General features: G+C 65.0%; 38 protein-coding genes, 1 tRNA gene and 1 pseudogene (1 of these 40 cut by a window edge). 13 read left to right on the top strand and 27 right to left on the bottom strand.

Annotated elements, in window-relative coordinates:
• Window positions 1-977: the 3' portion of a polyprenyl synthetase family protein gene (locus QMG52_RS12870; protein WP_283560830.1), read on the top strand. It extends 115 nt beyond the left edge of the window; the window shows 977 of its 1,092 coding nt (coding positions 116-1,092); its start codon lies off the left edge, out of view; its stop codon occupies window positions 975-977.
• Window positions 978-1,046: 69 nt separating this feature from the next.
• Here QMG52_RS12870 and QMG52_RS12875 read toward each other — a convergent pair whose 3' ends face one another.
• Complete coding sequence (locus QMG52_RS12875; RefSeq protein WP_283560797.1) at window positions 1,047-1,418, bottom strand: Rv2175c family DNA-binding protein; 372 nt, start codon at window positions 1,416-1,418, stop codon at window positions 1,047-1,049.
• A gap of 267 nt (window positions 1,419-1,685) precedes the next feature.
• Between QMG52_RS12875 and QMG52_RS12880 the strand changes: the two genes are divergently transcribed.
• Both QMG52_RS12880 and QMG52_RS12885 read left to right on the top strand, forming a co-directional pair.
• Entirely contained in the window at window positions 1,686-2,939 is a 1,254-nt protein-coding gene (locus QMG52_RS12880) for a LysM peptidoglycan-binding domain-containing protein (protein WP_349361715.1), read from the top strand.
• Window positions 2,940-3,031: 92 nt separating this feature from the next.
• A complete protein-coding gene (locus QMG52_RS12885) occupies window positions 3,032-5,179 on the top strand; it encodes a protein kinase domain-containing protein (protein WP_283560798.1) in 2,148 nt (715 codons plus the stop codon).
• A 16-nt stretch (window positions 5,180-5,195) separates the two neighbouring features.
• On the opposite strand, the gene QMG52_RS12890 is transcribed toward QMG52_RS12885, so the two are convergent.
• Window positions 5,196-6,617 (bottom strand): class II 3-deoxy-7-phosphoheptulonate synthase, encoded by a 1,422-nt coding sequence (locus QMG52_RS12890; protein WP_502920521.1) that lies wholly within the window; start codon window positions 6,615-6,617, stop codon window positions 5,196-5,198.
• 515 nt (window positions 6,618-7,132) lie between these two features.
• Window positions 7,133-7,813, bottom strand: a pseudogene (locus QMG52_RS12895) (lysophospholipid acyltransferase family protein); the annotation flags it as partial.
• Window positions 7,814-8,018: 205 nt separating this feature from the next.
• On the opposite strand from QMG52_RS12895, the gene QMG52_RS12900 reads away from it, so the two are divergent.
• Window positions 8,019-8,726, top strand: coding sequence for an alpha/beta hydrolase (locus QMG52_RS12900; RefSeq protein WP_283560833.1), 708 nt, complete (start codon window positions 8,019-8,021; stop codon window positions 8,724-8,726).
• Complete coding sequence (locus tag QMG52_RS12905; RefSeq protein ID WP_283560799.1) at window positions 8,716-9,339, top strand: hypothetical protein; 624 nt, start codon at window positions 8,716-8,718, stop codon at window positions 9,337-9,339. The genes QMG52_RS12900 and QMG52_RS12905 overlap by 11 nt, the downstream gene beginning before the upstream one ends.
• A 61-nt stretch (window positions 9,340-9,400) precedes the next feature.
• Here QMG52_RS12905 and QMG52_RS12910 read toward each other — a convergent pair whose 3' ends face one another.
• Window positions 9,401-10,495, bottom strand: a complete 1,095-nt coding sequence (locus QMG52_RS12910; RefSeq protein WP_283560800.1) for an ROK family glucokinase — start codon at window positions 10,493-10,495, stop codon at window positions 9,401-9,403.
• Window positions 10,496-11,166: 671 nt separating this feature from the next.
• Here QMG52_RS12910 and QMG52_RS12915 point away from each other — a divergent pair.
• Entirely contained in the window at window positions 11,167-12,984 is a 1,818-nt protein-coding gene (locus tag QMG52_RS12915; protein WP_283560801.1) for an AMP-dependent synthetase/ligase, read from the top strand.
• Window positions 12,985-13,030: 46 nt separating this feature from the next.
• On the opposite strand, the gene QMG52_RS12920 is transcribed toward QMG52_RS12915, so the two are convergent.
• The 3 genes from QMG52_RS12920 to QMG52_RS12930 form a co-directional block, all read right to left on the bottom strand.
• Complete coding sequence (locus QMG52_RS12920) at window positions 13,031-14,461, bottom strand: mycothione reductase (protein ID WP_283560834.1); 1,431 nt, start codon at window positions 14,459-14,461, stop codon at window positions 13,031-13,033.
• A gap of 3 nt (window positions 14,462-14,464) precedes the next feature.
• A complete protein-coding gene (locus QMG52_RS12925) occupies window positions 14,465-16,066 on the bottom strand; it encodes a nucleotide-binding protein (RefSeq protein ID WP_283560802.1) in 1,602 nt (533 codons plus the stop codon).
• Window positions 16,067-16,168: 102 nt separating this feature from the next.
• Window positions 16,169-19,567, bottom strand: a complete 3,399-nt coding sequence (locus QMG52_RS12930) for a pyruvate carboxylase (RefSeq protein WP_283560803.1) — start codon at window positions 19,565-19,567, stop codon at window positions 16,169-16,171.
• A 625-nt stretch (window positions 19,568-20,192) separates the two neighbouring features.
• On the opposite strand from QMG52_RS12930, the gene QMG52_RS12935 reads away from it, so the two are divergent.
• Entirely contained in the window at window positions 20,193-21,035 is an 843-nt protein-coding gene (locus QMG52_RS12935; protein WP_283560804.1) for a ParA family protein, read from the top strand.
• 84 nt (window positions 21,036-21,119) lie between these two features.
• On the opposite strand, the gene QMG52_RS12940 is transcribed toward QMG52_RS12935, so the two are convergent.
• The 17 genes from QMG52_RS12940 to QMG52_RS13020 all read right to left on the bottom strand — a co-directional run bounded on the left by QMG52_RS12940 (window position 21,120) and on the right by QMG52_RS13020 (window position 36,325).
• On the bottom strand, window positions 21,120-21,713 hold the full coding sequence (locus QMG52_RS12940; protein ID WP_283560805.1) for a MerR family transcriptional regulator: 594 nt from the start codon (window positions 21,711-21,713) through the stop codon (window positions 21,120-21,122).
• A gap of 327 nt (window positions 21,714-22,040) precedes the next feature.
• On the bottom strand, window positions 22,041-22,544 hold the full coding sequence (locus tag QMG52_RS12945; protein ID WP_283560806.1) for a bifunctional nuclease family protein: 504 nt from the start codon (window positions 22,542-22,544) through the stop codon (window positions 22,041-22,043).
• 45 nt (window positions 22,545-22,589) lie between these two features.
• Window positions 22,590-23,345 carry a transcriptional regulator FtsR gene (gene ftsR, locus QMG52_RS12950; RefSeq protein WP_283560835.1) on the bottom strand — a complete coding sequence of 252 codons (756 nt, stop codon included), beginning with the start codon at window positions 23,343-23,345 and terminating at the stop codon, window positions 22,590-22,592.
• 17 nt (window positions 23,346-23,362) lie between these two features.
• Complete coding sequence (locus QMG52_RS12955) at window positions 23,363-23,848, bottom strand: FHA domain-containing protein (RefSeq protein ID WP_283560807.1); 486 nt, start codon at window positions 23,846-23,848, stop codon at window positions 23,363-23,365.
• A 123-nt stretch (window positions 23,849-23,971) separates the two neighbouring features.
• Window positions 23,972-24,358, bottom strand: coding sequence for a glycine cleavage system protein GcvH (gene gcvH / locus QMG52_RS12960; protein ID WP_283560808.1), 387 nt, complete (start codon window positions 24,356-24,358; stop codon window positions 23,972-23,974).
• A gap of 418 nt (window positions 24,359-24,776) precedes the next feature.
• Window positions 24,777-25,589: an ABC transporter permease gene (locus tag QMG52_RS12965; RefSeq protein ID WP_283560809.1), complete on the bottom strand. Its 813-nt coding sequence runs from the start codon at window positions 25,587-25,589 to the stop codon at window positions 24,777-24,779.
• Complete coding sequence (locus QMG52_RS12970; RefSeq protein WP_349361716.1) at window positions 25,586-26,557, bottom strand: ATP-binding cassette domain-containing protein; 972 nt, start codon at window positions 26,555-26,557, stop codon at window positions 25,586-25,588. Before QMG52_RS12970 ends, QMG52_RS12965 begins: the two co-directional genes overlap by 4 nt.
• Window positions 26,558-26,662: 105 nt before the next feature.
• The gene (locus QMG52_RS12975; RefSeq protein ID WP_283560810.1) at window positions 26,663-27,517 is read right to left on the bottom strand and encodes a DUF4097 family beta strand repeat-containing protein; all 855 of its coding nucleotides are present in this window, start codon (window positions 27,515-27,517) and stop codon (window positions 26,663-26,665) included.
• 73 nt (window positions 27,518-27,590) lie between these two features.
• The gene (locus tag QMG52_RS12980) at window positions 27,591-28,088 is read right to left on the bottom strand and encodes a histidine kinase (RefSeq protein WP_283560811.1); all 498 of its coding nucleotides are present in this window, start codon (window positions 28,086-28,088) and stop codon (window positions 27,591-27,593) included.
• Between the two features lie 261 nt (window positions 28,089-28,349).
• Window positions 28,350-28,423, bottom strand: a tRNA-Pro gene (locus tag QMG52_RS12985).
• 204 nt (window positions 28,424-28,627) lie between these two features.
• Entirely contained in the window at window positions 28,628-30,196 is a 1,569-nt protein-coding gene (der, locus tag QMG52_RS12990; protein WP_283560812.1) for a ribosome biogenesis GTPase Der, read from the bottom strand.
• Window positions 30,197-30,501: 305 nt separating this feature from the next.
• The gene (gene cmk / locus QMG52_RS12995) at window positions 30,502-31,293 is read right to left on the bottom strand and encodes a (d)CMP kinase (RefSeq protein WP_502920524.1); all 792 of its coding nucleotides are present in this window, start codon (window positions 31,291-31,293) and stop codon (window positions 30,502-30,504) included.
• Window positions 31,287-32,390: a prephenate dehydrogenase gene (locus QMG52_RS13000; RefSeq protein ID WP_283560814.1), complete on the bottom strand. Its 1,104-nt coding sequence runs from the start codon at window positions 32,388-32,390 to the stop codon at window positions 31,287-31,289. The genes cmk and QMG52_RS13000 overlap by 7 nt, the downstream gene beginning before the upstream one ends.
• Window positions 32,391-32,394: 4 nt before the next feature.
• A complete protein-coding gene (locus QMG52_RS13005; protein WP_283560815.1) occupies window positions 32,395-33,759 on the bottom strand; it encodes a pseudouridine synthase in 1,365 nt (454 codons plus the stop codon).
• A gap of 30 nt (window positions 33,760-33,789) precedes the next feature.
• Window positions 33,790-34,467 (bottom strand): SMC-Scp complex subunit ScpB, encoded by a 678-nt coding sequence (gene scpB, locus QMG52_RS13010; RefSeq protein WP_283560837.1) that lies wholly within the window; start codon window positions 34,465-34,467, stop codon window positions 33,790-33,792.
• Window positions 34,468-34,508: 41 nt separating this feature from the next.
• A complete protein-coding gene (locus QMG52_RS13015) occupies window positions 34,509-35,384 on the bottom strand; it encodes a segregation and condensation protein A (protein ID WP_283560838.1) in 876 nt (291 codons plus the stop codon).
• Complete coding sequence (locus QMG52_RS13020) at window positions 35,381-36,325, bottom strand: ParA family protein (RefSeq protein ID WP_283560816.1); 945 nt, start codon at window positions 36,323-36,325, stop codon at window positions 35,381-35,383. The genes QMG52_RS13015 and QMG52_RS13020 overlap by 4 nt, the downstream gene beginning before the upstream one ends.
• A gap of 212 nt (window positions 36,326-36,537) precedes the next feature.
• Between QMG52_RS13020 and QMG52_RS13025 the strand changes: the two genes are divergently transcribed.
• From QMG52_RS13025 to QMG52_RS13040, 4 genes are all read left to right on the top strand, one after another.
• Window positions 36,538-37,287: an ABC transporter ATP-binding protein gene (locus tag QMG52_RS13025; protein WP_283560817.1), complete on the top strand. Its 750-nt coding sequence runs from the start codon at window positions 36,538-36,540 to the stop codon at window positions 37,285-37,287.
• A gap of 60 nt (window positions 37,288-37,347) precedes the next feature.
• Complete coding sequence (locus QMG52_RS13030; protein ID WP_283560818.1) at window positions 37,348-39,003, top strand: DUF6297 family protein; 1,656 nt, start codon at window positions 37,348-37,350, stop codon at window positions 39,001-39,003.
• Window positions 39,004-39,115: 112 nt separating this feature from the next.
• A complete protein-coding gene (locus QMG52_RS13035) occupies window positions 39,116-41,428 on the top strand; it encodes an FdhF/YdeP family oxidoreductase (protein WP_283560819.1) in 2,313 nt (770 codons plus the stop codon).
• Window positions 41,429-41,624: 196 nt separating this feature from the next.
• Window positions 41,625-42,260 carry an AmiS/UreI family transporter gene (locus QMG52_RS13040; protein WP_283560820.1) on the top strand — a complete coding sequence of 212 codons (636 nt, stop codon included), beginning with the start codon at window positions 41,625-41,627 and terminating at the stop codon, window positions 42,258-42,260.
• 210 nt (window positions 42,261-42,470) lie between these two features.
• Here QMG52_RS13040 and QMG52_RS13045 read toward each other — a convergent pair whose 3' ends face one another.
• Genes QMG52_RS13045 through QMG52_RS13055 form a run of 3 tightly spaced genes read right to left on the bottom strand, consistent with a single transcriptional unit; the run spans window position 42,471 to window position 45,408 of the window.
• A complete protein-coding gene (locus QMG52_RS13045) occupies window positions 42,471-43,097 on the bottom strand; it encodes a LutC/YkgG family protein (protein ID WP_283560821.1) in 627 nt (208 codons plus the stop codon).
• Complete coding sequence (locus tag QMG52_RS13050) at window positions 43,094-44,608, bottom strand: LutB/LldF family L-lactate oxidation iron-sulfur protein (RefSeq protein ID WP_283560822.1); 1,515 nt, start codon at window positions 44,606-44,608, stop codon at window positions 43,094-43,096. The genes QMG52_RS13045 and QMG52_RS13050 overlap by 4 nt, the downstream gene beginning before the upstream one ends.
• Window positions 44,605-45,408 (bottom strand): (Fe-S)-binding protein, encoded by an 804-nt coding sequence (locus tag QMG52_RS13055; RefSeq protein WP_283560823.1) that lies wholly within the window; start codon window positions 45,406-45,408, stop codon window positions 44,605-44,607. The genes QMG52_RS13050 and QMG52_RS13055 overlap by 4 nt, the downstream gene beginning before the upstream one ends.
• 218 nt (window positions 45,409-45,626) lie before the next feature.
• On the opposite strand from QMG52_RS13055, the gene QMG52_RS13060 reads away from it, so the two are divergent.
• Window positions 45,627-46,361 (top strand): FadR/GntR family transcriptional regulator, encoded by a 735-nt coding sequence (locus tag QMG52_RS13060; RefSeq protein ID WP_283560824.1) that lies wholly within the window; start codon window positions 45,627-45,629, stop codon window positions 46,359-46,361.
• Between the two features lie 662 nt (window positions 46,362-47,023).
• On the top strand, window positions 47,024-47,559 hold a 536-nt coding region (locus QMG52_RS13065; protein WP_283560825.1), incomplete at its 3' end, for a hypothetical protein.

The raw sequence follows: 47,559 nt of genomic DNA on the forward strand, positions 1-47,559 counted from the left end.
CAGTAATTTTGCTGGATTCCATCCGTGATCTGGTCACCGGCGGAAAACGCCTCCGTGCCCTGATGTGCTATTGGGGCTGGCGGGGTGCCGGCGGCGGTGAGGTTAGCGCCGAAATTGTCACGGCGGGAGCTGCCCTTGAGCTGTTTCAGGCCGCCGCGCTGATCCACGATGACATCATCGACCGTTCCGACATGCGGCGCGGCGGCCCGAGCGTACACCGGCAGTTCAGCCAACTGCATCAGCGCCACGGCTGGTCCTTGGACGGGGAACGGTTCGGTCACGCGGCGGCAATCCTGACCGGGGACCTGTGCCTGTCCTTCAGCGAGGAAGTCTTCGCGTCGATAGGAGCGCCGACGGCGGCCGGCACCCGGGCGCGCGAGGTGTTCAATCTGATGCGGGCCGAGGTGATGGCCGGACAGTATCTGGATATTCTGGAGGAGGTTTCCGGCCCGCATAAACCGGCGGGAACCGCCGTGCAGCGCGCGCAGTCCATCATCCGGTACAAAAGTGCCAAGTATTCCACCGAGCATCCGCTGGTGCTGGGCGGAGCCTTGGCGGGCGCGCCTTCGCAACTGCTGTCCGGCTATTCAGCCTTCGCGTTACCGCTGGGCGAGGCATTCCAGCTCCGTGATGATGTGCTGGGCGTCTTCGGCGACCCCGGAACAACGGGCAAGCCGGCCGGGGACGATCTACGCGAAGGCAAACGGACGGTCCTGGTCGGTCTCACGCTGGCAGCTGCCGGGGAGGAAGAAGCGCAGTTCGTGGACGAGCGGTTGGGCAGGCAGGAACTCAGCGACGACGAGATAGAACAGATCCGGGCGGTGATGATTGCTTCCGGCGCGCTGGCCGCGGCCGAGTCGCTGATCGAGAACTACAGCGACATCGCCTACACGGCCCTGGCTGCCCTGGATATTCCCGCGGGACCGGTCGTGTCACTGCGGGCCTTGGCTACGGCAGCGGTCCGGCGCAAGTCGTAAGCCGGCGCTGCCGCGAGCCAAAGGCGCCAGGGCGCCGTGCGCACGGAGCGCAACCGCCGGAGACCGCGTTTACCAGCCGAGGGCCTGGGCGCGGCGGCGGATCTCCGTCTTGCGTCCCTCGCGCAGCGCATCGACCGGGCGGCCCGGAAGGGAATCATCTTCGGTGAACAACCAGGCAATGGCCTCTTCGTCGCTGAACGCTGCATCGCCGAGTACCACCAAGGTGCCCCTCAGACTGTCAAGAATCTTCCCGTCCACAAAGAATGCAGCGGGGACGGATCGGATTTTGCGTTCGCCGATCCGGACTGCCAACAGCGCCCGGCTCTCCAGCAGGCTGTGGACCTTGGTGATCGAAACGCCCAGCAGCTCACTGACATCGGGCAGGGGCAACCATTCGCTGACTAGTTTCTCCACATTGTTCACCCCATAAGCGTGCCACATCCCTGGACCGCCATCCTATTCCTGGCGGTCACCGGTCCGGCGGGCATATATCACTGCCGCAACACTCCATGCAAGCCCGCTCCCCGGTTTTGGAAATGATTGTGCTATAAGAATTCTCGTGTAAATTCACATTAGTCACTTTTGTAACTAAGTTAACAGGAGGCCACCTCATTAACACTGGCACCTCCCCCATCAACGTTGAGGAACAATTTCATGACTCCCGCACATGCGCCACGACCGGGCCAGAAATCAGTAAGGAAGCTGGCCGTGGTTACCACTGCAGCCCTTCCTGTGGTCATGCTTTCATCCCTCGCTCTGGCAATGCCGGCAGCCGCTGCGCCGGGTACGGCTCCGGCCATGAGCACGGGCTCCGTGGCCTCCATGTCGGCGATCACAGCCGCGCGGTACGCCCACTTGCCAGCGGGAAATGTCGCCACGGCCATCCCCGCCAGCTTCGCGCCGGCCAAGGCCGCCGCCCCGGCCGATTACGTGGTGCTACCCGGTGATACCGTCAGTGCCATCGCGGGCCGGTTCGACTTGGACGTCAGCCAAGTGCTTGATGTGAACCAATTGGGAGCGGCCTCGCTGATCCATCCCGGCCAAAAGCTCACGCTGACCGGCACGGCCCCCGCCGCACCGGCTACCGTGACTCATGCAGCCACGCCGACCGCCGCCGTCGACAGCTACACCGTTCAGGCCGGCGATACCATCAGCGCCATCGCAGCTGCCCACTCCCTCGGGGTCAGCGACGTACTGTCCCTCAATGGCCTCAACGCGGCTTCGATCATCCGCCCCGGCCAGAGCATTAAGCTTGGCGCCGCCGCCGCGGCCGCCCCCGCCGCTTCCCCGTCCAGTTCGGCGAACTACCTGATCAAGGCGGGAGACACGCTGTCCGCCATCGCGGCGGGTAACGGTGTCACGGTCCAGGCGCTGGCCTCCGCCAACAACCTCACGATGAACAGCATCATCCACCCCGGTCAGAGCATCGCACTGCCCGGCACGGTCGCCGCGGCCTCCAGTGCTGCGCCCACGGAACTCGTGCCGAGCACTTTCCTGCACTACACCTACCCCGAGGCCGTGGTGGCCCAGGCCAACGTCAATAAGGCCGCACTGATGGCGGCTCCGGTCCCGTCCCGGGCCCAGATCCAGGAAATCGTTGCCGGCACCGCCAGCCAGATGGGCGTAGATCCCTCACTCGCGCTGGCCTTTGCCCTGCAGGAATCCGGCTTCAACCATCAGTCGGTCTCCCCCGCCAATGCCATTGGCGCCATGCAGGTCATTCCGCAGGCCGGGGAATGGGCCTCCGAGCTCGTTGGACGCCACCTGAACCTGCTGGATCCGCAGGACAATGTCACTGCCGGTGTGGCGATCATTCGGGCGCTGGTCTCCACCAGTGACTCCCTGGACAATGCCATCGCCGGGTACTACCAGGGTCAGTACTCGGTCACCCTGTACGGGATGTACCCGGACACACGGAACTACGTTGAGTCGGTGAAGGCAAACCAGGCCACGTTCGGCTAAAGCGAATTCCCCCGCGCCGCGCGGGGATAACGACGAGGGCCGGAACGGGTGTTGTTTCCGGTCCTCTTCGTTTGACCGCCTAAGATCGAAGGGTGCAAGAACTTCCGGCTGACCCCTTGGTGGGCAGCACCGTCGATCGCCGCTACCTCGTCCTGTCGAAGGTCGCGCGCGGCGGCATGTCCACCGTCTATCTGGCCACGGATCTCCGGTTGGACCGCAACGTCGCCCTGAAGGTGCTGCATCCGCATCTGGCCACGGACAGCAACTTCCTCGACCGGCTCGGAAGGGAAGCCAAGGCGGCGGCGCGCTTGTCGCACCCGCACGTCGTCGGCATGTTTGACCAGGGCAACGACGGTCCGCTGGCATATCTGGTGATGGAATACATCCCCGGCCATACGTTGCGCGATGTGCTGCACGAACACGGAGCTCTGCCGCCTCGGCTGGCACTGGCATACGTGGACGCCGTCGTCGAGGGACTGGGGGCCGCACACGCGGCCGGGCTGGTGCATCGCGATGTCAAGCCCGAGAACGTCCTGATTGCCGACGACGGACGGATCAAGGTCGGAGATTTCGGGCTGGCCCGCGCGGTGACGACGACGACAAACACCGGAACGCTGATCGGCACCGTCGGATACCTCTCCCCCGAGCTCGTCGACGGGGCACCGGCCGACGCCCGCAGCGACATCTATTCCGTAGGCATCATGCTTTACGAGCTGCTCACCGGCCATCAGCCCTTCACCGGCGAACTCCCGATCCGGGTGGCCATGCAGCACCTGACCACGCCGGTTCCACCGCCCTCCGCCGAGCTGCCCGGCCTCTCCCCGGATCTGGATGAGCTGGTGCGCTGCTGCACCGAGAAAGATCCGGAGGCACGCCCCGCGGACGGCCACGCGCTGCTGGAGGATCTGCGCCATATCCGCACGACGCTCAGCGATGCGGAACTGGACTTCACCGCACCGCGGCTCCCGGCGGCGGCCATGGGACAAGCCCGGACCGAGGCGATCGACCGGCCCACCGGTTCCAGCTCAAACGCCGATCACACGACGCTGATGCCGGTCGGGGCCGGTGATGGGAGCCGGTCCCATACCGGATCCCAGCCCACCGAATTCATTGGTACTGGGGTCAACCACACGACGGTGATGCCGGCCGGCGGCCTCGCCCCGGCAGGACCGGCCGCGGCTCAACCCCATGCCGCGGCGCACCCCTACGCCGGGCAGCTCTACCCGCCGGAAGAAAGAAGCGCGCCGGTCCCCGTGCCGCGCCGGCGTGACGTCAAGCGGGCGGCACGGACGGCCGAGAAGGCCCGCATCCGCGCCGCCGAGCGCCCGCTGCAGACGCTGCGCCGAGGCCGGCCACGCCGCCGCGGCATGATCTGGCTGATCATGGTGCTGGTGCTGGCCCTGTTGGCGGCCGGCGCCGGCTGGTTCTTCGGCATGGGACCGGGTGCCCTGGCCGCCATCCCCGATGTGCAGAACAGGACCGTGGCGCAGGCCCAGGCGTTGCTGCGGGAACAAGGTTTCGGCTCCGTCAGCAGGGACGTCAACGATGAGACCGTACAACAGGGCCTGGTGGTGACGAGCGATCCGGGGCCCGCGACGCAGCAACGGAGATTTCTCCCGGTGACTCTGTTGGTGTCCAAAGGGCCGGTGCTGTATCCGGTTCCCGCACTGGCCGACGACACCTTGGAGGCGGCCACGGTGGCCCTCCGTAACGCCAAACTGGCCGTTGGAACGGTTACGGAACAATATGACGAACAACGGGCCGCCGGCATCGTCCTGAGCCAGGATCCCGCTGCAAAGACGCAGCAGCGCGGCGCGACATCGGTGAACCTGGTGGTTTCCAAGGGGCCGACGCCGGTCCCGGTACCCAACGTCGTCGGCCAGTCCAAGGAGGCGGCCCAGAAGGCGCTCACGGACCTGGGACTGACCACGCAGGTTGCCCCGGACACCGTTTTCGACAAGCAGATCCCGGCGGGCTCGGTGGTGTCACAGGACCCGGCCAGCGGAACGGCGGCCAAGGGAAGCGCGGTGACGCTGACCGTGTCCAAGGGTCCCAGGATGGTCAGCGTGCCCAGTTACATCGGCAAGCAGGTCGACAAAGCCGTCCATGGGCTCCAGCAGCTGGGCTTCGAGGTCAAGGTCAATAACATCCTGGGCGGGTTCTTCGGCACGGTGCGCGATCAGAGCCCGGTGAACAAGGACGTTCCCGAAGGCTCCGTCATCACGCTCACCGTGGTCTGAGCAGTGCGGCGGATTTCTATGAGCGGTGGGACAGCGCTCCGGCCACCAGGAACGCCATCTCCAGCGACTGCTTGTGGTTCAGCCGTGGGTCGCAGACCGATTCATAACCCTCCAGGAAAGCCTCCTGATCGATCGGGTCCGCGCCGCCCAGACACTCGGCAACGTCGTCGCCAGTCATTTCAACGTGCAGGCCACCGGGGAATGTTCCCAAGGACTTGTGCACCTCGAAGAAGCCCCGGACCTCATCGATGACATCATCGAAGTTACGCGTCTTGTAACCGTTCGGCGAGGTAACTGTATTGCCGTGCATGGGGTCCGTCACCCAGAGGACCTGGGCCCCGGAATCGGTCACCTTCTGGACCAGTTGGGGCAGTTTTTCCCGGATGTTGCGCGCACCCATGCGGGTGATGAAGGTCAGCCGCCCGGGCTCTCGGTGAGGGTCGAGCTTGTCGATCAGGCGCAACGCATCGTCACCGGACGTGCCGGGGCCAAGTTTGACGCCGATCGGGTTGCGGACGCGGGAGAGGAAATCCACGTGCGCGGCATCGAGCCCCCGGGTGCGTTCACCAATCCAGAGGAAATGCGCGGAGGTGTCATATGGCAGGCCTGTGCGTGAGTCGATCCGGGTCAGGGCGCGCTCATAGTCCAGCAGCAGGGCCTCGTGGCTGGCAAAGAACTCCACGCGTTTGAGCGCCTCGAAGTCGGCTCCGCAGGACGCCATGAACTTGATGGCCCGGTCAATGTCCTTGGCCAGCGACTCATAACGTGCATGGGCGGGGTTCTCGGTGAATCCCTTGTTCCACTGGTGGACCAGACGCAGGTCCGCGAAACCGCCCTGGGTGAAAGCCCGGATGAGGTTCAAGGTGGAAGCAGAGGTGTGGTAGGCCTTGAGCATCCGCGATGCATCATGGGCGCGGGATTCCGGTGTGAACTCGAAGCCGTTCACAATGTCTCCGCGGAAGGCCGGCAGCGTGACGCCGTCACGGGTTTCGTCGTTGGAGGATCGCGGTTTGGCGAACTGGCCCGCCATGCGTCCCATCTTGATCACCGGGAGCGATGCCCCGTAGGTGAGCACAACCGCCATCTGCAGGATCGTTTTCACCCGGGCGCTGATCTTGTCCGCCGTTGCCGCGGCGAAGGTCTCGGCACAGTCGCCGCCCTGCAGCAGAAATGCCTTTCCCTGGGCCGCCTGCGCCAAGCGGTCGCGCAGATCGTCCACCTCGCCGGCGAAGACCAGCGGCGGCAGCATCGACAGCTCCTTTACGGACGCTTCGTATACCGAGGCATCCGACCATGAGGGCTGCTGCGCAATCGGCAGCTGACGCCAGCTGTCAAGTCCGGGATAGACGGCGGATCCGCCCGTCGCTGCGGGCACCGCAGCGGCGGCCGCAGCCCCATGGTTCGGAACAGTCGGCGCGGGCGTTGATAAATCGGTCACGTCTTAAGCCTAGTTGCTTTTGTGGGCGAACGACGACGGCCGGCGGTCACGAAAGGGGAATCAGCCGTCACAAAACCGGCGTAGCACCCTGACGGTGCATCGCGAGGCCGGGCATGCCGACGCGGGATACCGCGCCCGAAGGGCGGCGTCCGCTTAGCGGACCGGACACCCGCTTAGCCCACCGGAGGCCCGCTTAAAGGAGGGGTTCCTCCCCCGCCGGTGGCACGGTCCTTCGGTGGAACGGACGAAGCCGCATCGTGGCCGGCGGTCGCTCGGGCTCCGGTGTCTCCATCCTCGGCTCGAAGAATTGCTTCAGCGACGGAGGGCGGAACCGCCACGGATTTCTCCGGCCTCTCCGCCGACGGGAGCCTGTCAGACGGGTCCTTGCCCAGGCCCGGCGTTGGAGGACTTCCACCGATCACCGTCACGGCCCCGGGTTTGACCGCGTTGCCTCCCGCTGCCCGCAGCCGGACGGCAGCGGCAGCTTTGGAATCCACCGCGTCTTTCCCCGCCTTCCTAGCGGCAAGCTTCTCCTTCACCGTGCTGGCATAGGCGTCCACGTATTCCTGACCGGACAGGCGCATGAGCTCGTACATGATTTCATCCGTGACGGATCGTTGGACAAACCTGTCGTTTTCGAGGCCTTGGTAGCGGGTGAAATCCATCGGTTCACCGAAGATGACGCCGATGCGCCGGATGTTGGGAATTTTGCGTCCTATCGGCTGCACCTTGTCCGTTCCGATCATGGCCACCGGGATGACCGGAACACCGGCGCTGAGCACCAGTTTCGCGACGCCGACCTTGCCCCGGTACAGCTTGCCGTCGGGACTGCGTGTACCCTCCGGATAAATGCCAAGCAGGCCGCCGTTGTGCAGGATCTGCCGCCCGGATTCCAGCGAGTTAGCGGACGCGGCGCCACCTGAGCGGTCCATCGGCAGCTGGTTGGTCAGACGAAAAAACGCGGCCGTCAGCTTACCCTTGATGCCCTTCCCGGTGAAATACTCTGATTTCGCCAAGAAAACCACCGGCCGAGGGACCATCAAAGGCATGAAGATGGAGTCTGAAAACGACAAATGATTGCTGGCCAGCACGGCTGCCCCATCCGCCGGAATATTATCCAAACCCTTGATCCACGGCCGGAACACCAGTTTCAGGACCGGACCGATGAATATCCGCTTCATCACCCAATAGAACACGCGGGGTTTCCCTTCTGGTGCCTTCGCGCACGGGCGCAGCCGTTGCTGCTGTCCTGACCGGCACTTTTGCTAAAACATTACTCTAGTGAGAAAAGGCTGGAAAAGTGACACCATGGCCCTATGACGATCACACTTGGTGCCGGGGATTTTGATCTCCTTGTTCCCGTCTGCGGCAATGGTTTTCACTAGCCCGGGACACGGAGCCATGGCGCGGGTGGGCGTAGCTCTCAGTCATGGCTTCACCGGTTCCCCGGTGAGCCTGCAGGGCTGGGCCGACTACCTTGCCGGACAGGGATTCGCTGTCAGCCTGCCGTTGCTTTCCGGGCACGGCACCAGTTGGGAGGACTTGGCTAAGACCCCCTGGACCCGGTGGTACAGCGATTTTGAAAGGGCATATCTGGACCTGACGGACCGTTGCGACGTGGTCTTTACCGCCGGGCTGTCCATGGGTGGTGCGCTGGCGCTGCGCGTGGCGGAGCACCACCATGTTGCCGGGGTCGCCGTCGTTAATCCGGGACTGACATTTTCGGACAAACGCGCCAGATACTCCGGCCTGCTGAAATACATTGTCAAAAGTGTCCCCGCCATCGGCAATGACATCAAAATGACCGACGTGGACGAGGGGGCCTATGCCCGGACCCCGGTGGCGGCGGTCCACCAGCTGTCCGCCCTCTTCAAGGACACCGTGGCCGGGTTGGGGCAGGTCCAGGCGCCCACGATCGTTTTCCGCTCCTCCGTGGACCGGGTCGTCCCGGAAAGCAGCATGGATATCCTCGGTGACCGGATCGGCAGCACCAATTACGAAGTCGTTCGACTAGAGAACAGCTATCACGTGGCGACCATGGACAACGACGCCGCGCAGATCTTCGAAGGGTCCGCAGCCTTTTTCCGGGAGCATTCCGTTGGTCAATAAACCAGAGCAAAACCCGTCCGGGCCCAGCGCGAACGACGACGACGATGCTGTCTGGCGCGATCTCGTGGCGCGGCTGGAAAGCCCGTCCGCGCAGGGATACTCGCCGGAAGGACTGACCGACGACTCATCCGGCGGATCGGCCGCCGCAGGAGACGGTGGCACGGGAATCCCGGAACCACGTGATTACTCGTCCTTCTCTGACTTTGACCCGTTGGGCGTGTCCCGTCGGGAGCGCGGGCCCGGCGTTCGTGACTCCGGCCCGGGCACCGATGCCGGTTCCCGAACCCCTGCCGACGGTCCCTCCACGGATCCAAACGAAGGAGCTCCGAGAGGCCCGCGCGACTATGCGGGAGAAGACCCCTGGCCCGACGATGAGGGTTTTGTCCCGGCAGAGCCTCCGCCGCTTTCCAGCGTCGAACCCGCACTGATGCTTGCCTGGACGGGTGCGCTGGGCGGCCCGCTTGCCGTGCTGCTGGCGGCTTTGTTCTGGCGCGACGCACCGGTCACGGCGATCATCGCGATGATCGCGGTTTTCGTCGTCTCCGCCGGCTACCTGATGTTCCGGCTGCCGTCCCACCGGGAGGACGACGACGACGACGGCGCCGTCGTGTAGGCACCGCCATGCAGGCGCCGTGGCCGCCCCTCGGACCGGTAGCGGAGCACCGGGAGCGCTTCTAGGACCGGGATCCGCTGCTGATCCGGGAAAGGTCCGCCGCGCCGATCATGCCCGCCCGCGGACCCAAGGCCGCCAGTGAAATCTGCGCTGCGGGCCGGAAGCCGCGGCCGGTGAGGTTTCGACCGAAAGCCCGGCGGGCCGGTTCCAGGAGCAGTTCCCCCGCCTCGCAGAGTCCGCCCCCTATGACGAACATTCCCGGGTCCAAGGCGGCCGCCAGATTAGAAAGCCCGAGGCCCAGCCAGTCGCCGACCTCCTCCACCAGCTCACGGCACGCGGCATCCCCGGCCAGCGCCAGCTCTGTCACGACGGCCCCGGTAATCGTGTCCACGGCACCGCCGACCCGGCGAAGCAATTCCTGCGCCACAGGCGAATTGGCCCTGGCCAGTTCGCGGGCCTCCCGCCCCAGGGCGTTCCCTGAGGCGTATTGTTCCCAGCACCCGCGGTTACCGCACTCGCAGCGGTGTCCCTGGGGCATGATCACCTGATGGCCGAATTCACCGGCCAGTCCGAAGCGCCCGCGTTCCAACCGCGAGTCCATCACCATGGCTCCGCCGATGCCCGTGCCCAACGTGATGCAGACCAGCCGGCTTTGCCCATGGCCGGCACCGAAGCGCCATTCCGCCCAACCGGCCGCATCGGCGTCGTTGCTGAGGACTACCCGGCGGCGCAGCAGACGCTCCAGGTTTTCCCGCAGAGGCTCGTTCCGCCACGCCAGGTGTGGGCTGAAAAGCACCATGCTGGAACTTAGATCCATCCAACCGGCGGCTCCAATGCCGACGGAGACAACACGGTGGTCGGCAGAGAGTTCGCGGACCAGTTCCACAATCGCCGCCTCGACGGCGCGCGGGTCGCTTCCCGGCGTCAGCTGCCTCCGCTCGTCCAGAACCACCCCACGCGGGTCCACTACGCCGGCCGCAACCTTGGTGCCACCGATGTCGATGCCTATCGCGAGCCCGCTGCGCCCCAGGCGCCGCGGAACGCGCTCCGGCCTGTGCTCGTACGTCCGGCGGCTCCCCAAGCCCGAACGGTGCCAGGCGGCCGTTAGCACGGAAGCGGCCCGGCGGCCGGATCCGCGGGAATCATTGTCGACCATTCTTGTCATTCTACCGAGGCCGAACGGGCCTCATGTCGCCGTGCGGATCCGCCGGCCGGCCCGCAGGCCTGCCCGGCCAGCTCTCACGTCCCCGCCGCCGCGCCCAACCGGCAGGACCACCCCCCGATAGCGCCCCTCGCGCGATCGGTTTCGCGCGATCGGTTCGCGCGATCGGTTCATCGGCGCGCATGGTATCGAGGGTGCTGTGGCGAACACCGGATGGACGCGGTGGGTTTCGAGCAAGGTCTCTTGGTCCGCGGTGATCGCCGCCAGATTCTCCGGGAACCGGGAAGCGACCGCGTCAAGCTGACACGCATGACCGAACGTAAACCCGCGCAGGAACGATCCGAGCGTCAAGGGGGGCAGACCCCTTATTGAAAAGGTTGCCCGGGGGAATCGCCGTCACAGGGCAGGAATTACCTGCGGAAGGCCGGGCAGTGGCTTCACCATTCCAGCTTTCCGAGGGAGCGTCTGCGTAATGACTCATGAGGAACCAGGACGGTTCGACTTGCGGCGGAGGGTGCGGCCCCGGCGGGGGGGGGCCGGCTTGGGAAAGTAGGGCCTGCAGCCAAAATGTTACTGACTAGTAACAGCATCTGAGCCGCCCCGCCGATGGTGCCGGATAGAGTAATGGCAAACCCCTGTGGTCCTCAGGTATCGAAGGAGCTAAAGTGCGACAATTTTCCGTTGCGGCAGTGGTGAATGTTCCCCGGAACACGAACACCACGGATCTGGTCCTGCGGCAGGCGAACAAACCCTCCAATCCCGCCCTGTTCGCCCGTCTGGACGGGGAGAAGAACTGGGTGGACATCCCCGCCACGGAGTTCCGTGATGATGTCGGCGCCCTGGCCAAAGGTCTGATGGCCTCCGGTATCCGCCTTGGGGACCGGGTGGGCATCATGGCCCGCACGCGCTATGAATGGTCACTGGTGGACTTCGCCATCTGGTTCGCCGGGGCTGTTTCGGTGCCGATCTACGAGACTTCCTCACCCAGCCAGGTGGCCTGGAATCTCGGCGATTCCGGCGCCGTCGCGGTTTTTGCTGAAACCGCCAACCATGAAAATGTGGTCCGCCAGGCCGCCACCGCGGAGGGCCTGACCGCGCTGGCGCACGTCTGGCAGCTGGGGGCGGCCAGCCTGCAGGAACTGCGTACTGCCGGGCAGTCCGTTTCGGATACCGAGCTGGAGGAACGGCGGACCGCCCGCGGCCTGGACGACCTCGCCACCATTATCTACACCTCCGGAACCACCGGCCGGCCCAAAGGCTGCGAGCTGACGCACGGCAACTTCGTTGAACTCTCAGACAATGCCCTGGGTGTGCTTTCCGACGTGGTTCCCGAGGGTGCGCAGACCATTATGTTCCTGCCGCTGGCCCATGTCTTTGCCCGCTTTATCTCCGTCCTCGCGGTGGCAGCCGGCGCCAAGGTGGCGCACACACCGGACATCAAGCACCTGCTCTCGGATCTGCAGAGCTTCCAGCCGAGTTTCATTTTGGCCGTTCCACGGGTATTTGAAAAAATCTACAACTCGGCCGCGCTCAAGGCCGAGTCCGAGGGTAAGGGCAAAATTTTCACCAAGGCCGCGGAGGTTGCCATCGCATACTCGCGCGCCCGGCAGGGTGGTTCGGTCCCGGTCCTGCTCAAGGCCAAGCATGCGATCTTCGATAGGCTGGTCTACGGAAAACTTCGGGCAGCCATGGGTGGACAGGTCAAACATGCTGTGTCCGGCGGTGGGCCGCTGGGCGAGCGGCTCGGCCACTTCTTCCAGGGCATCGGGTTGCAGATCCTCGAAGGATACGGACTGACGGAAACCACCGCGCCGGTGACGGTGAACCGGCCCGCGATGATCAGAATCGGCACCGTTGGGGCCCCGCTGCCCGGCAATGCGGTCAAAATTGCCGACGACGGCGAAATTCTCGCCAAGGGCGTCAGCGTGATGCGCGGTTACTGGCACCGCGATGACCTCACCACCGACGCGTTTGCCGATGGTTGGCTGCACACCGGGGACATCGGCGAGCTCGACGCCGAGGGTTTCCTGCGCATCACCGGGCGCAAGAAGGAAATCATTGTCACCGCCGGCGGCAAAAACGTTGTTCCGGCGCTGTTGGAGGATCAGATCCGTGCCGACGCGCTGATCTCCCAGTGCGTGGTGCTCGGAGACCAGCGGCCCTTCATTTCCGCTCTCGTTACCCTGGATGAAGAGGCGCTGCCTAAATGGGCCGAAAACCACGGCCTGCCCGCGGGCATCAGCCTGAGCGAGGCGATCGGACAGGACACCATCCGCAATGCCGTTCAGAAGGCAATCGACAAGGCCAACGCGTCCGTCTCGGCGGCCGAATCCATCAAGGCCTTCCGCATCGTGCCCACCGATTTCACCGAGGCTTCCGGACACCTTACGCCGTCGCTGAAGATCAAGCGCACCCAGGTGCTGAAGGATTTCGATGATGTCGTCGGCGATATTTACTCGGCGAAGAAACCGGCTGACCGATAGGACGGGTGCTGCGGCCGGAACCTCGCAGCACCCGGATGCCAGCAGGTCAGTGCTTCGAGCCGACTTTCAAGGACAGCAGGGCATTTTCCACGACCTCCGTCAGGGCCGGATGGATCCAGTACTGGCCACGCGCCATGGTGCGGACATCCAGACCGAAGCTCATGGCCTGAATGAGGGGCTGGATCAGCATTGACGCCTCGTGGCCCATGATGTGTGCGCCGAGCAGCAGTCCACTGTCCTTCTCCGCGACGAGCTTCACGATGCCGGTGGTGTCCTCCATGGCCCAGCCGTAGGCCGTCGAACCGTAATCCTGCACGGCCGTGACGATCTCCAGGCCGTGGCGGGCGGCATGGGCCAGAGCCTGCTCCTCGGTCATCCCCACCTTGGCGATCTGGGGCCGCGTAAAGACGGCCTCCGGGACAAATCTGTGGTCGCTGGCGCGCAGCTGCCCGGGGTGCAGCAGATTGTGTGCCACCGTACGGGCCTCATGGTTTGCCACATGCTTGAGCTGGAAGTCGCTGCTGACATCCCCCAGCGACCACACGCCACTAATGGGCTTCCCTCCCGAGAGCACACGCTGATACTTATCTACCCGGAGCCGGCCGGCGGCGGTCAGATCGAATCCCGCCGCGGTCGCATTGAGGCCATCGGTGTTGGGCCTGCGGCCGGTGGCGAGCAGCACCAGATCCACTTCCACGCAGGCCGGCGCGTCAGCCACTCCTGCCACCGGTGCCAACACCGCGAGGACGCGTCCTGGCCGGTGCGGCACTGCCCGGACGGACGCCACCTGATAGCCGTGCCGGATATCCCAGCGGCCGCTGACCTGCTCCTCGAAACGCCGCGAAATTTCGGCGTCCTGACTCTTGAGCAACCCGGGGGATCGGGTCAGCATGACCACCTCGGAGCCCAGTGAAGCGAAGATATGGCCGAACTCGGCTGCGATGAACCCGCCACCGACGATCAGGACCCTGGCGGGCAGTTCATCAACCCTCATGATCGTGTCCGAAGTATGCACCTGGGGCAGGTGGTTCCCCGGAAAGTCCGGGATGACCGGCCGGGAGCCGGCCGCTACGACGATCTGTTCCGCCGTGATCACCGTGCCGCCGGCAGTGCGCAGGGCCTTCGGTCCGGTGAATTCGGCATGCTCCGGATAGAGGGTGATATTCGGTTCCCCATGTGCGCGGTATTCCATCCCGCCGGCTGAAATCGCATCAATGCGGCCAAAGATCCTGTCCCGGATGGCACGCCAGTGCACGGCGGTGACTTCCGCCCGAACGCCCAGGCGGGCTGCCTCGCGCGTTCCGGCCGCGAGATCTGCGGGATAAACGAACATTTTGGTCGGAATGCAGCCGACGTTCAGACAGGTCCCACCGAACGTTCCGCCGTCGATCACGGCAATTTTCTTATTCGCCCATTGCGGACCCGGCAGGGAGTTGCCGGACCCTGAACCGAGGATCGCAAGATCGTAATGTGTCATCATTCAGCCCGCCTGCAGCTCGTCGACCACCAGAGCGGCAAGTTCCATGGCCGCCGCACGGGTGGCCGGACGCAGCTCGTCGAGCCGGACACGGGAGCCCTCGGCCAGGTGCCGGTCATACGGGATCCGTAGTACGTGACTGACGCGGGACCGGAAATGGTCCTCAATCTCGCCGATGTTGACCTGGGTGCTGTCCCCTGAGGACATGTTGATCACCACGATTGCCTTGGCCACCAGATCATGCCGGCCGTGGGCTTCCAGCCAGGAGAGCGTCTCCGAGGCAAGCCGCGCCTCGTCGACGCTGCCGCCGGAAACCAGCACAACGGCGTCGGCCTTCTCCAGCGTCCCCTTCATCACCGAATGCACCATTCCGGTTCCCGAATCCGTCAGCACAATCGAATAGTAACGCCCGAGAATGTCTGTGACGGCCCGGTAGTCCGAATCGTCGAACGCCTGGGCTACGGCCGGATCGGTATCCGAGGCCAGCACGTCGAGGCGGGATCCGTCGCGTGCCACATAAGTGGACAGCTGCGAAAAGGTATTGACGCTGAACCGGTCCTGGACCAGTTGGCGTGCGGTAAAGTCCGCACGCCCGGGCGATCTGTCGGAGAGCGTTCCGCGGTCCGGATTTGCGTCCATCGCGATGACCCGATCCTCCCGCAGCTCGGCCAACGCCATCCCCAGCAGCGTGGTCACCGTGGTCTTACCCACGCCGCCTTTGCGTGAAAGCACCGGTACGTAGCGGGTGTGGTGCCCCAACCGTGCCGAGATGCGGTGTTCGCGGGCACGCTGGACGCGCACCTTGTCCGAATCTCCGACGTGGAGGGACCCGAAAGTGAGCTTGTACAGCCACAGCCGCCATCCGCCGGCGGGCGGGGCCGCCGCCGGATTGAGCAGCCGATCCGCGGTCAGCGCTGCTGCCGGCTCCGGTCCGTCTTCACGGCCCCGCCGCGCGCTGCGAGGCTGATCGCGGCGGTGCCGATCACTGCCGACATTGTCCCTGAGGTTCTTGCCACTGCCAGCTTGGGCACTGCCGGCTTGGGCACTGCCGGCTTGGGCACTGCCGGTTTGGGCACTGCCGGTTTGGGCACTGCCGGTTTGGGCACTGCCGGTTTGGGCACTGCGGGACGCACGTGCTGATTCCGGAACGGCCGGAATGGAGCCGGTCGGTTCCCAGCCGGCTGCCGCGGCATACAGCGGTTCCCGGCTTGGGTCCGCCGCCGAAGGTACCGCGGTGGTCAGCACCTCGGCGGCTGTGGATCCTGGCCGGGGCGGCGACGTCGCCAGATCATTGGATTGCAGCGGAATCACGGGCGTCATGGACGTCACCGTCCCGGCGGAACCGGGATCGGTTACGGCATCTGAGCTGACCAGCGCAACGGCAGCGCCGTCGTCGTCGCTGCCGTCCACATTTTCGTCGTCCACATTCCCGACACCGCCGTTTTCGACACGCTCGCCGCCCAACGCGGCGGAAATGGCATCACCTCTGACACCAGCGCCGACCACACGGGCCGTCTGGCCGCCGTCGGTCTTCGCGCCTGCGGCCTCGTCCTTCGCTTCGCGTCCGGACCGTCCGTTCACCGGATTGTTCTCGTCCTGCGTCATAACTCCCGCTCGCTGCAAGGGAGCCGCGGCTGCCTCATGCAGCCACGGCCCCACCGATCAGCCCTATTTTAGCGCAGACCGGGCCGGGAGGCCGCGTACCCGCTATTCCTCCACGACCACCAGCAGATCGCCGCCCTGAACCTGCTCGATGGCGGCGACCGCCACCCGTGAAATCCTGCCCGCGACGGCGGTGGTGATGGACGCTTCCATTTTCATCGCCTCGATGGTCGCAATGGTGTCCCCGGCCTGGACGGCGTCGCCAACGGCAACCGTGACCGTGACCGCACCGGCAAACGGTGCGGCAATCTGACCCGGGACGGACTCATCTGCCTTTTCCGCGGCCTTGACGTCGCTGACCACGCTGCGGTCGCGGATGACCACCGGGCGTGACTGGCCGTTCAGCGTGCACATCACGGTGCGCATGCCCTTCTCATCCACCTCGGAAACGGCTTCCAGCGAGGCGATCAGCCGGACGCCCTTCTCCAGCGCGATGATGTGTTCCTGCCCGCGCTGCAGACCGTACAGGTAATCCCTGGTATCCAGCACGGACACGTCCCCGTAGGTCTCCTTGACCTTCAGATAGTCCCGAGTGGGGCCTTCGAAGAGCAGCCGGTTGAGAGTGGCCCGCGCGGTGGCGGGTTCCCCCACCAGGGCCGCGCTGTCGTCGGCGCTGATCTCGGCGTCGCGGATTTTGACGTCGCGGCCCTGCAGCGCCTTGCTCCGGAACGGTTCCGGCCAGCCGCCGGGCGGGTTGCCCAGCTCACCGGAGAGGAAGCCGATAACCGAATCGGGCACATCGTAGTTCTGCGGGTTCGCCTCGAAGTCCTGCGGGTCCGCCTTGATGCCGACCAGATGCAGGGCCAGATCCCCGACGACCTTCGAGGACGGAGTTACCTTGACCAGATGGCCCAGGATCCGGTCCGCGGCGGTGTACATATCTTCGATTTCCTCGAAGCGCTCCCCTAAGCCCAGCGCCATGGCCTGCTGGCGCAGATTAGAGAGCTGTCCGCCGGGAATTTCATGCTGGTACACGCGCCCGGTGGGCCCGGCCAGACCGGATTCAAACGGAGCATAAACCCGCCGCACTGCTTCCCAATAGGGCTCCAGCGCGCAAATGTTCGGCAGCGAAATACCGGTGTCGCGTTCGGTGTGCGCCAACGCCGCCACCAGCGCCGAGGCCGGGGGCTGGCTGGTGGTTCCGGCCAGGGCGGCGGATGCAACGTCTACCGCGTCCACGCCGGCGTCGACCGCGGCCACCAGGGTGGCCATCTGGCCACCGGTGGTGTCGTGGGTGTGCAGGTGCACCGGGAGGTCAAATTCGGCCCGCAGAGCGGCGACGAGTTTCGCCGCCGCGGCCGGCCGCAGCAGCCCGGCCATGTCCTTGATGGCCAGAATGTGCGCACCGGCATCGACGATCCGCCGGGCCAGGGCAAGGTAGTAATCCAGCGTGTAAAGCTTCTCTGCCGGATCCAGCATGTCCCCTGTGTAGCACAGCGCCACTTCCGCGACCGCTGTTCCGGTGGCGCGGACGGCCGTGATGGCCGGGGCCATCTGGTCGACGTCGTTGAGCGCGTCGAAGATACGGAAAATATCAATCCCCGCCGCGGTTGCCTGGCCGACGAACGCCTCTGTCACTTCTTCCGGGTACGGCGTATAGCCGACGGTGTTGCGTCCGCGCAGCAGCATCTGCAGGCAGATGTTCGGCAGCGCCGCGCGCAGTGCGGTCAGACGCTCCCAGGGGTCCTCTCCCAGGAAGCGCAGAGAAACGTCGTATGTTGCCCCGCCCCATGCCTCCACGGACAGCAGCTCTGGGGTGAGCGCGGAGACGGCCGGGCCGACCGCAACGAGATCGCGGGTCCGGACCCGGGTGGCCAGCAGCGACTGGTGCGCATCCCGGAATGTGGTATCCGTAACGGCCACGGCCGTCTGCGCCCGCAGCGCCGCCGCGAAGCCTTCCGGACCGAGTTCCTGGAGCCGCTGGCGCGACCCTGGCTTGAGGTCCTGGTCATCCACGGGCGGCAGCTTCCCGGCCGGATCCACATGCACCTTCAGTTCGCCATGCGGCTTGTTCACGGTGACATCGGCCAGCCAGGTCAGCAGTTTGGTGCCCCGGTCCGCGGAGACCCGCGCCTTGAGCAGCTCCGGTCGCTCATCGATGAAGGAGGTCGCAACGTTGCCGGCGATGAAGTCCGAATCGTCCAGCACCGCCTGAAGGAAAGAGATATTGGTGGAGACGCCACGGATGCGGAATTCCGCCAGCGCCCGGCGGGCACGGGCCACGGCACTGGGGTAGTCCCGGCCGCGGCAGGTCAGCTTCACCAGCATGGAATCAAAGTGCGGACTGATCTCGGCACCCGCGTACACGGTGCCGCCGTCGAGCCGTACACCGGCGCCCCCGGCGGAACGGTATGCGGAGATCTTTCCGACATCGGGCCGGAACCCGTTGGACGGATCCTCTGTGGTGATGCGGCACTGCAGCGCAGCGCCCTTGATCGACACCGAGTCCTGGCTCAGGCCAAGCTCCGAAAGGGTCTCCCCCGCGGCGATCCGCAGCTGCGCCTGGACCAGGTCGACATCGGTGATTTCCTCGGTCACGGTGTGCTCGACCTGAATCCGCGGGTTCATCTCAATGAAGAAGTGCTGACCGGCCCGTTCGCCCACGGTGTCCACCAGGAACTCCACGGTTCCGGCATTAACATACCCCAAGGCCTTCGCAAACTTCACGGCATCGCGGTACAGCGCCTGCCGGATATTCTCGTCAAGGTTAGGAGCGGGCGCAATTTCCACCACTTTCTGGTGCCGGCGCTGGATGGAACAGTCCCGCTCGAACAGGTGCATGACGTTGCCCGCGGCATCGGCCAGAATCTGCACCTCGATGTGGCGCGGACGCAGCACTGCCTGTTCCAAGAACATGGTGTCATCACCGAAAGCGGCATCCGCCTCACGCATGGCCGCCCGAAGTGCCTCCGGCAGATCCTCCCGCTTGTCCACCCGGCGCATGCCGCGACCACCGCCGCCGGCCACAGCCTTGGCGAAAATAGGGAAACCGACTTCGTCGGCGGCGGCAATCAGCTCATCCAGATCCGCCGACGGCTGGCTGGACTTGAGCACCGGAATACCGGCGTCGCGGGCTGCGTCAAGCGCGTGGACTTTGTGCCCGGCCAGTTCCAGAACGTCGGCCGGCGGCCCCACAAAGGTGATCCCGGCTTCCTTGGCCGCCGCGGCCAGCCCCGGGTTCTCCGAGAGGAAGCCGTAGCCCGGGTAGATTGCATCTGCGCCGGCCTCCTTGGCCACCCGGATCACTTCTTCGACGTCCAGGTAGGCGCGGACCGGATGCCCCTCCGTTCCGATCAGATACGCCTCGTCGGCCTTCTGCCGGTGGATGGAGTTGCGGTCTTCATATGGAAAGACGGCCACCGTCTTGGCGCCCAGCTCGTAGCTCGCACGGAAGGCTCGGATGGCAATTTCGCCGCGGTTGGCTACCAGAATCTTTGAAAACATGATGCTCCTGGGGAACTGGGTCGGAGGAAGGTGGCGGGTCTGCGTGCTGTCAGTCTCTAAGAGCGAACGAGCTCAGGACAAGCCGAGGTGCCATAGGTCACAACCGGCCAGCGTAACAATGCGTCGTAACAAATCTGCGTCGTACCAATGTAGTACAAGAGCACGGAATACAGGAGCACTGCGGACCTGCGGATACAGAAGGTCTTGTGCAGCGTTGCACGCTCGTGCGCGGGCACGTAGATCCGCCGCATGGCGAGCCTCTTCGGCCGTCACGGAGAGACCGCGTCGCTTCCGTCCGCACACTGGTGGGGATCGGGCAGCGCCGCCCGTCCAGCTCATCCAAAGACCGGAAGCCGAGGGCGTTCAACATATGATGAAGGTGGGGTTCGGTAGAAGACCCCCATGTGCCGGTCGCTGAATGGCGTCGGTACGGTGTTGTCAGGCAGCGGTCCACCCGCCGGGTTACGTGTGCTGGTGGTGTCGTTTTTCGATGGGGCCGCAAGCCGCGAACGGTCCGCGGCTATGGCATGTTTCTGACTCCATGCCTCGGGTTACCCCCGGGCACGGCGCGGACACGGCAGCAGCACGCAGACGAGTAGGCGACGAAAAGGTATTGGTTCAAGCCGTGCAGGTAGTGAGTATCAGCAGTCTCAAAGGAGGCGTCGGCAAGACGTCCGTCACCCTGGGGCTGGCCTCAGCAGCGCTAACGGCCGGCGTTCCGACCCTGGTGATCGACCTCGACCCGCATGCGGACGCCAGCACCGGCTTGGCTGTCCGCGCCGACGGCCAGCAGGATATCGGGCACATGCTCAAGAACGCCCGTAAGGCGGCGCTTGCCGCCAATGTGCTCCCCAGCGGGTGGATCAAAAACGCCACCTCCGACGGCGGCGCCGCACCCGTGTTGGACGTGGCGATAGGTTCGGCCTTCGCCGGCGTTTACGACCGGCCCGACCTGGGGCGCAGGGATCTGCGCCGGCTCCACACGCTGCTGAACAATTCCACCAATTCGACCCCGCGCAGCACCCGCACATACCGGCTGGTGCTGATCGACTGCCCGCCCTCGCTCAATGGCCTGACCCGGATGGCGTGGACCGCCAGTAACCGGGTCATGCTGGTGGCTGAGCCGGCACTCTTCTCCGTGGCCGGCACCCAGCGCACCCTTCGCGCCCTCGAATTGTTCCGCGCCGAGTTCGCACCTGGTCTGTCCGCTGCCGGAATTGTCGCCAACCGGGTGCGCAGCGGATCCACCGAACACAGCTACCGCCTGGCAGAATTGAAGACGATGTTCGGCCCGCTCCTGCTGTCCCCCACCATCCCGGAGCAAGCCAACTGGCAGCAGATTCAGGGGGCCGCGCATCCAATTCATCAGTGGCCCGGAGAATCGGCGAAAAACGCCTCGGAACTCTTTGACCAACTGCTCAGCGGGCTGCTGGCGAAAGGCTCCGTCCGGAACCGCATCCACCGCTAGGCTTCCACCGCCCCCGGACAGCCACCACCGGTCCCCAGCCGCAACCTCAAAACTTACAGGGGATCAAGGCCGGTGCCGGTCAGGCTAGGAGATCCTGCGGGCGTCCCGGCGCTTGCTGAGTTCGTCGTCGGGGAAGGACTGCACGGCGGCGTGTTCGCTGGGCAGCGCGGCGAGGCTTCCCTCCACCTCGCGCCAGACCCGGCCGACGGCGATGCCGAAGACACCCTGACCACCCTGTACCAGATCGATGACCTCGTCCGCGGACGTGCACTCGTAGACCGATGCGCCGTCGCTCATCAGGGTGATCTGTGCCAGGTCTTCCACACCCCGTTCGCGCAGATGTTCCACGGCCGTGCGGATCTGCTGCAGCGAAACTCCCGTGTCGAGTAGACGCTTAACAACTTTGAGGACCAGGATGTCACGAAAGCCGTAGAGGCGCTGGGACCCTGATCCGGCCGCACCGCGCACAGCGGGTTCCACCAGCCCCGTCCGCGCCCAGTAGTCCAGCTGACGGTAGGTGATGCCGGCAGCCTTGCAGGCGATGGGTCCGCGGTAACCGGCGTCTTCGTCCAAGACGGGCAGATCCTCGGTAAACAGCAGCCCCTGTGCTCCGGCCGGCATGGGCTCGCCCGGGACGGGTGCGTGTCTTAGCTCGCCGGCGTCGCCTTTCGGACTCACGTGGACCCTCCTTGTCGTCGTTCCCTAGGAGAAGTCGCGTGGCGGCTTCTGCAGAAAGTGCCTAGAGCTGAAAATGTGCCTCAAGCTCAAGCCTGAACTTGCCTCAAGAGTGCTGGTATCGGTATCGCATGATCGGTGGTGCAGAGCTGAAGTGCATACCCGAACAGTCTGACCGCCCAAACTCCCACTGGCAATGGGAACTCATATACCGACGTTAGAGCCGCCACGGCCTTTGGTCAAAGACGCGGGAACTAATTTTCCGGCGTGTCGGAACTTTCAGGTTCAGCTTTAACCTTACCCGGACTCGATCCACCTCTTTCGCGCACCTCATTTCTCGAAGTCCTCCGGTTCCACGCCGTTAAGGAACTCACGGAACCGGCGAAGCTCCCGCTCCTCGGCTTCCGGGGAGGTGATGGCGTCGGGTTCTTCTTCATCGTGATCGGTTATCCGCACCCCGGCGTCCTCCATCACCGCCGGAGCACACCAGATGGTGCAGTCCGCGCGCAAGGCGACCGCCAGCGCATCCGAGGCCCGGGAACCAACCGCTGTGCCGTCGTCGAACATCAACTGGGCGTAGAAAACGCCGTCCTCAACGGCCGTCAGCGTAACGCTGGCAACGGAGCGCCCCAGCGCCTTCACGATGCTGCAGAGCAGGTCATGGGTCAGGGGACGGGGCGGGACAACACCCTGCTGAGCAAGCGCGATGGCCGTGGCCTCCGCCGTGCCGATCCAGATCGGCAGGTGGCGATCCCCCGCCACCTCTTTGAGCAGCACCAATGGCTGGTTGGAAGGCATCTCCACCCGCACACCGACTATCTCCAGCTCAATCATGTCCGGTCAGTCATCCTTCGCGCAGCGTCGGGGTCCGGGAATACATCAGCGGTCCATCCGGGAAATCCGATCCTGGACCAGCGCACTGTGCAGACTCAGACACAGTTCGCTGATTTCACGGGCCGTCTCCGCGGCCCGGGCCTGCGAGGCACCGTCACGGCGCGAGCTCAGCGGCGCGACCGCCCGCTCCACCAGCCCGAACTCGCGTTCGGCGGCGGCCTGGAACGGGCGCAGGTGCCGCGGCTCAAGCCCGTGCGATGAGAGCGCGGTGCAGGCCTTCGCCACGCGCAGGGCGTGGTCATCAAAATGGCCGTCAACGGCCGCGATCAGGCCAAAGCTCACGAGCGAGGCCACCAGCTCACCACTGGCCCCCGACTCGGCGCGCAGCTGCTCCGGGCTGAGCCTGCGCGCCCGGCTCTTGAGCTCGACGGCAAATTCATCAGATACCATCCGCGGCGCAATGGACACGCCCGGGGGCAGATTTTCGGGCCCTTCGCCGCGGTCAATCGCGTCCAGATAGTCGCGGATCACCTTCAGTGGAAGATAATGATCGCGCTGCAGGGCCAGCACAAAACGCAGCCGCTCGACGTCGGCTTCCCGGAACTGCCGGTATCCTGCCGGCGTCCGCTGCGGGGCGATCAGCCCCTTCTCTTCATAGAAGCGGATCTTGGAGGCGGTCACCGACGGAAAGTCCTCGCTCAGCTGAGCCAGCACCTCGCCAATATTGAAAATGACGGGTGGTCGGGACCGTCCCGAGTGCGAACGGGCATCCGTCAGGGTCCTGCGCGCCGGCTGATTCATGCTGCCCATGCCGGCCCTCAGGGCTGAGTCTGGGCGGGAGCGGCGGGGCTGTAGTAGTACGTGAGCCGAAACTTGCCGATCTGGACTTCATCCCCGCTGCGCAGCCGGACCGAGTCAACCCGGTCTCCATTGACATATGTCCCGTTGAGGCTGCCGGAATCGACGACCTCGAATCCGCCGCGCAGCCGGCGGAACTGGACATGCCGCCGGGACACGGTGACGTCATCCAAAAATACGTCGGCGGCCGGATGCCTGCCCGCAGTCGTCATGTCGTCATCGAGCAGGAACCGGGCGCCGCGGTTGGGTCCGCTGTGCGCAATCAGCAGTGCGGAGCCGGCCGGCAGAGCCTCCACCGCCACCCGCTCTTCCGAGGCCAGCTTATGCTCGACCGTTGGCTCCCTGCTGAGCGGAGACAGTTGGATCGACGTCGTCTCGGAAGCACCCGGCTGATCCGCAAACTCCGCCTGACCACTGGACACGGCGTTGCTTGAGTTGTCAACCATCGGTACTCCTCCTCATGTCGCTAGCCCGCGGCCCGCACAATCGTACGGCCGGCGCGTAACAAAAAACTGTAGTGAATGTCGCCAACAGCGGCGCGCCTACGCAAGCAAGCGCCGCCCTTCCCACTAGCCTACCTGTTGTTCGTACTCACCGGCACTGAGCAGCGTGTCCACGGACGAGACGTCGTCGAGCTTAATCTCCAGCAGCCAACCGTCGCCGTACGGGTCGGAGTTAATCAGCGCAGGCTCGCCGTCCAGGGCCTCATTGCGGGCGGAAACTTCCCCGGCGAGCGGTGCGTAAATATCGCTGACGCTCTTGGTCGACTCGACCTCACCGACGACGGCGGCCGCGGCGACGTTACTCCCGGCTTCGGGCATCTGCACATAGACAACATCGCCCAGCGCGTCCTGGGCAAAATCGGTGATGCCCACCCGGACCACGCCGTTCGCGTCCGGGGCGGTAATCCACTCGTGCTCGGCGGTGTAGGAGAGGCCTGCTGGAATATTGCTCATCTGGTGCCTTTCGCGGGTGGGACGTGCTTTCGTCCAGTCTTTCGGGCGGCGGCCAGCATTACAAGCCGCCGCAGAAAGTATAGGCATATCGGACCGGACGTTGGCTGCCATGTCGATGTTGCGGTCGCCGGGCTTTCGGGTAGTGGGAGAGTATCCATAAACCGCCGCCCTCCTTCGGACTCTCTGCGCCAGCCACCGGAATCGGACGTCGTCATGGCTGCAGCGCCGAGCAACGAACCTCATTTCACGTCTGGAGGCGTGCGGTCCGCGGCGGCTTCGGCCTCCGCGACATCGAATGATGCGAACATATTGAGCAGGTCGGCGGGCGAGGCCGGGGCGAAGATCACCTCGAGGCTCGCCGCTCGGCCGATCCGAACGTCACTGCGCCTTGGGCCTTCACGACGAGCGTGCCATCGGATCAGCGCACCGACTTCTGGTTGTAGAGCACCATCGACCAGGCGTAGCCGACGACCGACAGCAGCACGATCCAACCGATCGCCAGCAGCGGGTTCACGCCCATGTCGCTGCCGGTCAGCAATCCCCGCACGGTCTCGATCCACGGGGTGAACGGCTGGTACTGCGCGAACCCGTGCAGCCACGCCGGCATCGATTCGGTCGGCACGAAGCCGCTCCCCAGAAAGGGGAGGAAGGTGAGGATGAGCGGCTGGTTGCTGGCGGTCTCCACCGACTTCGCTGCCATCCCCATCGCGACCGCGAGCCACGTAATGGCGAAGGCCACCAGAGCCATCAGGCCGGCGGCCGCAAGCCACTGCAGCGGCCCGGCGGTGGGCCGGACGCCGACAGCCAAGCCGACGCCGAACACGACCACGACGGCGATGAGCGCCTGGAGGGTGTTCCCGAGCACGTGCCCGGTCAGCACTGCCGCCCGAGAGATCGCCATCGTGCGGAATCGCGCGACGATGCCCTCCGTCATGTCCATCGAGACCGTCGTGGCGGTGCCTCCCGCGCTCCCGGCGACCGTCATGAGCAGGATGCCGGGAAGCACATAGGCGGCATACGCCTCGCGTCCGTCGACGGCCCCACCCGGGAGCCCGGCCCCAATAGTGCCGCCGAACACATACACGAACAAAAGCAGGAACACCACGGGTAACACCACGACGAAGACTGTCAGACCCGGATAGCGGATCATATGCAGCAGGTTCCGGCTCGTCATCGTCAACGAGTCCGTCACGATGTGCCCGCGCTGGGGTTGGGTTGTTGCGGTGGTCATGAGGGGATCCCTTCTGTCCGGGTGTGCTCGACCCGGCCGGTGAGCGCGAAGAACACGTCGTCCAGGTCGGGGGTGTGGATGCTGAGGTCGGCGACCTCGATGCCCGCGCCGTCCAGTTGGTCGAGGGCGCTCCGCAGGCTCCGCACCCCGAAGCGGTTCGGTACCTCGAGGCTGAGCGCCGCATCCTTGCGGACAGCCTCGGCGAACAGGGCCGCAGCCGAGTTCAGGGCCTGCGCGTCCGCGAACTGCAGGCGGATGTGGCCGCCCGGCACGAGCCGCTTCAGCTCGTCGGGGGTGCCCTCGGCGACGATCTTCCCGCCGTCCAGCACTGCGATCCGGTCGGCGAGCTCGTCGGCTTCGTCAAGGTACTGCGTGGTGAGCAGCACCGTGGTGCCCTGCGCAACCAGCTCGCGCACGATGTCCCACATGGTGTGGCGGCTGCGCGGGTCAAGTCCGGTGGTCGGCTCATCGAGGAAGATGATCCTCGGGGTGTCGACAAGGGTCATCGCCAGGTCCAGCCGGCGCGCCATGCCACCGGAGTACGTGGCGAGCGGCTTGCGGGCCGCCTCGACCAGGTCGAACTGCTCGAGCAGCTCGGCCACGCGGGCCTTCACCCGCTTGGCCGGCAGGTGACGCAGCCGCGCCATGAGCCTCAGGTTCTCCTCGCCGGTCAGCAGCTTGTCGACCGCCGAGAACTGGCCGGTGAGGCCGATCGCGGCACGCACGCCGTCCGGGTTCCGCACCACATCACATCCATCGACCGTTGCGCTGCCGCCGCCGGGCCGCACCAGCGTCGTAAGGATGTTGACGGCGGTGGTCTTGCCGGCGCCGTTCGGTCCAAGGAGAGCCGACACTGTGCCGCACGAGACGGTGAGGTCGACGCCGTCGAGCACCACTTTGTTGCCGACCTTGTTGCCAAACGACTTGCGCAAGCCGCGCAGTTCGATCGCTGGGCTGACCATGGTCATTTCTGGTTCCTTCCGTTCGGTGGATGGGCCGGTTGGTTCCCGCTGCCAGGCGTCGGCCGTGGCCTCCCTGGGGGTGTGACGTTGCGCGGGTCTACTGTGCGATATCTACCCCGTGGCGGCGGGCTGGACCGTGATGTCCCCGTAGCTGGTGCGCACCCGCACTTCAACGCTGCCCTCGCTACCGGCGGGGCCCTGGTCGGCGTTCATGTCGTTGCGAACGACGCCGTTCTTGGACTGGACGTCGAGCCACGCGGCCACGCCACGGCGGATACCGACGAGCACCTCCCCATAGGACGCGTCGAGCGCGATGGCGCCGGAGGACACCTCTTCGATGCGGATCTTGCCGTAGGAACTGCGGGCGCTCACCGAATCGAGGGCCTCGCGGATGCTGATCGAACCGTTCGCGAGCTTCGCCGTCAGCGCCCCGCCTGCCACACCGACGTGGATGTCGCCGTTGGAAGCCTTGAGCGTGGACGCGCCGCCCACATAGTCGACACGAGTCGGGCCGTTGCCTGAGGTGAGCTCCAGGTCGCCATCGACGTGGCCGACGATCACCTCACCGCTGCTGGCGTGCACCTGCAGTTGCGCGGCGCGCTCGATACTCACGTCACCGGTTGAGGACTTGATCCGCGTCGCACCGAGTGGCCCGTGGGCCCGGATCCGGCCGACACTGGTCTCGGCGGTCAGCCGTGAGCCGCTCGGCAGGTCGACGGTGACATCCACCGACTCTTTGCCGCTACCGATGAGCGGGCCGTACCGGTGCGGCACGGCGATGGTGACAAGGCCGTCCCGGTATTCGACGACGGTCTCCGCGGCGGCACGCACGTCGGCCTTCTTGCTCGGATTGCTCGGATCGACACGCACCTCGACGTCCGTGCGCTCGCTGGCGGTGACCTCGATGCGCCCAACGGGGACGTCGATGGCGAGGTCGATGGGACCGTTAGTCTGGTATTCGGGCATGCTGTAGCCTGCCTTTCGAAGGGCGTTGTCGGGCGGCCTCGCGGTTGCGGGGCCGGTCAGTGGGCGGGGCGGACTAACGCACCCAGCCAGCGAAATGGTCAACGGAGCCTGACCCTCGTTGGGTCGAGCGGCGGCTCTTGGGTTCCAAAGCCGATGCGATGGCACGCACCAGCCAGGAGTTCACGGAGAGCCCGTCAGCGGCGGCCGCGTCCTCGACCCGGACCTTGAGGGCGTCCGGGAGCCGAAGTGTGGTGCGGGTTGTGCTCGCGCCGTCCGCGTCGTAGGACACGCTGCCGCGCGTTGCCTGCGGGTCGGCGTAGGACGCCTCGGCGGGCAGGCTCACGACGAACTCGGGGTCGCGGCCGCGCAGGCGCACGTCCACCGACCCGGGCGATAGTTCGCGGGTTATCTCCCCCGCGGCCGCCGAGAGGGCTTCGAGCAGCACCAGCCGGGTCGCCGAGTCGAGTGGCGCACTCAGGCGCTCGGCGACCGCGCGGACCTCGTCGCCGCCGCTCTCGGCTGCGACGGCCAGGTGGTGCTGAAGCTCTGCGACGTACTGATCCAGTTGCATGACACCAGTATTGCACCGTCATGGTGTCACGTCAAGCAATTATGATGTCACATAGCGGCCGCGTGACACCACGCTTGCGAGGAGCTCGATTGGACGATGGGATGCCGGCGGCCGCCGGCATGGGCATCCTGCTCGCGGGCGGTCCCGCAGCGATCCTCCGTGGACCACCCGCACCCACCTCCACCCCGGCGGTCGGAACCTCGCCTCCGCCGGACATGACGAAGCCCTGGTGAGAAACATGCTCTCACCAGGGCTTTTACGTCGGGCTGACAGGATTTGAACCTGCGACCCCTTGACCCCCAGTCAAGTGCGCTACCAAGCTGCGCTACAGCCCGAAAGTCCGGATCCGGTCGATATGCGAAGATACGGCCGGGGGAACCACCTCAAAAAGCTTACCGTAAAAACCGTGCCGCGCCGACCAGCAGACCTCAGGCTGTGCGCGGAACGCTGCGCGCGGAACGCTGCGCGGATTGGCACGCCCAGGACCGCACGACGACGACGCCACCTGCCGTGCGCCGTCGTCGTACCCGAAGCGTCCGCTACTTCCGGGCAGTCTTTCCGCGCTTCTCGCGCACCCGCATGCTGACCTCAATCGGGGTGCCCTCGAAGCCGAAGGTTTCGCGCAGCCGGCGGGTGATGAAGCGGCGGTAGCCGGGATCCAGGAACCCGGTGGTGAAGAGGACGAACTTCGGCGGCCGGCTGGAGGCCTGCGTGCCGAAGAGGATACGGGGCTGCTTACCGCCGCGCACGGGGTGCGGGTGTGCGGCCACGAGCTCGCCCAGGAACGCGTTCAGGCGGCCGGTGGGGATACGTCGGTCCCAGTTCTCCAGCGCCAGGTCCAGCGCTGGCACCAAGCGGTCCTTGTGCCAGCCGGTTTTGGCGGAGATATTGACTCGGGGGGCCCAGTCCACGTGGGCCAGGTCCTGCTCGATTTCGCGCTCCAGGTAGCGGCGGCGCTCATCGTCCAGCAGGTCCCACTTGTTGAAGGCCAGCACCAGCGCCCGGCCGGACTCCACTGCCAGTTGGAGTATGCGCACGTCCTGTTCGCTGAGGACCTCGTCGACGGCCAGCAGGACGACGGCGACCTCAGCCTTCTCCAGTGCGGATTGGGTGCGCAGCGAGGCGTAGAAATCCGCGCCCTGCGCCATGTGCACGCGGCGGCGGATGCCGGCGGTGTCCACGAAGCGCCAGGTGCGGTCCCCCAGTTCGATGAACTCGTCCACCGGGTCGCGGGTGGTGCCAGCCATCGGATCCACCACCACACGCTCACTGCCGGCCAGCTTGTTCAGCAGCGAGGACTTGCCCACGTTCGGGCGCCCGATCAGGGCAACGCGCCGTGGGCCACCGGAGCGTTCCAGGCCTTCGACGGCGGAGAACTCCGGCAGCACCTCCATCACGCGGTCCAGCATGTCGGCCACGCCACGGCCATGGACCGCGGACACCGGCCAGGGCTGGCCCAGTCCAAGGCCCCACAGGGTGGCGGCATCGGATTCCTGCACAATATCGTCTACCTTGTTGCCGATCAGGATGACCGGCTTTTTGGACCGACGCAGCATCTTGACCACGGCCTCATCGGTGGCAGTGATGCCCACGGTGGAATCCACCACGAGCAGCACGGCATCGGCCATCTCGACGGCGACCTCGGCCTGGTCGGCCACGCGGGCGTGGATTCCGCGGGCGTCGTGCTCCCAGCCGCCGGTGTCCACCAGGGTGAATTTGCGCCCGTTCCAGTTCGCCGCGTAGGACACACGGTCCCGGGTGACGCCGGGGGTGTCCTCCACCACGGCCTCCCGTCGGCCCAGGATACGGTTCACCAGGGTCGATTTGCCCACGTTCGGGCGCCCTACAATGGCGAGGACCGGATCCTGACGGACCAGGCCGTCGTCGTCGGCGTCCTCGAAGGTGCCGTCCAGCAGCGCGGCATCCTCGTCGTCGAGCTCGTAATCCGACAAGCCGGCGCGCAGCGACGCGGCACGGACCTCGGCGTCCTCATCATTGAGGGCAGCCAGGTGCTCAGCAACCCGGTCGGTGCCGGAGGGCGTATATTCTTCGTCACCGTGGCCAAAGTCACCTGCATCGGTTCGGCCGGTGGACTGAGAGTCGCTCATGGTTGCTTTCCTTCATGCTGATTTGTAAGGTCATCTTCGGCAGGTAATTCCTGCCCTGTGGCGGCGATTGCGGCCTGGACGTGCGCGGAGGGCCGGAGGCGTAGGTGCTCGGCCGCTCTGTCCATTGAAACACGCCGGGACACACCCCGTTCGCGGCTGGTCTGCACCGGGCCGTCGAAAAGCACCGGAAACCGTCCAGATGGACGCGGGGTTTGGTCCTGGTGCCGGGGAACCGTGTCCCAGCACTACGGCGAGGACGACGGCGGACCCGGGTTCAGCGCGAGGGCGCAGGTCCCGGTATCGGCTTAGGCATTGCGGGCTGTGCTCTCGAAATGGCCGCCCTCGAAATGGCCGCCCTGGAAATGTTTGCCCTCCACCGCGTCGACGACCACCCGAAGGACGGCGTCAACGGTCTGCTCGAAGTCCAAATCCGAGGAATCCACTGTCACCACGCCGTCGGCGGCCCGGTGGAATTCCACCACGGTGGAATCCTTGGCATCCCTTGCCAGCACCTGGCGGGTGAGCTGCGCCATCGTCTGGGTTCCGCCGAGCTGAATGCCTCGGCGCGCCATCCTGGCCTCTGCACTGGCGGTCAGCAGCAGCCGGACCTCGGCTGTCGGCGCTACGACGGTGGTGATGTCCCGACCCTCCACCACCATTCTCTTGGCCGCACGGACAATCGCCTCACGCTGCCGGCGGACCAGTTCCGTGCGGGCACCCAGTGTGGTCGCTACCGCGCTGACGGCGGCGGAGATGCGCGGTTCACGGATCAGTGCGGCAACCTCCCGGCCGCCAACCTTGACAAATTCATGGTCCGGATTGGTGCTTTGTTCCAGCTCAAGGGCGCGGGCGGCCGCCTCGACGGCGACGGCATCATCAAGGGCCACCCCGGTGTCCAGACACTGCCAGGTCAACGACCGGTACATGGCACCGGTGTCCAGATAGGCCAGCCCCAGCCGACGGGCCACCTCCCGGCTCACGCTTGATTTCCCGGACCCTGAAGGACCGTCGATGGCAACCACCAGAGACTTTCCCTGGCGGAGCCCTAACAGACGGCCGGTAGCCGCAGCGGGGGCACTTTGGGTTTCCGTCACAATATGACCTTCCAACCGCGGTTTGTCAGTTCTTCCACCAGTGCCACCCGTTTGTCCGGCATGACGGACAATTCCACCATTCCCACTTCCCTACCGGCCGAATGATCCAGCCGTAGATCTTCGAGGTTGACCCCGATGTCGCCGATTTCCGTCAACAGCCGGGCAATCTGGCCGGGCTTGTCATCCACGAGCACCGTCAGCCACGCGTAGGCCAACGCGGGCCCGCCGTGCTTACCCGGGATGCGCGCCTGCCCGGCGTTCCCCTCGCTGATCAGCTGCGCAATATCCAGCCGCGCACCCGGGGCCGTGGGAGCCTCCAGCGTTGCAATCAGGCGGTTGAGGTCATCGCGGACACCGTGCATGACGTCGACCAGTTTAGCGGCATTAGCCCCGAGGATCTGCACCCACATGGCGGGATTGCTGGCCGCGATCCTGGTAACATCCCGCAGGCCGTTCCCGGACAGCGACAGGGCATGTGCCGGACTGTCCTGCAGCCGGGACGCGACCAGCGAGGCCATGATCTGCGGCAGGTGCGAGACCAGCGCGACGGCCTCGTCGTGTTCGTCGGGCGTGAACCGGAAGACGACGGATCCCAGGTCAATTGCCAGCGAGTGCGCGGTCTTGACGGCCGCGGCACAGCTCAACTCGGAGGGGCAGAGCACCCAGGGCGTGCTGGTGAACAGCTCGCCCCGGGCCGCCACCGGGCCGGAACGCTCGCTGCCGGCCATCGGGTGCGTGCCCACATATCGGCTCAGGTCAGCCTCCGTGACTCCCGGCAGCTCCCGCAGTTCGGCCAGAATACCGGCCTTGACACTGGCTATATCGATGACGGCCGCCTGCGGGTAGTTTCCCAGCGCGGCAGCCACCACGCCAGCCGTGACGTCCGGCGGAGCGGCCACCACGACCAGCTCAGGAGAAAGCTTTTCGCCGGCTTTTTGCGCACGGCCGGCTCCGATGTCCACCGCAACGGCCTGCGCTGAGGGCGACGTGTCCTGCAGGACGACGTCGATGCCCCGGGCGCATAAACCGAGCCCGATGCTGGCGCCGAGCAACCCGGTGCCGATAACAAGCACGGGGCCGTTCAGATGCGATGGATTCATCGGGTTAGAGCCCGACAGACGCGAGCAGGTGTCCCACTTCCTGCCGGCCCAGGACACGGATGCTGCCCTGGCGCTGGTCATTCATGCGGATCGGACCAACCTGGACGCGCACCAGGCGCTCCACGGGGTAGCCGACTGCGTCGAAGAGTCGGCGCACGATGCGGTTCTTGCCGGAGTGCAGCACAACCTCCACCAGAATGTGTCCCGGCGTGGAGTCGACCAGGCGGAAGGAATCAACGCTGGCCACGCCGTCCTCCAGCTCGATCCCTTCACGCATCTGCGCGCCAACGCCCTGGCCCATCGGCCCTCGGACCTGCGCCATGTAGGTCTTGGGAACCTCATACTTGGGGTGCGACAGACGGTTGGCCAGCTCGCCGTCGTTGGTCAGCAGCAGCAGACCCTCGGTGGCCGTGTCAAGACGTCCGACGTGGAATAGACGCTCATTACCATGGCGGTTCTTCAGGTAGTCGCTGATGCATGGGCGCCCCTCGGGGTCGTCCATGGTGGAGACCACACCTTTGGGCTTGTTGAAAACCATGTAGACCTGCGATTCATCGAGCTGCAGGCGGATCCCGTCGACCGTTATCGCCACCTTTTTGGGATCAACGCGCAGGCCGACCTCGGTGATGATCTGACCGTCGACCTCGACGCGGCCTTCCTCGATCATGTCCTCGCAGACACGACGGGAGGCGACGCCAGCGGACGCCATAACCTTCTGCAGACGGATTCCCTCGGGATCATGCATGTCAACGTAGGGGCCCTGGTTCTTTGGGCGGCGGTTCTGCTCGGTCGGGCGGTTCTTGACCGGGCCAAGATTGCTGCCGAAGCGTTCGCCGCCGAAGGCGCGCGGTCCTTTCGGTGCGCCGGACCTGGCTGCACCCGTTTTTGCGGCACCCTTGGCTGCCGTTTTGCGGGCGGCGCCGAACTTCGAAGGCCTGCCAGTCCCGTTGCCGACCCGGGGCGCACCGGATCCGGGGGCACGTGAGTATGGGGCATCCGAACGCGGTGCACCCGAACGCGGGGCATCGGAACGCCGGTCATCTGAGCGGGCATCACGCGAGGACGGCGCACCCGAACGCGGGGCATCGGAACGCCGGTCATCCGAGCGGGCATCACGCGAGAACGGCGCACCCGAACGCGGGGCATCGGAACGCCGGTCATCGGAGCGGGCATCACGCGAGAACGGCGCACCCGAACGCGGGGCATCGGAACGCCGGTCATCGGACCAGGGTGTGCTGGTCCGGCGCTCGCCCGCGCGCGGTGCCCCGGAACCGGCGGCGCCGCTGCCCGACCCCCCGGTGCGGGGCTTGATCCGGTCCTGACCGGAACGGCTACGCCCGGAATCATCTGAGCGGTGCGACGGTGTCATTACGTGTCCTTATAAAAATCGAATAGCTGGTCAATAGGATGAATCGTCAAAATCCTGGAGGTTTTCCAGTCCGGGCAGATGCGGGGCCAGCTGCGGAAGCTCGTCCGCACTGGCGATCCCCAGTCGTTCCAAAAAATAGTGCGTAGTCCGGTAAAGCAGAGCACCCGATTCAGCATCGGTCCCCGTTTCCTCGATCAAACCACGTTGGGCAAGCGTGCGCACCACAGAATCAACGTTGACTCCACGGATAGCGGAAACCCGCGCACGCGACACCGGCTGTCGGTAAGCGATGACGGCCAAGGTCTCCAGCGCAGCCTGCGTGAGCCTGGCTGACTGTCCGTCCAGCACGAAGCGGGAAACTATGTGAGCAAAGTCGCTGCGTGAATAGATGCGCCAGCCGCACGCGACCCTGCGTAGTTCGAAACCACGCGGCGTCACCCGGGTTTGCCCTGCCGCAAACTCTGGAGAATCCACCACAGGTTTCCCTGCAACCGACCCGGAAACGCCGACGCCGGTACCATCGCCCCTACCAGTATAGCCGTCATAATGCCGCTGCAGACCGAGGAGCAGGCCGCCCACCTCCTCAACGCCCAGCCCGACGGCAGCGGCCAGCTGTGATTCAGAGACCGGCTCATCGGTGACCATCAGGATGGCCTCCAGAGCCGCTCCGGCCCCACCGGGGAGATCATGAACGTCCGTTCCCGGCATGTCGGCGCCGTCCCCCGGATCACGGGAATTCTGCTGTTCAATCACTGGATGGCTTCCTCCGGCACGGACATTTCGGATAGCACGCCGGCATACTCCGCGGACAAATTATTGCTGCGCCAGTCTCGGGACACTCCCGTCCAGCGCACCTGCAGCTCACCGAGCGGGCTCGCCTGCTCGAACGTCACTGCGGCGTCGCGGAACATCTCCAGCAGGGCCAGAAACCGGGCCACGACCACCATCGTGGTCTCCGCATCGGCGATCAGGACGCGAAAGGACAGGGCAGTACCGGCGGCCAGCATGGCCCGCATGATCTGCGCCTGTTCCAGTACGCTGACGGTCGGCGCGTGCAGATGGCTCAGGCCAACCTCCGTGGGCGCGGCTTCCCGAGGGGCCAGCGCCTTGCGCGCCAACGCGGCGAACTTCTCCGGCGAGTGCCGCCAGAGTAGTTCCGGCAGCAGCGAAGCGAACTGCGGTTCCAATCCCACCAGCCGTGGAAACCGATCGGCCTCACGGTCCAGCCAGCCACCCATGATGGCCGCGATTTCCTTGAATGCCTTGTACTGCAGCAGTCTGGCAAAGAGCAAATCGCGCGCCTCCAGCAAGGCTATGTCGTCGTCGTTCTCCACCTCACCCGCTGGCAGCAGTCGGGCGGCCTTGAGATCGAGCAAGGTGGCGGCCAGAACCAGAAATTCACTGGCTTCGTCGAGCGCCCATTCCTTGCCTAACTCCTGCGGCCGACGGATGTAGGCGATAAATTCGTCCGTAACACGAGCCAAGGCTATCTCTGTGATGTCCATTTCGTGCTTGGAAATCAGCCCCAACAACAGGTCGAAAGGACCCGTGAAATTCTCCAGCCGGACTTCGAATCCTGCCGGCGCACGACTGCCCCCAGCAGGACTGGTCTGCTGCTGAGTCAGGGCGAGCCACCACGGGACACGAGCTCTTTGGCCAGCCGGCGGTAGGAATCCGCACCCTGATGGTTTCCTGCGTAGGTGGTGATCGGTTCGGCAGCAACCGTTGCGTCCGCGAATTTGATGGTGCGCTTGATGACAGTTTCGAAGACCTTGTCACCGAACGCCTCCACCAGCCGCGAGATGACCTCGCGGCTGTGCAGTGTGCGCGCGTCATACATAGTCGCCAGCACGCCATCCACCTGCAGACGCGGGTTGAGCCGGTCCTGCACCTTCTCGATGGTCTCCACCAACAGTGCCACCGCACGCAGGGCAAAGAACTCGCAAATGAGGGGAATAATCACCCCATGAGCGGCGGTGAGGGCATTGACTGTGAGCAGTCCTAAGGAGGGCTGGCAGTCGATCAGGATGACGTCGTAGTCATCTTCGACCTTTTTCAGGGCGCGATCCAGCACCTGCTCGCGGGCCACCTCGTTGACCAGCTGCACTTCTGCTGCGGAGAGGTCAATATTGGCCGGCAGCAGATCGATGTTTTCGATTTCGGTGTGCCGGATCGCGTCGCGGATATCGACCTTGCGGTCCATCAGTACGTTGTAGACCGTGAGATCGAGCTCATGCGGATTCGTGCCCAGACCAGCGGAAAGAGCACCCTGCGGATCGAAGTCCACCACCAGTACCTTACGGCCGGCCTCGGCCAGTGCGGCGCCCAGATTGATGGTGGACGTGGTCTTGCCGACGCCGCCCTTCTGATTAACCATGGCGATGACACGTGCAGGTCCGTGCGAGGTCAGTACGGGGGGCTCCGGAAATTGGGTCAGCGGCCGTCCTGTGGGACCCATTACGACGTCGTCAAAGTCCACGTCCGCGTGCTCCAGTTCTGCGCCCTCTGACCTTGAGCCATCCGGTTCTGTGCCCGCCAGAGTTGTTGAACCCTGTTCGTTGCTCACGTATTAGTCCACGCTTTCTCTCGTATCGGGGGCCCACCGGTCCTGCTAACTAGGTTACCGCCCGTGGCAGACTGAGTTAGGCACATTTGGCTGCCGCCGATTTTGAGCCTTGACCCTCAAGCTGAGCGTGAATGCTGGGTCTTTGGCCCCTGCAGGGACATCGGGGGCGCCCAACAGGACCTCTCGTCCGGCTCGCCTATACTTTCAATGACATGAGCAAGCCGCATAAACCCGCCAAGGTCCCCGCCGCGGGTTCCCCCACCCCTCCGCGCCCGGAACTCGTCCGTGCGGAGCGATTACGTGTCGGATATGGCACTAAGCCGGTCTGCGGCGAGATCGCCTTCACCCTGCGTGAAGCCGAAGCCATCGCCCTGGTGGGCCCAAACGGCGCCGGCAAATCGACGGTACTCAAAACCGTCGTCGGACAATTGGGAGCGATCAGCGGCAAAACCCACATCCGCGGTCAGGAGGCGGACGACCGCCGGCTGGACTTCCGCCGCGAGGTGGCGATGGTCTTCGACGACGATGCCTTCTTCCCCGCACTGACCGTCGAGGAGCATCTGGCCATCGTCGCTGCGGGGCATGGCTCCACCGCGGTCGAGGCACTAATCGACGCGGAACTGGACTTTTTCGGCCTCAGCGAGGAACGCGCGGCTCTGCCGCACAACCTCTCCTCCGGCCAGCGGCGCAGAATGCTCCTCGCAGCGGCCTTCGTCCGGCCCCGGTCACTGTTGGTCCTGGACGAGCCCGAGCAGCGGCTGGATACCGGCATGCGCGCCCGGCTGGCCGCGCGGTTGCGTGACCAGGTCGATGGCGGCCTGGGCCTGCTGCTGGTCACCCACGACCCGGCATTTCTGAGCGCCGTCGCCACCCGCGCCATTTTTGTCGACGACGAGGTGAAGAAGATGACGCCGGCACAGGCGGCACTGGCCATCTCCTCCGAGAACCCGCATGCGCACTGAGCAGACATCATGACCGTGGCACCGCAATCGCCAGAAGCCTCCGGGCCTCCGCCTCCGCCTGTGTCTGCGCCGGCGGCGCTGAGCGCCAAGGAGATCCGCCGCTACACCTTCAAGGTCGGGCTGGCACGCTCAGAAGGCGGCATCGGAGAGCTGATTTCGGAGATCTACACCTATGTCTTCGGCGCCGTCGTGCTCGTGGTCATGTCCGGGGCCATCATCGTTGGGCTGCGGCATTCGCTGGGCCTGGGCTCGGAACCGGTATGGACTGCATCCGCCCTTGCTCCCGGCTTTGCCAGCCTGGAGCCGCTGCAGGCCTCTGCCACGCTCATGCTCACCCTGGCCGCGGCGCTGCTCAGTGTCCAGATGAACATCGGCCCGATCGCCATGACCGTGCCGCAGACCTTCTGGTGGCTCGGTCTCCCGGTCCGCCGGCGTGGTTTTATTGAGCCGGGCTTCTTCCGGTCCATGATCTGGCCCGTCGCCGGGTCGGTCGCCGTCGTCGTCCCCCTGTCGCTGGGCATCGGCGCGGATAACGCCCCCGGTCCCGTCGCATTAGCCACCCTGTGCGGCGCGGCTCTGGCACTGCTGTTATACGGGATTGCCGGCTGGGTGCAGATCACCGGCGGGGAGCGCTGGCTGCGCCCGCTGGCCAGCGCGGTCACCGTCGTAGCGCCCCTTTCCCTGGTAGCCACCGCACTGTTCAATAACGCCGAAAACACCCGCGTGAACATGTCCTGGCTGCAGTACCTGCCGACCAGCTGGCCATTGCTCGTGGCCGCGGGCCAGCTCTGGCCGCTGCTGGTGACCGGGCTGGCGCTGGTGGTGCTCGCCGTCGTCTATGCAAACCTGGAGCGGCTAAGCTCGGCCAGCCTCAAATCCAGCGCGGTGGCCAGCGCCTACGTTGCCGGGTCCGTGCTGTCCATGGACGCCAGCGAGCTGTCCCGCTCACTGAGCAACGGGGCCAGGAGCGGCCATTCCTGGATCAGGCTGCCGCTGGTCTTCCACCAGGGGTCGCTAACCAGGCGCTCGGTACTGACGATGCTCAGCGCACATCTGACCATGCAGCTGCGCCAGCCCTCGACCCTGGTGCGCGTGGCGGTGCTGGCGGCCATACCCGCAAGTCTTGCCTCGGTGCAGTTCCTGGGCAATGCCACGCTGATTGCCGTGGTGCTGTATTTCTGTGCACATTTTGCCGTCACCGGACTGGGCTCGGTGGCGCGGTTTGCAGCCGGGAATCCCAGTGTGGATGCCCTGATGCCGCTCCCGGCCAAGACCATCCGGCGGGTGCATTTTGTGCTTCCGGCGGCGGGCATGACGGTGTGGGCGATTCTGTGCTTCGTGCTGCTGTTCGTGCTGGGAGTGGGTTCCTGGCCGCTGATCATTCTGGCCGTGCTCGCCGGTCCGGGCTTGGGCGGCGCCACGCTGCGGGCCGCATTCCGGCCCACCCCGGACTGGAACATGCCCGCCGTTGCTACGGCAATGGGACCTGTTCCGACCGGTGCCATCCGCAGCTTCCTGATCGGTCCCGATCTGACGCTGATCACGCTGCTGCCGGTGCTGATCTGTCTGATTTCCGGTGGCGTTCCGCCGCTGGCGTTCCCGATCCAGCTCGCGCTGACCCTGATTGCCTATGCCTGGGGTACCCGGGTGCGCAAGCCCAAAAAGAAGGGCGACGGCGGCATATTCGGCATGCCTGCGGTCCCCGCCGCCCGCTGACGCGGGTCGGACGGCCCAGCCGAAGGGTCGGGCGGACCGCTTGAAGACGTGTGTTCGGCGTCATGCAACGCGCCGTTTCGCTTTGCCGCGGGAATAACGGCACTATGGGTGGATGACACGTGGAGCGCCCGTCGAGGACATCAACGAAAACCATCTGACCGTCCAGAAGCCGAAGAAAAGCGCCGCCGGACTCACTGCGGTCGGCGTGGCCCTTGACCGCGGAATTTCCCAGGCAGGCGTGACCCGGACAGCGCGGTCGCTGCTGCGGCTGAACCAGCGGAACGGCACCGACTGCCCGGGCTGTGCCTGGCCGGAATCACAGGGCCACCGGAAAACAGCCGAATTCTGTGAAAATGGTGCCAAAGCCGTGGCCGAGGAAAGTACTCTACGCACTGTGACGCCCAAATTCTGGGCCGAACACTCCGTTGCAGAGCTGGCAACCCGGACCGAATACTGGCTGGGCAATCAGGGCCGGATCACCCATCCGATGGTCATCCGGCCCGGGGGGACGCATTATCAGCCGATTCCCTGGAGCGAGGCCTTTGAACTCATCGGCGAGCACATCAGGGCCTCCACGCCCGAGCGAACCGTTTTTTACACGTCCGGCCGCACCGCCAACGAGACGGCGTTCATGTATCAACTGTTCGCCCGCTCCCTGGGCACCAATAATCTTCCGGATTGTTCCAACATGTGCCACGAGTCTTCCGGCTCGGCGCTAAACCCCACCATCGGCATCGGCAAGGGGACGGTGTCCCTTGAGGACATCCATCGGGCCGAGCTGATCTTCGTCATCGGGCAGAATCCCGGAACCAACCATCCGCGGATGTTGTCGGCGCTGAAGGAATGCAAGGACAACGGCGGCAGGATTGTTGCCGTCAACCCGTTGCCCGAGGCAGGATTGTTCAATTTCAAAGATCCACAGACGCCGTCCGGACTTCTCGGCGACGGTACCGCACTGGCCGACGAGTTTCTGCAGATCAAAGTCGGAGCGGATCTGGCGCTGTTCCAGGCGCTCGGCCACCTGCTGCTCGAAGAGGAAGAGCGCGTTCCTGGCTCCGTCGTCGACCACGATTTCGTCGCCGCCAATACGGATGGGATTGAGGCCTACCGGGCCGCGCGGAAGTCCGTCGACTGGGCCGAAACCGAGCAGGCGACGGGGCTGTCCCGGCTGGAGATTGCCAACGTCGCCAAGATGATGGTCCAATCCAAGGGCACCATCATCTGCTGGGCCTTGGGCCTGACCCAACAGCCCCATTCGGTGAACACGCTCAAGGAAATCATTAATCTTCTGCTGCTCCAGGGGAACTTCGGCAAACCGGGAACAGGCGCTTGTCCCGTCCGCGGGCATTCCAATGTCCAAGGCGACCGCACGATGGGCATCTGGGAGAAACCCCATGAATGGATGCTGGCGGCATTGGACCGGGAATTCGGGATCACTTCCCCGCGCGCCCACGGTCTGGACTCGGTGGACACCGTCACGGCCTTCGAGAACAACGAGGTCGACGTCTTTATCTCGATGGGCGGCAATTTTGCCTTGGCCTGCTCGGACACGGACCTCCTCGAAGCGGCGATGCAACGGGTGGGCCTGACGGTCCATATCTCCACCAAACCGAACCGTTCGCACGTCTCGCACGGCATGACCTCGTTGATTCTGCCGACCTTGGGCCGGACCGATACCGATGATAAGCATGCCGGCGGGCGTCAAATCCTGTCCGTTGAGGACTCCATGTCGGTAGTCCGCTCCACCCAGGGCCGGCTCGCTCCTGTCTCTGACCACCTGCTCGCAGAGCCGGTCATCGTCGCGCGGATGGCCAGCGCCACCCTTGGCGACGATCATCGCGTCGATTGGAAGGGCATGGCGGAAGATTATGACGTCATCCGCGATCACATTTCCCGGGTCCTGCCCGGCTTCGAGGACTTCAACCGCCGGCTGCGGACCAAGAACGGCTTCATTCTGCCAAATCCACCCCGTGATACCCGCAGCTTTGCCACGGACATTGGCCGGGCACGGTTTACGGTCAGCCCGCTCGAATATCTCACGCCGCCGGCAGGTCACCTGATTCTGCAGACCGTCCGCAGCCATGACCAGTACAACACGACGTTTTACGGCCAGGATGACCGCTACCGCGGGATCTCCAACGGCCGGCGCGTCATTCTGCTCCACCAGGATGACGCGGATGCGATGGGATTCCAGGACCGCGACATGGTGGACGTTATCAGCACCTTTCAGGGTGCAGAACGCCGGGCCAACAAATTCCGCTTAGTGGTTTACCCAACGCCGCGGGGCTGCGCAGCCGCTTATTTCCCGGAGGCCAACGCGCTGATGCACCGGGAGCTCGTGGCACGCGAATCAAACACACCTGGATACAAGGCCATGTCAGTACGCTTTGTGCCGCACGCGGACAGACTCGAGCAAATGAGCTGAATTCACGGGATTTACGCCCCGGGTCCAGGCCAAGAAAACATTCGATTGACATATAAAATAGGCTGGGTTAGTGTCATTTGAATTGCGAACCGAATAGCCGCTTAACTGGCTGGGTGGGCAATCGATCGATTCGTCCTTTCCAAACCAGATTCGGCCGGTCACCACGTGTCATCGTCTGTTTAGCAATGGAGCGCTCATGAGCAGTGTGGGTTTGCTGTATGTAGGGGCCGTGCTCTTTGTTAACGGTCTCATGCTCATCGGACTTGTACCCGGAAAATCGGCTGGTATACTGAATTTCTTTGTCGGCGGCATGCAGGTGCTTTTCCCCACTGTCATCATCCTGCAGGCCGATAACAATCTGCCGGCAATCTTCGCAGCCGCCGGCCTCTATCTGTTTGGCTTCACGTACCTCTACGTCGGCATTCTTCAGTTCACCGGGATTACCGGAGAAGGCCTCGGCTGGTTCTCGCTCTTCGTGGCGGCGTGCGCCGTCGTCATCGGTATTCTACAGTTCACCATGATCAACGATCCTGTTTTCGGAGTCATCTGGTTTGTCTGGGCTATTCTCTGGTTCATGTTCTTCCTGCTGCTGGGCCTCGGGAAAAAATCCCTGACGCATGCCACCGGCTGGTTCACGATCCTCATCAGCCAGCCGACCGCTACCATTCCGGCCTTCTTCCTGTTGGTCGGGAAATACGAAACCAATGCCGCCCTGGCTGTCCTGCTTGCGGTCCTTGCGGTGATTGCCCTCGCCGCCGCCCTGTTCCTGGGCCGCAATGCGGTGCGGACCCGGGACGCTGCCGAGGCACCAGGAATCCTGCAGACCGTATGAGCGCACACCGCTCTCCTCCGGGAGAACGGCAGCAACGAGGATATTGAGAACCTCTCGAAGGACTCGGACTCTCTCGACTCCCATCTGTCGTACGGCGGCCCGTACCAAATCGATCCGGGCATCGCGGCGCCCAGGGCGAACAACAAGTGAGGCACCGTGTGGTCAGCAGGACGCCCTGCCGGCCACGCGGGAGTCAGCTGGCCGGCGGAGCTATACGGCAATAATGACGTCCAGCCGCCGCGGTCCGTGCACTCCCTCGACACGCTCCAGTTCAATGTCGCTGGTGGCACTGGGGCCGCTGATCAGGGTCAGCGGACGGGTGCCGTCAAGGCGCTGGAGTGCCTCCGGCAGAATCCCGGCAATACTCTCCACCGGCACCACACAAACGTGGTGGTCCGGCACCAGCGAAATGGCCCGCCGGCCCTGATCGGCGGAGCCGTCCAGCACGATCGTTCCGGTCTCGGCCACCGAGACAGCGCTCGATGTCAGCACGGCGTCCATCGCGTCCAGCCTGGCGATGGAGAGGGGACTCTCGAGGCTGTCGACGACGGCGCGGGCCGGTTCGGTGTCAAAGGCCAGCCACGCTGCGGGCAGGCCTGGCGGGATCACAAACTGGCCGGCGCCAGCCAGCAGCCCGCCGATCCGGCCGCTGACGCCGTCGGACTCCTCCACGAAGACGTTAGCCTTGTAATCCACCAGACGGTCCACCAGCAGCGCCACCAGCGCTTGAGCGTCCAGCCCGGACGTACGCCGGTAATCACGGGGAACCGGCGGAACCGCTGGCTGATCGGACAGTGCGGCGCGGATCCGGTCCAGAATTTCTTCCCGTGCGCTCATGCGTTCTCTCCCGTTCCGGCCGCCGTGTCAGCCGTGGGTACATGTTCTTTTTTCCACCAGTCACGGAACGACTGCGCCGGCGGCGCGGGAATATCCCTGCTTTGCGTCCAGCCGCCGGCAAGGCCAGGAAGCCGCTTGATCAACCGATCCGGCCCGGCCGCCAGCTTGCCCAGCGGCAGTCCCTTCTCCGCCAGGCCCAAATTGCGGCCGGAGGAGAGCGCAACCTTAGCCACTGTCATCCCCACGTCCATCTGGCTGGGCAGTTTACGCTTGGCATGCTGAGCGTCGACGTCCTTACCGCGCAGGTGGACCAAGATCTCCGGGATATTGATCTTGACCGGACAGGCATCAAAACAGGCCCCGCACAACGAGGAGGCGTACGGCAAAGAGTTGTTTTCCTCGGCCTCGATCCCTGTCATCAGCGGGGAAAGAATGGCTCCGATGGGACCGGGATAGGTGGAGCCATAGGCATGGCCGCCGGTGCGCTCGTAGACCGGGCAGACGTTCATGCACGCGCTGCAGCGGATACAGTGCAGCGCGGAACGGCCCATTTCGTCGGCAAGCGCAGCGGTGCGGCCGTTATCCAGCAGCACCAGGTGGAAGTTCTGCGGCCCGTCCCCCTCGGTGACGCCCGTCCACAGCGAAGTGTAGGGATTCATCCGTTCACCGGTGGACGAGCGCGGCAGCAGCGCCATGAAGACTTCAAGGTCCTGGAACGTCGGTACCAGTTTCTCGATGCCCATCACTGTGATCAGTGTTTCCGGCAGCGTCAGGCACATCCGGCCGTTTCCTTCCGACTCCACCACCGCCAGGGTGCCGGAATCGGCGATCGCGAAGTTTGCCCCGGAGACGGCAACCTTCGCGGTGAGGAATTTCCGCCGCAGGTGCGTACGGGCAGCCATCGCCAGCTGCCGGGGATCATCGGTCAGCTCCGGATCCACCCCGGCCATCCCGGCCAGGAAGATGTCCCGGATCTCGGTCCTGTTCTTGTGGATGGCGGGCACCAGAATGTGGCTCGGTTTGTCATGGCCCAACTGGACGATGAGTTCGGCCAGGTCCGTCTCGTAGGCCGCGATTCCCTGTTCTTCCAGGTACTCGTTGAGACCGGTTTCCTGCGTGGCCATGGATTTGACCTTGACGACCTCGGTGGCGCCCTCGGCCCGAATGAGACCGGTGACAATCTCATTGGCTTCCTGCGCGTCACGGGCCCAGTGCACCGTGCCGCCGCGCCTGGTGACATTTTCCTCGAGCTGCACCAGCAGCCGGGGAAGATCGGCCATGACCTGCTGTTTGAGCACGCTGCCGGCTTCGCGCAGTTCCTCCCAATCGGGAAGCTCGGAAACCACGCCGATACGCTTCTCGCGGATGGTCCTGGTGGCATGGCCCAGATTCGCGCGCAGCTGGGTGTTGGCGAGTTCGCGGTGCGCGGCCTGCGGGAAGGGCTCGGTCGCGAACAGGTTACCGCTGCCGTAACTGGCGATCTTCGGCATACCCAGACTGACCTGGCTCATGAGCGTCCTCGTCCGGTCAGCTGTTCGACCTCGCCGGACACGGAGACGGGCGCTGCCATCGTGCTGGCAAGTATCTCGGCAAAGTGCAGGGTTGCGGTGCCGCTTCCTTTGCGGGAAAGGCCGCCGCCGATGTGCAGCAGGCAGGAGGCGTCGCCGCCCGTGCACAGTTCTGCGCCGGAGGCTTCAATAGTGGCCACCTTGTCCTCGAGCATCGCACTCGAGACATCCGCGTTCTTCATCGAAAAAGTGCCACCGAATCCGCAGCACTGATCCGGTTCGGCAAGGTTGCGCAGATCGATCCCGGCAACCGTCCGCAGCAGGTCCAGCTGCCGGTCACCCAGGCGGAGCAAACGCATGCCGTGGCAACTGGGGTGGTACGTCACCGTGTGCGGGAAGTATGAGCCCAGCTGGGCCGCGGCGTCGGTGATGCCCAGGACGTCCACCAGAAGCTGGGAGAGTTCGTAGGTCTTAGCGCCGACGGCGTTGGCCCGGTTTTCCAGCGCAGCGTCACCGCAGTGCCGGGCAATCATCGGCTGCTGATGCTTCACCGATGCAACACAGGAAGCAGAAGGCGCAACGGCGACGTCGTAGTCCCCGTGGCTGAACGCGGCGACATGGTTTGCGACCACCGGCAGCGCGTCGTCGAAGTAGCCGCTGTTGATGTGCATCTGGCCGCAGCAGGCTTGACCGGCCGGGAAAACAACCTGGTGTCCCAACCGTTCCAAAACCGTCACCGTGGCCTTCGCGGTACGCGGGAACATAGCGTCCACAATGCAGGTGGCGAAGAGTGCGATCTTCATGGAATCCTTCCGGGGCAAGGTATGCCGGGACGTGGATGACGTGTGGTCAGACCATAGTAGCCCCGTGTTGCACGTCACGTCCACCTGCTGGCGGCTCTCGGTGACTGGAGCGCCGCCATGTGGCCGGTGATTCGGACAGCGGCTCCGGGACCGCTTCTTCACTGGGCGCCTGCGCATGGCAGGATAGAAAGGATTTCCAGTCGTCCAAGGAGGGTACTGTGGCGGCAACGCGGCGAACGTACGAGATTGTGCTCAGCAATATAGAAACGGACCTTCGCTCCGGTGCCATTAAACCCGGTGACCAGCTGCCCGGTGAGCGCGCACTGGCGCAGACATACGGTATCTCCAGGGCCTCTGTGCGCGAAGCCGTGCGCATTCTCGATGCCATGGGCGTGGTGCGCACATCATCCGGATCCGGCCCCAATTCGGGTGCCATTGTGGTGTCCAATCCCGCCGCCGGCCTTTCATCCGCGTTCAGATACCATGTAGCCACACGCCATCTACCGGTCCGGGACATTGTGGAAACCCGTATCCTGCTGGAAACCTGGGTTGGCCGGGCTGCGGCCCAACAGGAGCGCGACGGCGCCGAATTGGACGGCGTGCGGGGGTTGCTCGCCGCCATGGATGACCCGGGTCTCGATCAGGAGATCTTCCACGTCTTGGATGCACAGTTCCACGTTGCCGTCGCCTCGCTGGCGGGCAACGCGGTGATTGAAACCATCATGGTCTCGCTGAGCCAATCCATCCGTGGCTATGTTAATGAGGCGGTGGACAAGGTCGTCGATTGGGAGGAGATCGCCGTGACCTTGCGCCACCAGCACCATGGCATACTGGACGCGATCAGCGACCACGACCCGGATGCCGCCGAGGTCCGGCTGCGCGAACACATCGAATGGTTCTATCACCGCACGCTTTCACCGGACCCCGGCACCCCTGCTTTTCCCGAGAAGTAACTGGTCACGGGCAGTGGACGGCCCCCGCCGGCGCCGTCCCGGACCACCGGGACGTCCCAACGCACGGACCGCTGCGCCTGTTGCGAAGGCCCACGGCGCGCCTGGCATTCTATTCGTCCCCCTACCTATTGCCATCGTTACCTATTGCCATCGTTGCCCTGCACGCGCACAATGTACGTGTCCGGTCGCGTCGCCCGGGAATCAGCGGTCTCAACCGTTGACAATCCCAGCCGCCGCGACGCTGAACCGGAAGTTTCCGGGATTTTCCCTCGGCTGTGCATTGCGCATCGGCAGCAGAGGGATGGCGGGGAGGGGAGACCGCTGTGAACCGCGTCTGGAGTCCCCGTCATGCCAGGATGGCAGCGGTCGCTGGCTGCGCTGCCATAGGGCTGGCGCTCGTGACCGCCTGCGCCCCGTCTGCGCCGCAGTCACCACCTCCGGCAAGTCCACCAGCGCAGGAGTCCGCCACTGGCCCGAGCGCATCGGCCCCCTCAGGGAAAACCGATCCGGGCGCCGTCGTAAATCCCACCGGCCCACCGGAAGCCGGAGCGCCGCCGGCCGCAGGCAATGCCCTGGCGTGGGTTCCGCCTGGTCCTGCGGATCCGGCGGATGCGCCGCCTGATGGCTGGTACGCCCTCATGGAAGCGCACAGGTGCGACGAAATGGCCCCCAATGATGCGCTGGCGCGTGCAGCCCAGTCGATCTGCACCGCCGTCGATCCGCGGGCCTCTGCCGCGGACGTTTCGTCTGCTTGGGCGCAGGCGGCGGCCAGCTTCCGGGAGGCACAGCCGCCCGCGCCGACCGCGTGCTTGGAGGCGACCGCCTACTCGGTTGTCTCCAATCTGTTGGCCTACCACGTGGCGCACCCGAACAGCCCGGTGCTGGCCGCCGCGGGGTCAGGAACGGCATGCCCGCCCCAGCTGACCCGAGTCGACCCCGCGGCAGACGCCCAAGCAGGCACCAAGATACGGTTGATAGGCCACTTCGTGGAGCTTTCCGCGGTCCTCGTGGACGGGATAGCCGTCCAGTTCCGGAAGGTGTCGGAAAACAGGTTCGTGTTCACGGCGCCAGCGGCGCATTCCGGCCCCGCAACCGTTCGAGCCGTGGGTCCAGGTGGAACTACCATCGAGGGCAGCGCCGAGTTCACCTATTTGGTGCCGATATCAGCGTCGCTTGTGCCGAGCGGCCCGCAGGTGAC

Origin of the sequence: Paenarthrobacter sp. PH39-S1, from assembly GCF_030063245.1 — a bacterium.
Classification (GTDB): Bacteria; Actinomycetota; Actinomycetes; order Actinomycetales; family Micrococcaceae; genus Arthrobacter_M.

What these genes read in the sequence shown, in the direction of transcription:
- QMG52_RS12875 (WP_283560797.1), bottom strand. Translation starts at nt 1,418, where the DNA reads ATGTGGCACGCTTATGGGGTGAACAATGTGGAGAAACTAGTCAGCGAA.
- QMG52_RS12900 (WP_283560833.1), top strand. Translation starts at nt 8,019, where the DNA reads ATGGCGCGGGTGGGCGTAGCTCTCAGTCATGGCTTCACCGGTTCCCCG.
- QMG52_RS12910 (WP_283560800.1), bottom strand. Translation starts at nt 10,495, where the DNA reads ATGGTCGACAATGATTCCCGCGGATCCGGCCGCCGGGCCGCTTCCGTG.
- QMG52_RS12920 (WP_283560834.1), bottom strand. Translation starts at nt 14,461, where the DNA reads ATGACACATTACGATCTTGCGATCCTCGGTTCAGGGTCCGGCAACTCC.
- QMG52_RS12925 (WP_283560802.1), bottom strand. Translation starts at nt 16,066, where the DNA reads ATGACGCAGGACGAGAACAATCCGGTGAACGGACGGTCCGGACGCGAA.
- QMG52_RS12930 (WP_283560803.1), bottom strand. Translation starts at nt 19,567, where the DNA reads ATGTTTTCAAAGATTCTGGTAGCCAACCGCGGCGAAATTGCCATCCGA.
- QMG52_RS12945 (WP_283560806.1), bottom strand. Translation starts at nt 22,544, where the DNA reads ATGATTGAGCTGGAGATAGTCGGTGTGCGGGTGGAGATGCCTTCCAAC.
- ftsR (WP_283560835.1), bottom strand. Translation starts at nt 23,345, where the DNA reads ATGAATCAGCCGGCGCGCAGGACCCTGACGGATGCCCGTTCGCACTCG.
- QMG52_RS12955 (WP_283560807.1), bottom strand. Translation starts at nt 23,848, where the DNA reads ATGGTTGACAACTCAAGCAACGCCGTGTCCAGTGGTCAGGCGGAGTTT.
- gcvH (WP_283560808.1), bottom strand. Translation starts at nt 24,358, where the DNA reads ATGAGCAATATTCCAGCAGGCCTCTCCTACACCGCCGAGCACGAGTGG.
- QMG52_RS12965 (WP_283560809.1), bottom strand. Translation starts at nt 25,589, where the DNA reads ATGACCACCGCAACAACCCAACCCCAGCGCGGGCACATCGTGACGGAC.
- QMG52_RS12970 (WP_349361716.1), bottom strand. Translation starts at nt 26,557, where the DNA reads ATGACCATGGTCAGCCCAGCGATCGAACTGCGCGGCTTGCGCAAGTCG.
- QMG52_RS12975 (WP_283560810.1), bottom strand. Translation starts at nt 27,517, where the DNA reads ATGCCCGAATACCAGACTAACGGTCCCATCGACCTCGCCATCGACGTC.
- QMG52_RS12980 (WP_283560811.1), bottom strand. Translation starts at nt 28,088, where the DNA reads ATGCAACTGGATCAGTACGTCGCAGAGCTTCAGCACCACCTGGCCGTC.
- der (WP_283560812.1), bottom strand. Translation starts at nt 30,196, where the DNA reads ATGAGCGACTCTCAGTCCACCGGCCGAACCGATGCAGGTGACTTTGGC.
- QMG52_RS13000 (WP_283560814.1), bottom strand. Translation starts at nt 32,390, where the DNA reads ATGAATCCATCGCATCTGAACGGCCCCGTGCTTGTTATCGGCACCGGG.
- QMG52_RS13005 (WP_283560815.1), bottom strand. Translation starts at nt 33,759, where the DNA reads ATGACACCGTCGCACCGCTCAGATGATTCCGGGCGTAGCCGTTCCGGT.
- scpB (WP_283560837.1), bottom strand. Translation starts at nt 34,467, where the DNA reads ATGCCGGGAACGGACGTTCATGATCTCCCCGGTGGGGCCGGAGCGGCT.
- QMG52_RS13025 (WP_283560817.1), top strand. Translation starts at nt 36,538, where the DNA reads ATGAGCAAGCCGCATAAACCCGCCAAGGTCCCCGCCGCGGGTTCCCCC.
- QMG52_RS13035 (WP_283560819.1), top strand. Translation starts at nt 39,116, where the DNA reads ATGACACGTGGAGCGCCCGTCGAGGACATCAACGAAAACCATCTGACC.
- QMG52_RS13040 (WP_283560820.1), top strand. Translation starts at nt 41,625, where the DNA reads ATGAGCAGTGTGGGTTTGCTGTATGTAGGGGCCGTGCTCTTTGTTAAC.
- QMG52_RS13045 (WP_283560821.1), bottom strand. Translation starts at nt 43,097, where the DNA reads ATGAGCGCACGGGAAGAAATTCTGGACCGGATCCGCGCCGCACTGTCC.
- QMG52_RS13050 (WP_283560822.1), bottom strand. Translation starts at nt 44,608, where the DNA reads ATGAGCCAGGTCAGTCTGGGTATGCCGAAGATCGCCAGTTACGGCAGC.
- QMG52_RS13055 (WP_283560823.1), bottom strand. Translation starts at nt 45,408, where the DNA reads ATGAAGATCGCACTCTTCGCCACCTGCATTGTGGACGCTATGTTCCCG.